At 72.8% G+C, this 41,199-nt stretch carries 36 protein-coding genes; 19 read left to right on the top strand and 17 right to left on the bottom strand.

Annotated elements, in window-relative coordinates:
- The 7 genes from AB0I21_RS49595 to AB0I21_RS49565 form a co-directional block, all read right to left on the bottom strand.
- Positions 1 to 905, bottom strand: a 905-nt coding sequence (locus AB0I21_RS49595; RefSeq protein ID WP_360571816.1) for a pectate lyase, incomplete at its 3' end; no start/stop codon positions are given.
- A 143-nt stretch (positions 906 to 1,048) separates the two neighbouring features.
- A complete protein-coding gene (locus tag AB0I21_RS49590) occupies positions 1,049 to 1,393 on the bottom strand; it encodes a cupin domain-containing protein (RefSeq protein WP_360571814.1) in 345 nt (114 codons plus the stop codon).
- The gene (locus AB0I21_RS49585; RefSeq protein ID WP_360571812.1) at positions 1,381 to 2,397 is read right to left on the bottom strand and encodes a Gfo/Idh/MocA family oxidoreductase; all 1,017 of its coding nucleotides are present in this window, start codon (positions 2,395 to 2,397) and stop codon (positions 1,381 to 1,383) included. The genes AB0I21_RS49590 and AB0I21_RS49585 overlap by 13 nt, the downstream gene beginning before the upstream one ends.
- Positions 2,394 to 3,698, bottom strand: a complete 1,305-nt coding sequence (locus AB0I21_RS49580; protein ID WP_360571810.1) for a mannitol dehydrogenase family protein — start codon at positions 3,696 to 3,698, stop codon at positions 2,394 to 2,396. The genes AB0I21_RS49585 and AB0I21_RS49580 overlap by 4 nt, the downstream gene beginning before the upstream one ends.
- Positions 3,686 to 4,978 carry an enolase C-terminal domain-like protein gene (locus AB0I21_RS49575; RefSeq protein ID WP_360571808.1) on the bottom strand — a complete coding sequence of 431 codons (1,293 nt, stop codon included), beginning with the start codon at positions 4,976 to 4,978 and terminating at the stop codon, positions 3,686 to 3,688. Before AB0I21_RS49575 ends, AB0I21_RS49580 begins: the two co-directional genes overlap by 13 nt.
- The gene (gene uxaC, locus AB0I21_RS49570) at positions 4,975 to 6,411 is read right to left on the bottom strand and encodes a glucuronate isomerase (RefSeq protein ID WP_360571806.1); all 1,437 of its coding nucleotides are present in this window, start codon (positions 6,409 to 6,411) and stop codon (positions 4,975 to 4,977) included. The genes AB0I21_RS49575 and uxaC overlap by 4 nt, the downstream gene beginning before the upstream one ends.
- Entirely contained in the window at positions 6,404 to 7,609 is a 1,206-nt protein-coding gene (locus AB0I21_RS49565; RefSeq protein ID WP_360571804.1) for a Gfo/Idh/MocA family oxidoreductase, read from the bottom strand. Before AB0I21_RS49565 ends, uxaC begins: the two co-directional genes overlap by 8 nt.
- A gap of 145 nt (positions 7,610 to 7,754) precedes the next feature.
- Here AB0I21_RS49565 and AB0I21_RS49560 point away from each other — a divergent pair, with 145 nt between their 5' ends.
- From AB0I21_RS49560 to AB0I21_RS49540, 5 genes are read left to right on the top strand one after another with little or no spacing between them, the layout of a single operon-like run.
- A complete protein-coding gene (locus tag AB0I21_RS49560; RefSeq protein WP_360571802.1) occupies positions 7,755 to 8,735 on the top strand; it encodes a LacI family DNA-binding transcriptional regulator in 981 nt (326 codons plus the stop codon).
- A gap of 34 nt (positions 8,736 to 8,769) precedes the next feature.
- Positions 8,770 to 10,065 carry an extracellular solute-binding protein gene (locus tag AB0I21_RS49555; RefSeq protein WP_360571800.1) on the top strand — a complete coding sequence of 432 codons (1,296 nt, stop codon included), beginning with the start codon at positions 8,770 to 8,772 and terminating at the stop codon, positions 10,063 to 10,065.
- Between the two features lie 37 nt (positions 10,066 to 10,102).
- Positions 10,103 to 11,035 carry a sugar ABC transporter permease gene (locus tag AB0I21_RS49550; protein WP_344504809.1) on the top strand — a complete coding sequence of 311 codons (933 nt, stop codon included), beginning with the start codon at positions 10,103 to 10,105 and terminating at the stop codon, positions 11,033 to 11,035.
- The gene (locus tag AB0I21_RS49545; protein ID WP_344504632.1) at positions 11,032 to 11,862 is read left to right on the top strand and encodes a carbohydrate ABC transporter permease; all 831 of its coding nucleotides are present in this window, start codon (positions 11,032 to 11,034) and stop codon (positions 11,860 to 11,862) included. The genes AB0I21_RS49550 and AB0I21_RS49545 overlap by 4 nt, the downstream gene beginning before the upstream one ends.
- A gap of 5 nt (positions 11,863 to 11,867) precedes the next feature.
- Positions 11,868 to 12,509, top strand: a complete 642-nt coding sequence (locus tag AB0I21_RS49540) for a hypothetical protein (protein WP_360571798.1) — start codon at positions 11,868 to 11,870, stop codon at positions 12,507 to 12,509.
- Positions 12,510 to 12,678: 169 nt separating this feature from the next.
- Here AB0I21_RS49540 and AB0I21_RS49535 read toward each other — a convergent pair whose 3' ends face one another.
- From AB0I21_RS49535 to AB0I21_RS49515, 5 genes are all read right to left on the bottom strand, one after another.
- Entirely contained in the window at positions 12,679 to 13,257 is a 579-nt protein-coding gene (locus AB0I21_RS49535; protein ID WP_344504630.1) for a TerD family protein, read from the bottom strand.
- Positions 13,258 to 13,291: 34 nt separating this feature from the next.
- Entirely contained in the window at positions 13,292 to 13,927 is a 636-nt protein-coding gene (locus AB0I21_RS49530; RefSeq protein WP_344504629.1) for a hypothetical protein, read from the bottom strand.
- 50 nt (positions 13,928 to 13,977) lie between these two features.
- Positions 13,978 to 15,138 (bottom strand): DUF475 domain-containing protein, encoded by a 1,161-nt coding sequence (locus AB0I21_RS49525; RefSeq protein WP_360571795.1) that lies wholly within the window; start codon positions 15,136 to 15,138, stop codon positions 13,978 to 13,980.
- A 50-nt stretch (positions 15,139 to 15,188) separates the two neighbouring features.
- A complete protein-coding gene (locus AB0I21_RS49520; RefSeq protein ID WP_360571793.1) occupies positions 15,189 to 15,773 on the bottom strand; it encodes a TerD family protein in 585 nt (194 codons plus the stop codon).
- 188 nt (positions 15,774 to 15,961) lie between these two features.
- Entirely contained in the window at positions 15,962 to 16,096 is a 135-nt protein-coding gene (locus AB0I21_RS49515) for a hypothetical protein (RefSeq protein WP_344504626.1), read from the bottom strand.
- On the opposite strand from AB0I21_RS49515, the gene AB0I21_RS49510 reads away from it, so the two are divergent.
- Genes AB0I21_RS49510 through AB0I21_RS49490 form a run of 5 tightly spaced genes read left to right on the top strand, consistent with a single transcriptional unit; the run spans position 16,095 to position 20,156 of the window.
- A complete protein-coding gene (locus AB0I21_RS49510) occupies positions 16,095 to 16,673 on the top strand; it encodes a TerD family protein (RefSeq protein ID WP_344504625.1) in 579 nt (192 codons plus the stop codon). The two genes, AB0I21_RS49515 and AB0I21_RS49510, sit on opposite strands and share 2 nt — an antisense overlap.
- 16 nt (positions 16,674 to 16,689) lie before the next feature.
- Positions 16,690 to 17,886, top strand: a complete 1,197-nt coding sequence (locus AB0I21_RS49505) for a toxic anion resistance protein (RefSeq protein ID WP_360571791.1) — start codon at positions 16,690 to 16,692, stop codon at positions 17,884 to 17,886.
- 7 nt (positions 17,887 to 17,893) lie between these two features.
- Entirely contained in the window at positions 17,894 to 18,391 is a 498-nt protein-coding gene (locus AB0I21_RS49500; protein ID WP_360571789.1) for a hypothetical protein, read from the top strand.
- 11 nt (positions 18,392 to 18,402) lie between these two features.
- Entirely contained in the window at positions 18,403 to 18,957 is a 555-nt protein-coding gene (locus AB0I21_RS49495; protein WP_360571787.1) for a TerD family protein, read from the top strand.
- A complete protein-coding gene (locus tag AB0I21_RS49490) occupies positions 18,954 to 20,156 on the top strand; it encodes a hypothetical protein (RefSeq protein WP_360571786.1) in 1,203 nt (400 codons plus the stop codon). Before AB0I21_RS49495 ends, AB0I21_RS49490 begins: the two co-directional genes overlap by 4 nt.
- On the opposite strand, the gene AB0I21_RS49485 is transcribed toward AB0I21_RS49490, so the two are convergent.
- Positions 20,102 to 20,965 (bottom strand): ABATE domain-containing protein, encoded by an 864-nt coding sequence (locus AB0I21_RS49485; RefSeq protein WP_360571784.1) that lies wholly within the window; start codon positions 20,963 to 20,965, stop codon positions 20,102 to 20,104. The genes AB0I21_RS49490 and AB0I21_RS49485 overlap by 55 nt on opposite strands.
- Before the next feature lie 79 nt (positions 20,966 to 21,044).
- On the opposite strand from AB0I21_RS49485, the gene AB0I21_RS49480 reads away from it, so the two are divergent.
- Together AB0I21_RS49480 and AB0I21_RS49475 are read left to right on the top strand one after the other, a co-directional pair.
- On the top strand, positions 21,045 to 22,652 hold the full coding sequence (locus AB0I21_RS49480) for an aminotransferase class I/II-fold pyridoxal phosphate-dependent enzyme (RefSeq protein ID WP_360571782.1): 1,608 nt from the start codon (positions 21,045 to 21,047) through the stop codon (positions 22,650 to 22,652).
- A complete protein-coding gene (locus AB0I21_RS49475) occupies positions 22,624 to 23,481 on the top strand; it encodes an oxygenase MpaB family protein (protein WP_360571780.1) in 858 nt (285 codons plus the stop codon). Before AB0I21_RS49480 ends, AB0I21_RS49475 begins: the two co-directional genes overlap by 29 nt.
- Here the strand turns inward: AB0I21_RS49475 and AB0I21_RS49470 are convergent.
- The 3 genes from AB0I21_RS49470 to AB0I21_RS49460 form a co-directional block, all read right to left on the bottom strand.
- Positions 23,423 to 24,070, bottom strand: coding sequence for a hypothetical protein (locus AB0I21_RS49470; RefSeq protein WP_360571778.1), 648 nt, complete (start codon positions 24,068 to 24,070; stop codon positions 23,423 to 23,425). The genes AB0I21_RS49475 and AB0I21_RS49470 overlap by 59 nt on opposite strands.
- 42 nt (positions 24,071 to 24,112) lie before the next feature.
- Complete coding sequence (locus AB0I21_RS49465; protein ID WP_360571776.1) at positions 24,113 to 25,351, bottom strand: sugar efflux transporter; 1,239 nt, start codon at positions 25,349 to 25,351, stop codon at positions 24,113 to 24,115.
- Positions 25,352 to 25,488: 137 nt separating this feature from the next.
- Positions 25,489 to 26,697 carry an ROK family protein gene (locus tag AB0I21_RS49460; protein ID WP_344504613.1) on the bottom strand — a complete coding sequence of 403 codons (1,209 nt, stop codon included), beginning with the start codon at positions 26,695 to 26,697 and terminating at the stop codon, positions 25,489 to 25,491.
- A gap of 315 nt (positions 26,698 to 27,012) precedes the next feature.
- Between AB0I21_RS49460 and AB0I21_RS49455 the strand changes: the two genes are divergently transcribed.
- The 5 genes from AB0I21_RS49455 to AB0I21_RS49435 are packed head-to-tail and all read left to right on the top strand — an operon-like array spanning position 27,013 to position 40,270.
- Complete coding sequence (locus AB0I21_RS49455; RefSeq protein ID WP_360571773.1) at positions 27,013 to 27,909, top strand: DUF4132 domain-containing protein; 897 nt, start codon at positions 27,013 to 27,015, stop codon at positions 27,907 to 27,909.
- Positions 27,906 to 32,702, top strand: a complete 4,797-nt coding sequence (locus AB0I21_RS49450; RefSeq protein ID WP_360571771.1) for a hypothetical protein — start codon at positions 27,906 to 27,908, stop codon at positions 32,700 to 32,702. Before AB0I21_RS49455 ends, AB0I21_RS49450 begins: the two co-directional genes overlap by 4 nt.
- Complete coding sequence (locus AB0I21_RS49445) at positions 32,699 to 33,889, top strand: AAA family ATPase (protein ID WP_360571769.1); 1,191 nt, start codon at positions 32,699 to 32,701, stop codon at positions 33,887 to 33,889. The genes AB0I21_RS49450 and AB0I21_RS49445 overlap by 4 nt, the downstream gene beginning before the upstream one ends.
- Positions 33,873 to 38,237, top strand: a complete 4,365-nt coding sequence (locus AB0I21_RS49440) for a DUF5682 family protein (protein WP_360571768.1) — start codon at positions 33,873 to 33,875, stop codon at positions 38,235 to 38,237. Before AB0I21_RS49445 ends, AB0I21_RS49440 begins: the two co-directional genes overlap by 17 nt.
- A complete protein-coding gene (locus tag AB0I21_RS49435; protein ID WP_360571766.1) occupies positions 38,234 to 40,270 on the top strand; it encodes a hypothetical protein in 2,037 nt (678 codons plus the stop codon). The genes AB0I21_RS49440 and AB0I21_RS49435 overlap by 4 nt, the downstream gene beginning before the upstream one ends.
- Positions 40,271 to 40,274: 4 nt before the next feature.
- Here the strand turns inward: AB0I21_RS49435 and AB0I21_RS49430 are convergent, their stop codons facing one another.
- Positions 40,275 to 40,526 (bottom strand): hypothetical protein, encoded by a 252-nt coding sequence (locus tag AB0I21_RS49430; RefSeq protein WP_344504607.1) that lies wholly within the window; start codon positions 40,524 to 40,526, stop codon positions 40,275 to 40,277.
- A 53-nt stretch (positions 40,527 to 40,579) separates the two neighbouring features.
- On the opposite strand from AB0I21_RS49430, the gene AB0I21_RS49425 reads away from it, so the two are divergent.
- Together AB0I21_RS49425 and AB0I21_RS49420 are read left to right on the top strand one after the other, a co-directional pair.
- Entirely contained in the window at positions 40,580 to 40,768 is a 189-nt protein-coding gene (locus AB0I21_RS49425; RefSeq protein WP_360571764.1) for a hypothetical protein, read from the top strand.
- 42 nt (positions 40,769 to 40,810) lie between these two features.
- A complete protein-coding gene (locus AB0I21_RS49420; protein ID WP_360571762.1) occupies positions 40,811 to 41,077 on the top strand; it encodes a hypothetical protein in 267 nt (88 codons plus the stop codon).
- Positions 41,078 to 41,199 lie beyond the last annotated feature (122 nt).

Genomic DNA, 41,199 nt, shown 5'->3' with positions numbered 1-41,199 from the left:
TGGATGCCGTCACCGGCCGGCGCGCCGATGATGACGTTCTTGATGGTCGCGCCGTTGGCCAGCTCGAACATCGGGTCCTGACTCTCGCTCTGCCCACCGTCGCCGATGCAGCAGTAGCGCTTCATCCCGCCGTCGAGCGTGCCCGACACCTTGATCGTGCCGCTGACACTCGCGTCGCCGGTCTTCGTCGGCCAGCCGCTGCTGGGCGGCGGCGGGGACGACGACGTCGGCGGGGTGTCGGAGACCGTCGGAACGGGCGTGGTGGGGCTGTTGCTGGTTCCAGGACCGGCGGCGTCGGTCACCGTCACGTCGTCGAAGGACGCCGACGCGTAGCCGGTCTGCACACCGATCCGGCCGGTCGCCGCCACCGAGCTGGTGCCGGTGGCGATGGTGGCGCCGTCGACCTTGCCGGTGATGCTGCTGCCCGAAACGGTGATGCCGAGGGTGTACCAGCTGCCGGTGCTGACCGTGCGGCTGGCCGAGCCGAGGACCGTGACCGAGCCGCTGTTGACGGCCTGCAGCTGCACCGAGTCGCCGGGCAGCAGCGCCAGCCGGTAGAAGGTCGTCGAGCTCTTCGCGCGGGCGAGCAGCCCGACGAACCCGTTCGACGCCAGGGATTGCGGCTTCACCCGGGCGGTGACCGTGTAGTTGGTCCACGAGGTGCTGCCGGCGAAGTTGCGGGCGTTCTCGCTGCCCGCGCTGCTCTGCTGCATCGCGCCGTCGACGACGGACCAGGTGCCGCCGGACTTCGACCAGTCGTTGGTGTTACCGTCGGCGAACGTGTCGCTGAACAGCGTCGCGGCGAACGCGACCTGGGTGCTGATCGCGGCGACGGCGGTGAAGGCGGCGACACCGGCGGCCAGGATCGGCCACCGGCGGCGCCGGTGCTTGCGGGGTGGTTCCATGCGATGCCTCCGGAAAGGAGATCGGTGGGGGCGCCGCGTGCATGGGGTGTACGGCTCTGTGGGCGGACTGGGCGGGTCAGCCGATGCGCGCTGTACGGAACGGCTCAGGAAAGCGCATTCCTAGTAGCAACGTAGACCGGCACCTATGCCTGGTCAAGCTTCCCGAGGTGCATCCACGTGAAAACCAGGGGGACGTCGCCGTCGCTGACGAGGTGGTGGTCCTCGCCGGGCGGGATGATGAGCAGGTCACCGGCGCGGAACGTGTCCGCCCGCGCGCCGTCGATCTCGACGTGGCCGCTGCCCTGCACGATGGTGAAGATCTCGGGGACGTCGTGGGTGTGCCGGTCGGACTCGGCGTGGGTGCGGTGGCCGGCGTCGTCGTAGCGGCTGATGCCGCCGCGGATGACAGGACCCCAGCCGGCGCCGATCGCGGCGAGGGTGGCGGGGGTCCCGCCGTCGGGCAGGTCGGCGACGGTCAGCTTGCGCATGGCAGGTCTCCTACTTCGGTGAGCAGTGCGTGCCGCGCGGCGGCGGCGCGCACGAGGTCGGCGATGCCGGGCAGGGCGACGCCGTCGTCGTGGGCCACGCCGGTGAGCGGCACGGGGTCGGGTGCGGCCATGATCTGTTCGGCGAGGGTCGTGAAGGGCAGGGTCCGCGCCAGCGGCGCCAGCAAGGGGTCGCCGGAGAGCAGGTTCTCCAGCAGCGACACCCTGCCGGGCAGGACGGCGCCGTCGAGGCGGTCCTCCGGGTACACCACGTGGGCGGTGCCCCGGGTGCCGGTGACGGTGATGTCGCCGGCGATGAACTCGGTCGAGGCGAGGGTGACCGCGACCGTGACGACGGGCCCTTCCGCGGGGGTGAGCCGCAGCGCGGCGGTGTCCTCGACCTCGATGTCCCTGCTGCGGAAGCGTTCCAGCTCCAGGGTCCACGGTGGACGGACGCCGCCGATGGCGAGGGCCTGCATGAGCGCGTGCGCGAACGGGTTCACGAGGGCCCCGTCGACGGCGCGCCGGCCGGACCACGGTGAACGCGCCCAGTACGACAGCGGCCGCCACCACGCGCCGGCGACCGCGATGTGCGTCAGCTCGCCGAGGTCCAGCGCCGCGAGCGCGGGCAGGGTCGGCGAGCCGAGCGCCTGGAACCCGACCTGGCAGCGCCGCCCGGTCGCGGCGAGCGCCGCGGACAGCCGCTCGTGCGCGGCGACGTCGAGCACCGGCGGCTTCTCCAGCAGCAGGTCCGCGCCGGCGTGCACGGCGTCCAGCGCGATCCCCAGGTGGGTGTGCGGCGGGGTGCAGATGACGACGTAGTCCGGCTTGTGCTCGGCGAGGAGCAGCCGGTGGTCGTCGTACACGGGAAGCTCCTCGCCGAACATCGGCTGGACCTCGCCGAGGGCGACGAGACGGACCCGGTCGCCGAGCGCGGCGATGTTCTGCCGGTGCCGCCGCCCGTGGCCGGACGCCCCGATGAGCGCGATCGTCGGGGTGGCGCTCACAGGGCCGCCAGGGTGGCCGCGGCGCCGTGCCGCTCCAGGTCGCGCAGCCACCGCTCGATCTCGGCGCGCAGCGGGGCGTCGTCGGCGAGCCCCGGGGACAGCATGGTGAGCCGCTGTTCCGTGGACGCGCCCCGCAGCCGGTCGGCCAGGGGGTCGTTGAGGGGCAGCTCGGTGCCGTCGTCGGCGCGGCCGCCGACGAACCGGATCCAGGCGGCGAGGACGAGCGCGGCATACACCGGCACCTCCCCCGCGGCGCGCCGGTCGGCGACGGTGCCGAGCAGGCGCTGCGGGAGCTTCTGGCTGCCGTCCCCGGCGACCTGCAGCGTGCGGTAGCGCAGCGCGCTGTTGGCGAAGCGGGCGAGGACCTGCTGCCCGTACTCGTGAACGGGCAGCGACAGCGTCGGCGCGATGTCGGACTCGATGAACGCCTCCATCGCCGCGCGGTAGCCGGGCAGCGCGAGGGCGGCGTCGATGGTCTGCGCGCCGGCGAGGACGCCCAGGTATGCCAGGGCGGAGTGCACGCTGTTGAGCGCCCGGAGCTTGCGCAGCTCGTAGGGTGCGGTGTCGGTGGTGAGGGTGACGCCGGCGAGCTCCAGCGCGGGCCGCCCGCCCGGGAAGTCGTCCTGCACGACCCACTCCCGGAACGGCTCGGCGGCGATGGCGGCCTCGTCCCTGGCGCCGATGAGGGACTCCACCGTCGCCAGGGTCTCCGGTGTACTGGCGGGGACGATCCGGTCGACCATCGTGCCCGGGAAGCTCAGCAGCTCCATGACGTCCGGGTCCTGCAGTGCGTCGCCGACGAGGCCGCGCAGCAGCTCGCCGTTGCCGTTGAGGTTGTCGCAGCTGACGAGCGCGAGCGGGGTCTCCCGCAGCCGCAGCCCCCGCACCAGCAGGTCGAGCACGGCGGAGCCGGGCGCGTAGGCCTTCTCGGTGACGGTGAACGTGACGACCTTGATCGCCGGGTCGGCGATGCGGCCGAGGACGGCACCCGGCTCGGACCCGGCGTGCAGCACGCTGTCGAACGCGCCGACGACCCGGGCGCTCGCGTCCGGCCCGTCGACGGTGAGCACGCTGTACAGCATGTCCTGCGCGCGCAGCGCCTCCAGGACGTTCCGGGAGCTGGGCGCGACGCCGACGATCCCCCAGTCGCCGCCGCCCTTGGCGATCGCGTCCTCGATGTACACGGCCTGGTGCGCCCGGTGGAACGCGCCGAGCCCGAAGTGGAGGATGCCGGCGCCCACGTCGCCGGGCCGCACGAGCGGCTCGACCTTCAGGGGCGTCGCGAGGCTCAGGCGCGCCATGCCGGCCCGTCCGGGAAGGAGAACTCGGCGATCGACTCGGGGCGCAGCTCGACGCTGTACCCGGGGTTGACCGGCAGCCGGTAGCGGCCGTCGACGACGGTGACCGGGTCGGTGAAGTGCTCGTGCAGGTGGTCGACGTACTCCACCATCCGGCCCTCCATGCTGCCGGTGATCCGCAGGTAGTCGAAGAACGCGAGGTGCTGCACGTATTCGCACAGTCCGACGCCGCCGGCGTGCGGGCAGACCGGCACGCCGAACTTCGCCGCCATGAGCAGCTCGGCGAGGACCTCGCCGACGCCGGCGACCCGGCACGCGTCGATCTGCATGACGCGGATCGCGTCGGCCTGCAGCAGCTGCTTGAAGATGACCCGGTTGGCGGCGACCTCGCCGGTCGCGACGCGGCACCGGCCGCCGGTGATCCCGTCGAGGGCCCGCTGGATGCGGGCGTGGCCGAGGACGTCGTCGGCGTGGGTCGGCTCCTCCATCCAGTACGGGTCGACCTCGGCGAGCCGGCCGAGATTGGCGATCGCCTCGTCGACGTCCCACACCTGGTTGGCGTCGAGCATGAGCAGCGCGTCGGGGCCGATCTCGGACCGGATGATCCGGGCGCGGCGCACGTCGTCGTCGATGGCGCCGCCGACCTTCATCTTGACCGCGGTCCAGCCGTCGGCGACGGCCTGCCGGGTCAGCGCGCGGACCTTGTCGTCCGGGTAGCCGAGCCAGCCGACCGACGTCGTGTAGGAGGGCAGGCCGGCGGCGCGCGCGTGGGCGAGGCGCTCCTCGTACTCCGGCAGCCCCTTGTCGAGGATGGCGGCGGCCTCGTCGCGGGTGAGGGCGTCGGTGATGTGCTGGAAGTCCACGGCGGCGAGGAGGTCCGCGGTCGGCAGCTCGGCCAGCAGCTGCCACATGGGCTTGCCGGCGAGGCGGGCCCGCAGGTCCCACACGGCGTTGAGGACGGCGCCGGCGGCGAGGGCGATGACGCCCTTCTCCGGGCCGAGCCAGCGCAGCTGCACGTCGGCGGTGAGGGTGCGGGACCCCTCGGCGGTGCACAGCTCCTCGACGGTGTGGCCGACGACGTGGTGCTTGAGGGCCTCGACGGCGGCGCAGGTGATCTCGTTGCCGCGGCCGTTGGTGAACGTGAGACCGGTGCCGGTGACGCCTTCGGCGGTGGTGAGCTCGACGTAGGTGGCGGAGTAGTCGCCCCGGTTGATCGCGTCGGACCCGTCACCCGCCGCGGCGGTGGGGAACCTGACGTCGTGGACGGTCAACCCGGTGATCATTGTGCTCCTTCAGCGACACGGGCGCCGACGGTGCGCGCGTAGACGCGCTTCGGCAGGTGGTAGGCGAGGTCCGCGATCGTCTCGGCGGCCTCGTCCAGGGGCAGGCGGTGCTCGGCGACGAGCCGGGCGAGGAACCCGGCGTCGACGCGCCGGGCGACGTCGTGCCGGACGGGGATGGAGCAGAACGCGCGGGTGTCGTCGACGAACCCGGCGGTGTTGGCGAAGCCGGCCGTCTCGGTGACCGTCTCCCGGAAGCGGCGCAGCCCCTCGGGGCTGTCCAGGAACCACCAGGGCGCGCCGAGGAACACCGCGGGGTAGCCGCCGGCGAGCGGTGCCAGCTCCCGGGTGAACACCGTCTCGTCGAGCGTGTACAGCACGACACGGAAGCGCGGGTCGGTGCCGAACGCGTCGAGCAGCGGCTTCAGCGAGCGCACGTACTCCGTCGGCGAGGGGATGTCGCCGCCGACGTCGCGGCCGTGCCGGGCGAAGAGCGCGGTGTTGTGGTTGCGGAACGCGCCCGGGTGCAGCTGCATGACGAGGCCGTCCTCGACGGACATCCGCGCGAACTCGACGAGCATGTGCGCGCGGAAGCGCTCGGCGTCGCGGCTGTCGGACTTGCCGGTGAGGGCTTTGTTGAACAGCGCGGCGGCGTGCGCGGCCGGCAGCGCCAGGGTCGCCGCGGTCGGGTGGCCGTGGTCGCTGGAGGTGGCGCCGGCCGCGATGAACGCCTGCCGCCGCTCCCGCAGCCGCTCCAGGAACTGCGGGAACGTGGTCACGCCGAGCTGCTCGATCCGGCCGGCCCAGCCGGGCCAGTCGAAGTCGACGACGTCGTCGGGGCGGAACGTGGTGATGACCCGCCCGCCCGGCCCGCCCCAGCCGTCGGCCTCGAGCTTGGCGTGCGCGTTGAGGTCCGACAGCGGCGACTCGGTGGTGGCGAGGACCTCGAGGTTGAACCGCTCGAACAGCGCCCGCGGCCGGAACGCGGGGTCGGCGAGGCGCTCGGACAGCAGGTCGTAGACGAGGTCGGCGGTGTCGACGCGCAGCGGCACGGTGACGCCGAAGACGTCGCAGAGGACCCGTTCGGTCCACAGCCGCGACGGGGTGCCGCGGAACAGGTGCCAGTTGGCGGCGAGGAGCCGCCAGATGGTGCGCCCGTCGGTCTGGGTGGGGCTGCCGTCGACGGTCGGCACGCCGAGCTCGTGCGGGGCGATGCCCTGACTGGCGAGCATCCGGGTCACGTAGTGGTCGGGCACGACGATGAGCCTGGCCGGGTCGGGGAACGGCCGGTCGTCGGCGATGATCGCCGGGTCGACGTGGCCGTGCGGGCTGATGAGCGGGAGGTCCTTCGCGTGCCGGTACAGCTCCCGCGCGATCGACCGGAGGCCGGGCTCGGCGGGCAGCAGCTGGTCGTCGTGCAGCAGCGTCTTAGTCATTGCGAATCCTGACGGGCAGTCCGAGGGCGATGGACTCGTTGGCGGCCAGGCCGATGCGCAGCGCGCGGGCGCCGTCCTCGGCCTCGGCGGCGGCGACGCCGCTCGGTGGGCCCTCACCGAGCAGGTCGGCGAGCATTCGGGCGTCGCCGCCGCCGTGGCCCTCCCGCTCGTAAGGGATCGGGATCTCGCGCGGCTCGCTCCAATGTGGATGGACGCGCAGCGTGGCCCGGCCCGGCTCGTCGCCCTTGATGAGCCCGGTGGCCCCGGCCGCGACGTGGTCGCTCTCGACCACCTCCAGCTCGAGGCGGCCCTTGCTGCCGTTGAACATCACCCGGTAGCCCTCCCAGGGGGCGTAGGCGGTCAGGTGATAGGTCATCGTGGCGCCGCGCGCGTAGCGGACGAGGACGGCGAGGTCGTCCTCGATGGTGACGCCGGGCGCGAAGACGTCCTGGTCGCGCTGGTATCCGTCGCTGGTGCCGGTGTAGAGCTCGTCGCGGTGCGGGTCGCTGCCGAGCGCGAACCGGTCCCGCGGCGCCGCGGCGCCGGCGCCGGCCTCGCCGTAGAAGAACAGCCGGCCCTGCGCGTAGACCTCGGCGGGCTCGTCGTCGAGCCACCAGTTGACCAGGTCGAAGTGGTGCCCGGACTTGTGCACGAGCAGGCCGCCGGAGTTGGCCTTGTCGCGGTGCCAGCGGCGGAAGTAGTCGGCGCCGTGCCGCACGTCGAGCAGCCACTCGAAGTGCACGGATCCGACCTCGCCGATCTCGCCCGACGCGATCAGTCGCTTGAAAGTTTCATGGAGTGGGTTGTACCGGTAGTTGAAGGTCACCCGGACGCGGCGGCCCGTTCGCCGCACCGCGTCGAGGATTCTGGCGCAGCGCTGCGCGTCGACCGTCATCGGCTTCTCGGTGAGCACGTCGCAGCCGGACTCCAGAGCGGCCACGATGTACTCGTCGTGGACCCGGTCCACGGTGGTGACGATCGCGACGTCGACCTTCTCCTCGTGCAGCATGCGGCGGAACTCGGTGGCTGGGTAGGTGGGGACCGGCGCCGGCAGCCGCGCGTTGTGCACGGCGAGGCGGTGCGGCTCCGGATCGGCGAGCGCGACGAGCGCGCAGGTGTCGCGATGCGGCCCGGTGAGTGCGCGCGTGAACATCTCAGCGCGCGATCCGGTGCCGACGATCGCGTAGCGGGTGTGCATCGGTTGTCGCTCCCTGGAACTGCTGCAGGTGACTGCAAAGGGTTGCAGCGACACTGTGCTCCACCGCCACACTTCGGGTCAATACCCCTGGATTTCTGCATTCACAGGCGTTGACACGGCAGCAACCGTTTGCATTAATTGCTCCGTGCCCGCCACTATTCGAGATGTAGCCCGCGCCTCCGGCGTCCATGTCTCCACCGTGTCGCGCACGTTCTCAGCACCGCATCTGGTCAACCCCGACACCCGGAGCAGGGTGCTTTCCACCGCGGAGAGCCTCGGCTACCGGCCCAACCGTGCGGCCCGCGCGCTCATCACCGGGCGGACGCACAACATCGGCCTGATCGTCGCCGACATCGCCAACCCGTTCTTCCCACCACTGATCAAGGCGGCGGAGTCGCAGGCCCGGCAGCGGGACTACCACCTCTTCGTCGCCGACACCAACGAGGACCCGGTCATGGAGGAGCAGCTCGTCCAGGCCCTCGCCAAGCAGGTCGACGGCGTGCTGCTGTGCAGCCCGCGCATGAGCAACGACCTGATCGAGAAGCTGCGCCGCGAGGTGCCGCTGGTCGTGGTGAACCGGGCCGTCGAGGGGCTCCCCGCGGTGGTGATGGACGTGTCGAACGGCGCGAAGGCCGCGATCGAGCACCTCGTCGGTCTCGGCCACACCGACCTCGCCCTGCTCGGCGGGCCGCGTGGCTCATGGACCAACCGGGAGATCCGGCGCTCCGCGACGGCCGCGGCGAAGGCCGCCGGGGCCAACCTGAACGTGCTCGGACCGCACCAACCGACCGAGGCCGCCGGCGCCGCCGCGTGCGACGCCGTGCTGGCCACCGGAGCGACCGCCGTGCTGGCCTACAACGACCTCATGGCGATCGGACTGCTCGAAGCCCTCCACGACCGGGGCGTCAGCGTCCCGGGTGAGCTCAGCGTCGTCGGCATCGACGACATCTCGCTCAGCCGTCTGATCCGCCCCAAGCTGACCACGGTCTCCACCCCGACCGCGGCCGCCGGGCGGGCGGCCGTCGACATGCTCCTGCAGCACGACGACGAACGCCGCACGAACGCGCTGGTGACGCTCCAGACGGAGCTCATCGTGCGCGACTCGACCGGGCCCAACCCACATTGATCCCGAGACTTCCACCGTCAGGGAGTGACACGCCATGTCCGGAACACCCCGCCGTAGACTTCTGGCAACCGCCGTCGCAGCAGTGTTGCTCGCTCCGCTCGCCGCCTGCGGCGACGACGGCGGCGAGGCACCAGCGGTCGACTCGACCAAGCCCGTCGAGCTGAGCATCTTCTGGTGGGGCGGCGACGCCCGTGCCAAGCTCACCGAAGAGGCGCTCGCGCTCTACACCAAGAAGCACCCCAACGTCACGTTCAAGAAGACGTGGCAGGCCAACCAGGGGTACTTCGACAAGCTCGCCACCCTCACCGCGGGCAACGACGCACCAGACATCTTCCAGATCGACGACAACTTCCTCACCGAGTACGCGTCGCGCAACGTCACGCTCGACCTGACGTCGTACCAGAAGTCGAACAAGCTCGACACGTCGAAGTTCCCCGAGAGCCTGTGGAAGTACGGCGTCGTGGACGGCAAGCTCGCCGGCGTCGCGTTCGGCGAGAACACGCAGGGCCTGGTGTTCAACAAGACCAAGCTCGCCGCGGCCGGCCAGCCGCTGCCGACCACCGGCATGACGTGGGAGGCGTTCGTCGACTGGGCCGCGGCGGCGACCACGGCCACGAAGGTCCCCGGCACGCAGGACCCGAGCGCGGACTACAAGGCGTTCTGGATCTGGCTGCGCCAGCAGAACAAGGACCTGTACAAGGACAAGGAGCTCGGCTTCACGGCGCAGGACGTGACCGCCTGGTTCGACCTATGGAAGGGCGCCCGGGACCGCAAGGCCACCCCGACCGCCGACGTGATCCGCGAGGGCAACGCCACAGACATCACCAAGCAACTCGTCGTGACCGGGAAAGCGCTTACCTCGTGGGTGTGGGTGAACCAGCTGCCCGAGCTGCAGAAGAACACCAAGGACGAGCTCGGCGTCGTGGCGTACCCCGGCGACCCCAAGGCGCAGTGGGCCCGCGCGGCGCTCTACTTCTCCGTCTACCGGGGCAGTGACAAGAAGGACGTGGCGGTCGACGTCATCAACTTCCTCGCCAACGACCCGGAGGTCGGCAAGGTCCTCGGCACCGACCGCGGCCTGCCGCCGAACCTCGACATCCGCGCCTCGGTGCTGGGCACCGTCACCGACGCGTCGATGAAGACCTCCATCGAGGTGGAGAACACGCTCGGCAAGACGTTCGGGCCCTCGCCGCAGGTCCCGCTGAAGGGGCACAGCACGCTGCGCTCCGAGCTGATCAAGGCCGCCGAGTCGGTGCAGGCCGGCAAGGCCACCCCCGCGCAGGCCGCCGAGGCCTTCATCACGGCCGCGAAGTCCGCAATCTCGAAGTGAGGCTCTTCCAGTGGCGCTGACCACCGCGCCGGCACCTTTGCACCGAGCGGCGAAGGGGCCCCGCATCGAACCGCGGGGCCCCCGTCGTGAAGGGCTCGCCGGCTATCTCTTCCTGACACCGTGGCTCGTCGGGCTGGCCACCATCACGGCCATCCCGATGCTGATGTCGCTGGTGCTGAGCTTCACCGACTACGACATCCTGTCGGACTGGTCCGAGCTCAACTGGGTCGGGTTCGACAACTACCAGCGGATGTTTACCGAGGATCCGACGTTCTGGCACGCCGTGCAGGTCACGGTGCTGTTCGCGGTCATCGCGACGCCGCTGAAGCTCGGCGCCGCGCTCGGCGTCGCGCTGCTGCTCAACAAGGCCGTCCGCGGCGTCGGGCTGTACCGCAGCCTGTTCTACCTGCCGTCGCTGCTCGGCGGCAGCGTCGCCCTCGCGATCGTCTGGGTGTCGATGTTCAGCCGGGACGGCTCGTTCAACGAGCTGCTGTCGGTGTTCGGCATCGCCGGGCCCGGCTGGGTCAACGACCCCGACTACGCGCTCGGCACGCTGATCCTGCTGGCGATCTGGCAGTTCGGCGCGCCGATGGTCATCTTCCTGGCCGGCCTGAAGCAGGTCCCGGTGGAGCTGTACGAGGCGGCGTCGGTCGACGGCGCGGGCGCGTTCCGCAAGTTCCGGTCGATCACGCTGCCGATCCTGTCGCCGGTCATCTTCTTCAACCTCGTGCTGGAGACGATCCACGGCTTCCAGGGCTTCACGTCGGCGTTCGTCATCAGCGGCGGCACCGGTGGGCCCGTCGACTCGACCCTGATGTACACGCTCTACCTGTACATCAAGGGCTTCACCGACTACGAGATGGGCTACGCCTCCGCGCTCGCGTGGGTGTTCCTGCTCGCCGTCGGCCTGCTCACCGTCGTGCTGTTCAGCACGGGCCGGTTCTGGGTGCACTACGGGGATGAGCGATGAAGTCGATCCTGCGCACGGTGGTGATCCTCGCGCTGCTCGGGGTCATCCTCTACCCGCTGTTCTGGGTGCTCGGCAGCTCGCTCAAGAGCCAGCCGGAGATGCTGAGCAACGCCGGGGTCATCCCGGAGTCGTTCACCCCCGGCAACTACCCGAAGGGCTGGTCGCACCTCGACACCAGCTTCGGCCGGTTCTTCCTCAACAGCACGATCGTGTCGCTGCTGGTCGTGGTCGGCAACGCGCTGTCCTGCCTGCTCGCCGCCTTCGCCTTCGCCCGGCTGCGCTTCCGCGGGCGGGCCACCTGGTTCGCGGTCATGGTCGGCACGCTGCTGCTGCCGGGCCACGTGCTGATCGTCCCGCAGTTCATCGTGTTCCGGCAGCTCGACCTGGTCGGCGGCGAGTTCCCGTACCTGCCGCTGATCCTGCCGCACTTCCTGGCCACCGAGGCGTTCTTCGTCTTCCTGATGGTCCAGTTCATGCGCGGCATCCCCCGCGAGCTCGACGAGGCCGCGAAGATCGACGGCTGCACCACGTTCGGGGTGTTCCGCAACGTGATCCTGCCGCTGAGCCGCCCGGCCCTCGTGACCACGGCGATCTTCTCGTTCATCTGGACCTGGAACGACTTCTTCCGGCAGCTGGTGTACGTGTCGGACCTGCCGAAGTACACGGTGCCGGTCGCGCTGCGGCTCTTCATCGACTCGCAGGGCCAGTCGGAGATCGGGCCGATGTTCGCGATGTCGGTCCTGTCGCTGCTGCCGGTCTTCCTGTTCTTCCTCGCCTTCCAGAAGATGCTCGTCGAGGGCATCAACACCTCCGGCCTGAAGGGGTGAGCGCGGTGGCGCGTCGCGGGTTCACGGAGACGGTCACGGTGGCGGCCGACCTCGCCCTGGTCGGCATCGCCGTCACGGTGTGCAGCCTCCCGGTGCTCACCGCCGGCGCGGCCGTGCACGCGGGCTCGGTCGCCGTCCGCGACGTCATCGAGGGCTCCGCCGTGCGGCCGTCCCGGCTGTGGCGGGTGTTCGTGCGCTCGCTGCTGCCCGGCGCCGTCTGCACGGTCGCGGCCGCCACCCTCGCGTGGCTCCTGCTGTTCAATCTCGGCGCCGTCGCCTCAGGCCGGGTCCCGGGCGGGTTGCCCGTGCTCGTGGCGACCGGCGCCGTCGCCGCCGCACTGCTCGCCGCCGGCGCTCTCGGCGTCGTGCATCTGGCCCACCACGATTCGTGGTCCGGTGCACTGCGCTGGGCGGCTGGCACCGTGTGGCGGCAACCGCTCACGGCGGCGATGGTGGCCGGGGTGTCATCCATCGCCGCCGTGATCGGCGCGATGATTCCCGTGACGGCCCCGCTGCTCGTCGGCTACCTGTTGTTCGCGGTGCACGTGATCGCCGCCCGCCGCCTTTCCGAGCCGGCCCCGGATTCCGAGCCGGCCCCGGATTCCGAGCCGGTCACGGTTTCCGGGCCGTCCCCGGTGCGGGGCTGAATCGCTTTCCCTGTCGCATTTCCGCCGCCGCCCGTGTACGGATTCCGCCGTGCACGGGCGGCGTCATTTCCGGACTCCGGCGGGGTGGTTTCCGGCCTCCGGCGGGGTATCCGGAAACGCGCGACGCCCGCCCCGCGGTCTCGCGGAACGGGCGTCGTGACGGTTTCGATCAGAGGTGGCCGGCGACCGCGGGAAGCAGGTCGCGGAACGTGCGCCCCGAGGCCTGGGTGCCGAGCGCGGTCATCGTCCAGCCCTGCTGGTCGCGGGTGACCTTGGCCATGACCTGCGCCGTGTGCGGGCCCGAGCCGCTGAGGTCGAAGCGGGCCAGCTCGGCGCCGTTCGTCTCGTCGACCAGCCGGCAGTACGCGTTCTCGATCTGGGCGAAGCTCTGCCCGGTGAACGAGTTGACCACGAACACCAGCGTGCGGACGTTCAGCGACAGCGCGACCAGGTCGACGATGATGCTCTCGTCGTCGCCCTCGCCCGCGCCGGTGACGTTGTCGCCGGTGTGCTGGACGGCGCCGTCGTTGCTGCGCAGCTGGCGGAACCACACCTGGTCGACGAGCTGGTTGGCGCTGTCGAACAGCAGGCAGGACGCGTCCAGGTCGATCGACTGGGTCTTCAACCCGCCGAACAGGCCCTTCTTCTTCATCGCGTCCCAGCCCAGGCCCATGCGGACCTTGGTGAGCGTGCCGCCGCCACCCTTCACGAGGGAGACGGACTGGCCCTTGCTCAGACTCACACCCATACGTATGCCTTCCCGATTGCTGTCGGCGAAGCTGTCATTTCCGTCCGGCCGCCCAGCGCATGCCCCAGCCGTAGGTCTCGTCGAGCAGGCGCTGGCCGCCGCGGATGTAGCGGACCTCACGGCGCACCGACACGTCGTTGCCGTTGCCCTCGATCATGGCGATCGCGCACATCATGGCGGCCGGGTCCGGCTCGTCGAGGTGGATCTCCAGCTGGGGGCCGGCGACCGGGAACAAGGTCACCACGGCCTGGGCCGCGGCCCAGTTGGGGGTGCCCTCGTAGATGAACGCGAACACCAGGATGCGGCGGATGTTCGCCGCATACCGCAGGTCGACGAAGAGATTCTCCCCGCCGGTGCTGGTGCCGCTCCGGTCGTCGCCGTCGAGGCGGCAGATCGGGTCGCGGCCCAGGGTGTGCACGTCACGCAGCGAGTCGCCGAGGGCCTGGACCACGCCCTTGGAGCCGTCGCTGTACTCGTAGAGGCAGCCGAGGTCGAGGTCGACGCCCTTCGGCTTGCGGCTGAACAGCCCGCCCTTGGCGGCGGGTTGCGCCCAGTTGAGGTTGACCCGGAGGATGCCCGCGGCCCCGCCCTGCTTGGCAAGCGAGACGGCCGGCGCCGCCTTGGTCAGCGTGACCTTGGACAGCGAGACCGGGTTGTTCGGATTCGTCACGGCGTTGCCTGCCTTCCCGGACGGGGTACGCGGGTTTGAGTTGCGGGAGGTTACGAACGGCTGGCGAGGCTCTCGGCCCGCTCCTCGGCCGCCTCGGCGGCGCCGTTGCGCCGGTTGAGGACCACCGAGGACAGGAACGCGGCGAGGATGAAGCCGACACCGATCAGGCCGGTGACGACCTCGGGCACCTCGAACTTGATCCCGACCAGCAGGATCGCGGCGAGGGCGCCGATCGCCCAGTGGGCGCCGTGCTCGAGGAACACGTACTCGCTCAGGGTGCCCTTGCGGACCAGGTAGACCGTCAGCGACCGGATGTACATCGCACCGACGCCGAGGCCGGCGGCGATGACGAAGATGTTCTGGCTGATGGCGAAGGCGCCGATGACACCGTCGAAGGAGAACGACGCGTCGAGCACCTCGAGGTAGAGGAACAGGAAGAACGCGGCCTTGCCGGCCACCTGCACGACGGCGTTGGGGCCGCCGGACTTGCCCTTGTCGATGTCGCCGGCGTCGCCGTGGATGCCCGCGGCGGCCTTCTCGTCCTCGTCCTCTTCCTCGTCGTCGCCGAGGCCGCCCGCGTTCTCGAAGAGCTCACCGAGGCTGTTGACCAGGATGTACACGGCGATACCGAGCACGCCGGAGACCATGACCGTGCCGACGTCCTTGGCGAGGGTCTCCGCCACGATGACGAGGACGGCCAGGGAGATGACCACGGACAGCTGGTCGAGCTTGCCGATCTTCGCGAGCGGCTTCTCCAGCCAGGTCAGCCAGGTGTGCTCGCGGGTCTCGAAGATGAAGTCGAGGAAGAGCACGAGCAGGAACATGCCGCCGAAGGCGGCGATGCTCGGGTGCGCCTCGTGCAGCAGCGCGGCATAGGTGCCGGGCTCGTCGACCGACCCGCCCTCGAGGGCGAGCCGGACGACGTCGACCGGGTTGAGCTGGGCGGTGATGCCGACCAGCAGCAGCGGGAAGACCAGGCGCATGCCGAAGACGGCGATGAGCACACCCACGGTGAGGAACAGCCGTTGCCACCAGGCGTTCATCCGCCCGAGGACGGTCGCGTTGACCACGGCGTTGTCGAACGACACCGAGATCTCCAGCACGCACAGGATCGCGACGATCAGGAACGCGGAAGGCCCACCGAGAAAGAAGGCGGCAATGAGTGTCGCCACGGTGACCGCCAGCGACCAGCCGAATGTCTTCAGGAACATCTGTCACACCGTTTCGGGCTCATCAGGGAAGTTGCGGTGCGCCGACCTTACTATCCGACGTTGACGCCGAAGTCCCCGGCGATGCCCCGCAGGCCGGATGCGTATCCCTGACCGACGGCGCGGAACTTCCATTCGGCGCCATTGCGGTACAATTCGCCGAACACCATGGCGGTCTCGGTGGAAGCGTCCTCGCTGAGATCGTACCGCGCGAGCTCGACGCCGTCGGCGCTGTTGAACACGCGGATGAAGGCGTTGCGGACCTGGCCGAAGGACTGCGAGCGGGTGTCGGCGTCGTAGATGGACACCGGGAAGACGATCTTGTCGACATCGGCGGGCAGGCCGGCCAGGTTGACCTTGATCTGCTCGTCGTCGCCGCTGCCCTCACCGGTCAGGCTGTCACCGGTGTGCTGGATGTGGCCGTCCGGGGTGGCGAGGTTGCCATAGAAGACGAAGTGCTTGTCGGAGTAGACCCGGCCCTCGGCGTTGGTGGCGATCGCGGAGGCGTCGAGGTCGAACTCGGTGCCGGTCGTCGTGCGGACATCCCAACCGAGGCCGACGGTCACCGCCGTCAGACCGGCGGGACCCGCCTGCTTGGTCAGTGAGACGTTGCCACCTTTGGTCAGGCTGATGCCCATACCGATCTCCCAGTCATTCAGTGTTGACTACAGGTTTGCCTGCGGTTCCCCCGGCGTCAGGCGGCGCCGAGGGCTGATCATGATGTTGCCCGCCCGACAGTATCGTCCGCCCGCCAGCAAGGGCCGGCGTTCACCGTTCCTACGGGCGCGTCCGCTTGAAGGGTTGGGGTAGGCTCCGGCTTGTTCGATCAATGTTCGACAGTAGCCGGAAGCGCGTTAGCTTTGAAGGCGGCTCCGGTGTCGTCGATCAGCCGGATGAATATATCCGACAGGCCGATCGGACATGGTTGACGACCATAACGAGAGCGCGAGGAGAGTTCCATGTCCGTCACCCTCACCAAGGGCGGCAATGTCTCGCTCACCAAGCAGGCGCCGAATCTCCGCGCGGTGATGATCGGCCTCGGCTGGGACGAGCGGGCCACCACCGGCGCCGAGTTCGACCTGGATGCCAGCGCCCTGATGCTCGGTGAGAACGGCAAGATCCTGTCCGACCAGCACTTCGTCTTCTTCAACAACCTGAAGAGCCCCGAGGGTTCGGTCGAGCACACCGGCGACAACCTCACCGGCGGTGGCGACGGCGACGACGAGAAGATCCTCGTGGACCTCGCGGCGGTGCCCGCCCAGTGCCACAAGATCGTGTTCCCGGTCTCCATCTACGAGGCCCCGCAGCGCGGCCAGTCGTTCGGCCAGGTCCGCAACGCCTTCATCCGGGTGGTCAACCAGGACGGCGGCGCCGAGCTGACCCGCTACGACCTGACCGAGGACGCCTCCTCCGAGACCGCGATGATCTTCGGCGAGCTGTACCGGCACGGCGGCGAGTGGAAGTTCCGGGCCGTCGGTCAGGGGTATGCCTCGGGCCTCGCGGGGATCGCCCGCGACTTCGGCGTCAACGTCGGCTGATCTGAGAGGTCCTGCCATGTCCGAGCTCGATCTTGGTGGCGCCCCGCAACAGGGCGCGCTCGTGCTGACCCCACCCGCCCCGGTCGTGGTCGTCGAGCCGCAGCAGGCTGCCGGCGCCGTGCCCGTGCAGACGGAGAAGCAGCTCGAGCTTCGGCAGAAGGCGGCCGCCTTCGTCGAGGAGCTCGCCGCGATCGACACCAACTCGCCCGCCTTCCAGCAGAAGGTCGCCTCGATCACCTCGATGGGCGAGCAGGACATGCGCGCGGCGGCCGGGATGTCCAACCGCATGCTGGAGCGTCCCGCCGCCGCGATGGGCCGCGGCCGCGCCGCCACCGACGACGCCCAGGTCAGGGTCGCCAACACCCTCGTCGACCTGCGCAGCACGATCACCGAGCTGGACCCCAACCGGGCCGACCTGACCGGGGTGCAGAAGGTCCTGAAGTGGCTGCCGGGTGGCGACAAGATCGACCGGTACTTCGCCAAGTACAAGTCGGCCCAGTCGCACCTCAACGCGATCATCGTCGCGCTGGAGTCCGGTCAGAACGACCTTCGCAAGGACAACGCGGCCATCGAGACCGAAAAGGTCAACATGTGGACCACGATGGGCCGCCTCGCGGAGTACAACGAGCTCGCCGCGGCCCTCGACGAGGCGATCGCGGCGAAGGTGTCGGCCCTGGAGTCCTCGGGTCAGACTGAGGCCGCGGCGACGCTGCGCTCCGACGCGCTGTTCCCGGTCCGGCAGCGCCGGCAGGACATCATGACCCAGATGGCGGTCAACGTGCAGGGCTACATGGCCCTCGACCTGGTCCGGCGCAACAACCTGGAGCTCATCCGGGGCGTCGACCGGGCGCAGACGACCACCATCGCGGCGCTGCGCATCGCGGTGATCGTGTCGCAGGCCCTGGCCCGGCAGAAGCTCGTGCTGGACCAGATCACCCAGCTCAACACGGTGACCTCGAACCTCATCGAGGCGACGTCCCAGCAGCTCAAGACGCAGGGTGCGGCGATCAACCAGCAGGCCGCGTCGGCCACCATCGACATCAACAAGCTCCAGGCGGCGTTCGACAACGTCTTCGCCACCATGGACGCGGTCGACACCTTCCGCGCGCAGGCGGTCGACTCGATGGCGCAGACGGTCCACGCCCTGGAGGGGCAGATCGAGCGGGCCAAGCCGTATCTCGAGCGCACGCTGCGCGGCCAGCAGACCGGCTGAGCCCACCGTGCGCTGGCTACGTTGGTGGGGGGACGACGACGAGGCGCCGCCCCCTGCCGCCGCCCCCACCGCGGACTCCTCCGGGGACCCGGTCGGCGACACCACCCAGATCCTCAAGCGGATCACCGACGCCGAGCACTTCGTCAACCAGCAGGCGGCCAGGCTGCCGGCGGCGGCCGTGGTGCGGTCGCGCTGGCTCACCGACACGCTCCGGGAGATCCTGGACACGTCGGCGACCCGGCCGCTCGACATCCACGCGGTGCTGCTGGTCCGCAACACCGTCGAGGACTTCCTGCCGACCACCCTTCGCAGCTACCTGACCCTGGAGGCGTCGATGCGCGACCGGCCCGCCCCGGTGCCCGAGCTGCTCACGCAGCTCGACCTGCTGCAGGAGGCCACGTCCAACATCCTGGTCGCCGTGCGCGCCCAGGACCGCGACGCGCTCACCACCCAGGGCAACTTCCTGCGCACCAAGTTCTCCGGCTCCGACCTGGACCTGCCGTGACCATCAAGGAGATGAAGCGGGGGGCGAACGTCACGCTCACCCGGGAGATCCCCGACCTGCGCGGGGTGGTGCTGGGCGTGCAGTTCAGCGCGGGCCTCGAGCACGTCCTCACCGACAACATCGTGGTGGCCGCGATCCTGTGCCGGGGGGACGGCGACGCCGTCTCCGAGCGGCACTTCGTGTACTTCAACCAGCTCTCCTCGCCGGACCTGTCGGTGCAGCAGCTGCGCGAGGTCGTCGGCGAGGACCACGACCAGATCGAAGTCGACCTGACGGCCGCGCCGGCCGAGGTCACGCGGATCGTCATCGTCATGTACGTCAACGAGGGCACCGCGGTCCGCCGCACCCTCGGCCGGTTGAAGACCTGCGTCATCCGGGTCCTCAACCTCGACGGCAACGCGGAGCTGATCCGGTCGGAGAACCTCGCCCCCGCGCTGGACCTGGAGATGGGCCTGGCGCTCGGCGAGCTGTACCGGCACAGCGGCGGCTGGAAGTTCAAGGTCCTCGGCGACGGCTACGCCAACGGCGTCACCGCGCTCGCGGCCGACTACGGGATCCGGTTGTGACCGGCACGGACGATCTGTCCTGGATCCGGCACCGCGCCGTTCCCGCCCGGACCGGCGCCACCGAAGACCTGTCCTGGATCCGCCACCGCCGCCTCCCCGCGACCGCCGCGCCGGCCGCCGCCTCGTCCTCGGACCTGGCCGCTCCCGCCCCGTCGGGCAGCACGTCCCTGGACCTCTCCGGCCCGGCCACGCCTCCCCCGGCGCCCGCCCGGGCCGGCGGCAGCACCTCGCTGGACCTGTCCGGCCCCGCCGCGCCGCCGCAGTCCGGCAGCACGTCGCTGGACCTCTCCGGGCCGGCCGCGCCGCCCGGGAACACGTCGCTGGATCTGTCCGGGCCCGCCACGCCACCCGGGAACACCTCGCTCGACCTGTCCGCGCCCACCGCGCCGCCGCCCCCGCCGTCCGGCAGCACGTCGCTGGATCTGTCCGGGCCCACGCCGCCCCCGGCCGCGCAGTCCGGCGGCACGTCGCTCGACCTGTCCGGGCCCACGCCGCCCCCGGCCGCGCGCTCCGGCGGCACCTCCCTCGACCTGTCCGGTGGCGGCCCGCCGCCGGCCGTCCAGCATGGCGGGACGTCGCTCGACCTGTCCGGGCCCGCCGCGCCGCGGACGCCCGTGCCGGCCGCTCCCCCGCCCGCGACGGCGTTCACCCCGCCGCGGACGAACCCGTCGGCACCGACGGTGCTGGGGCCGCGGCACCCGTCGGTCATGCTCAGCCGGCTCCAGTCCGGGATCGGCGCGCTGACCTTCGAGGCCGCGTGGTCGCCGGACGAGGGGTTCGCGCTGGGCTGCGCGTTTCAGCTGGACTCCGGCACGTCGTCGGTCCTCCGGCCCGGCGAGACCTTCGGCCCGCTCACCATGGACCGCCGGGCCGGGCACCAGCGGCTCCGGCTGGACCTGCTGCACGGCCGGCACCTGCGGCGGCTCATCATCTTCGGCATCCCCACCGCCGACCCCGGCCCCTACTGGGCCGGCACCCTGCTGATCAGCACCCACGGCCACGCCCGTGTCGAGGTGCCGGTCCAGCCCCCGCCGCCGGGCCCGACGGTCCTGCTGTCCCTCTACAACGTCGACGGCGAGATCGTCCTGCGCGCCGAGGCCCAGACGGTGCCGGGCCGCACCAGGGACGCCTGCCTCGCCTTCGGCTACGACCGCATCGCCTGGCGCGACGCCGACACCGCCATCCCGCCGACCGCCTGACCGCCCCCCGCGCCACCACCACCGCCGCCATCCGCGCCACCACGGGCGCCACCCGCGCCCCGACCAACGCCACCCGCGCCACCAACAACGCGATCAGCGCCACCACCCGCGCCACCACGGGCGCCACCCGCGCCTTCACGGGCGCCACCCGCGCCCCGACCAACGCCACCCGCGCCACCAACAACGCGATCAGCGCCACCACGGGCGCCACCCGCGCCGCCGTCGGCGTCACCCGCGCCACCCGCAGCAGCGTCGGCGCCGGCGGTCCGGCGGGCGCGGTACGAGGCCGCCTTGACCCTGTTGCCGCACTCCTCCATGCCGCACCAGGTGCGGTTGCCGGCCCTGGACCGGTCCACGAACAACCTCGTGCACTCGTCGAGGGCGCACTCCCGCACGGTGAGGGAGCCGAGGGAGCCGAGCAGCTCGACCGCGGCGACCGCGACGGCGGCCCCGATCGACGCGCCCGCCGCCGACGGCGGCCCCGCCCGCCGGACCCCGCCCGCGGTGAGCGTCACCCGCGGCGCCGGCGCGACGGCCGCGGCATTCAGCGCGCGCAGGTCCGCCGGCGGCCACGGCTGCCCCGCCAGCCCCGCCACGGCGAGCCGGTAGACCGCCTCCCGCAGCTCCAGCAGCCCCGTGAACTCCACAGTGGACAGTCTGGGCGCGGTGGACAGTACACCGGCCGCCACCGCCCATCGAGCCGCCTCGGCCGGCCCGGTGAGGAGCTCCTCCGGGGCGGCCGAGCGGCGCCACTTCAGCGTGCCGGCGAAGTCGAGCGCGAGGTCACCACTGACGAACACGAACGTCACGTCACCACCTTGACAGGTGACGCGCCCTCGGCGCAAGGTTGGCGTCACCGGTCAAGCAGGTGACGCGAGAGGGACGGACATGATCAGCGCCGAGGAGTACCTGTACTACACCGACCGCGCGCTGGACGGCATGGCCCGCATCGTCACCGAGCTCGGCGACGAGCGGGCGGGCCGGCGGCCGCTGCCCGGCGCCAACTCGCCGTTCGCGCTGCTGACGCACTGCCTGGGCGTGGTCGAGTTCTGGGCCGGGACGCTCGTCGCGGGCCGCCCGTCGCAACGCGACCGCGACGCCGAGTTCACCGCGGAGGGCCGGGTTGAGGACCTCCTCCAGAGGGTCGAGGCGGTCCGCGGACAGTTCGCCGAGGACGTGCGCGCCGCCGCGCCGGGCGAGCCGATCCGCGGCACGCCACCCGCCGGGTTCCAGGGGCCGGACCGCGTCGGCACCCAGGGCGCCGCGCTCCAGCACGTCTTCGAGGAGCTCGCCCAGCACCACGGCCAGATGGAGATCCTGCGCGACTGCATCGCGCCGCGACGCCCGGACGCCATCAGAGGCAGCGGCGTCAAGTGGGGCTCCACCGCGCCGGACACGATCGCCGCGTGGGTCGCCGACATGGACCTCGGCGTCGCCCCCGCGATCCGCGACGGCCTGCTGGACCTCGTGCACCGCGAGGACTTCGGCTACCCGTTCTGGCGCGGCGAGGACCCGGTCGTCACCGCGTTCGAGGACTGGATGCGGCAGCGGCACGGCTGGAGCCCTCGCCCCGGCCGGACCCGGGTCTTCACCGACGTGCTGCAGATCCTGCAGGTGATGGTCGAGCACACGACCGCGCCCGGCGACGGGGTGGCGATCCACGTCCCGGCGTACCCGCCGTTCCTCGCCAGCATCCAGCGGGCCGGGCGGCGGATCGTGCCGCTGCCGATGCTCGACGACGGCGCGCGGTGGACGTTCGACACCGGGCGGCTCGCCGAACGGCTCGCCGGCTGCCGGCTGCTGGTGCTCGTCAACCCGCACAACCCGACCGGCCGGGTCTTCGACCGGGCCGAGCTGGCGGCCGTCGCGGCGGTCGCGGAGCGCCTGGATCTCGTCGTGCTCACCGACGAGATCCACGCCGACCTGGCGTACGAGCCGCACCGCCACACCCCGTTCGCGTCGCTGAGCGAGGAGACCGCCGCCCGCACGGTGACCGCGACGTCGGCGACGAAGGCGTTCAACCTGGCCGCGCTGCGGCTCGCCGTCGCGCACGTCGGCCCGCCGGCGGTGTGGCGGTCGCTCGACGCGCAGCCGATCGACCTCTACGGCACGCCCGGCATCGCGGGGAGGGTGGCGACGGTCGCGGCGTGGCGGGAGTCGTACACCTGGCTGAACCGCACCAGGGAGCTGCTGCGGCGCAACCGTGACACGGTCGCCGCCCGCCTCCCGCACCGCCCGCCCGAGGCCACCTATCTGAGCTGGATCCCCTGGGGCGGCACCGATCCGGCCGGGCACCTGGAGCGGGCCGCGAAGGTCAGGCTGAGCCCGGGCGCCGACTTCTCCGCGGGCACGGCCGTGGACACCGCCGGGTTCGTCCGGCTCAACTTCGCCACCGGCCCCGGTGTGCTCGCCGAGATGCTGGACCGGCTCGAACCCGCCGCGGCGCAGTCTCCTAGACTGCTCGACCATGCGGGGGATCAGGAGAGGTCGATATGACAACCTGCGGCGCATCGAAGGCAGCGATCCGGAGGCCGACTACCTGCTGATCCACCAGCTCACGCTCCGCGAGGAGTTCCCCTGGGACATGCGGATGGCGTTCAACCTGGCGTTCAACCGGTCGTTCGCCCTCCCCCGCGTCGCCGCGGAGCTGGTGCGGACCGGGCGGGTCCTGACCGAGCCGCGCCGGCGCGCCGACGACACCGGCATCATCATGTACGAGATCCTCATGCACGGCTTCGAGCACCCCCGCGGCCGGCTGGCGCTGCGGCTGCTCAACGAGGCGCACCGGCAGGTCCCCGCCGGCAACGACGACAGCGTCTACGTCCTGGCCGCGCTGGTGGTCGTCCCGATGCGGTGGCTTCGGCGGTACGGCTGGCGCGCCCCCGCCGGGCAGGAGCGCGAGGCGGCCGCCCGGTACTACCGCGAGGTCGGCCTGCGGATGGGGATCCGCGACATCCCGTCCGGCTACGCGGCGTTCGAGGCGTGGTTCGACGCGTACGAGGCGGCCCACCTGCGGCACACCCCGGAGGCGGAGCGGATCGAGCGCGTCACCCGGGAGCTGCTGCGCGGCCGGATCCCGAGGCCGTTGCGCGGGGTGGCGGACGCGCTGATCGCGAGCCTCTACGATCCGCCGTTGCGCCGCGCGTACGCGGTGCCGGACCCGCCGGCATGGGCACGGATCGGGCTGCACGCGGTGCTGCGGTCGCGGGCGCTGCTGCTGCGGCTTGCGGGGCCGCGCACGACGCCGCTCTTCGCGGACGGGATCGTCACGAAGTCCTACCCCGACGGCTACGACCTGGCGAAGCTGGGCCGACCGTCGTCGTGACCGTCGTCGTCACTCTGGCCAGCGAAGGTGCCCTGGGCGTGGAGCCGAAGCCGAAGCGCACCGGTGGGTCGACGGCCGTCAGGGGGCCCAGGTCGGCGCCGTCCCAGGTGGCGGTGGCGGCGACGATGCGGTGGAGGTCCTGGACGCCGTACCACTCGTGCCGGTCGTTGCCGGCGCTGCCGTGGGTTCGCACGCCCGGCTGGAGCAGGCGCGCGGGGCGGTCGATCGCGGCGACCCAGCGCGGGTGCCGGGCGAGGGCCGGCGGCACGCAGCGCAGGAGCGTGCCGAGCCACCCGCGTCCGCCGGTCGTGAACCGGAGGGCGAGCGGTCCGGCGTCGGCGGCCCAGGTCGTACCGACGCGGCAAACGCTGACGGGAACGACCTGGACGTCATCGAACCGGTAGGTTCCGGCGACGAACGCGGCGAGGTCCGCGGTGCCGGCCAGCAGGACCCGGTGACCGTCGGGGCGCTCCACCATGACGTCGCTGACCGGGCCGAACGGGGAGCGGGGCCAGTGCCCCAGGACGAGCCGGGTGCCACCGCCGGTGCCGACGCCGGCGATCCAGCCGTCGAACCGCATGGTGGTCATTACATCCAGTGTGCCGTCAGGCGTCAGGTTTTCGGTGCGCTGTCAGGTTTTCGGTGCGGGGTCGGTTTGTGGTGCGGGGGTGGTTTGCGGTGTGCGGTCGGTTTGCGGTTTACGGTGGGCGGTCAGGAGCAGCACGGCGCCGGTGAGGCAGAGGGTCGCGGAGGCTGCGTAGGCGTAGCGGTAGCCGAAGTGCTGGGCGAGGCCGAAGAGGGGGCCGACGAGGATCGCGGCGATCGGGTAGGCGTTGCCGGCAAGGGTCGCAGCGCGGCCGGGCTCACCGGGCAGCATCTCCTGCACGTACGAGATGCCGAGGCCCTGCACGGCGGCGATGAAGCTGGCGTTGACCAGCTGGGCGGCGGCGACCTGCCAGGTGTGCACGGACGCCGTGACGAGCACGTAGTAGAGCACGCCGAGGCCGGCGCCGATGACGACCAGGCGGCGCAGCGGCCACCTCGTCGACAGCGCGCCGAACCCGAGCATCAGCGGGATCTCCAGCGCCGCGCACAACCCGAGGACGAGGCCGGCGTCGCGCACCGAGCCGCGCAGGTCGTGGCTGAGGAACAGCGGCAGCGCCTGGACCCCGAGCACGCCGGCGGCCTGCACCAGGGTGAGCGCGGCGACGACCTGCAGCACCCTGGACGGCGCGTGCTCCGGCGCCTCGCGCTGCGGTTTCGGCGTCGGCACGACGTCGCCCAGCACGAACAGGGCGACGAGGACGGCGGCGGCGTACATGGTGGCCGCGCTCAGGTACAGGACGCGGAAGCCGCCGAGCTCGACGAGGAACGCGGCGGCGGGAGGGCCGGCGACCCACGCGATCGAGAACAGCATCCGCAGCGTGCTGATCGTCATCGCGGCACGGGTGGAGCCGCGCTGCTCCAGGGCCTCCCGGGCATAGGCGAACGCCTGCGGGAAGAGCGAGCCGCTGATCGCGGTCACCGTCACCGTCAGCGCGAGCAGCAGCCAGTAGTCGCGGACGAACGCGGTGGCGGTGGCGCTGACCCCGCCGGCGGCGGCCGCGACGGCGAGGACCTGCCGCCGCACGGCCTTCCTGTCCGAGAGGCGGCCGATGAGCGTCGAGGACACGATCATCGACACCGGGCCGGCGACGAGGAAGGCTGCGACGTGCACCGGGTCGGCCTTGACGGCGGTGCTGAGGAACAGCGACACGAACGGGCCGACGATCGACGTGGACAGGCCCACGAACAGGAACATCACGCCGAGCGGCACCAGGACCTTGGGGGCCTTGCTGACAGGGGCGTCGGCCAGTGTGCTCGTTACCACGAGCTTGGACGTTACCGCTAAAGAAGGTTTCCGGAGGCGGCTTCGTGCTTTGGATCACTTGCCTTCAGTTGCGACGGTTTCCTGCTTGACGGCGCGGCGCTGTCGGCTTTCGCCAGCCGCGTCGGGCTTGTCGGACTTCAGAGGGCGGGTGCCGCCGCGGCGAAGGGGACGGTGTCGACGCCCAGGGCGAGCGCGACCCCACCGAGGGCGGCGGCGCGCAACGACAGCGCACTCTGGGCGACCTCGACCGACGCCGCGGCGGCCGTGAACGCGGTCTCGGCCAGGCCGCGCTGGAGCGGCTCGCGCAGGATGTCGGTCGCCGCGCCGAGCTCGTCGCCGAGCAGGACCCGCTGCGGGTTGATGAGGTTGACGAGGTTGCCCAGCGCGTACCCGAGCTGGGTGCCGGCGTCGGCGAGGAGCCTGCGGCAGCCGGGGTCGCCGGCCTGCGCGAGCGCGATGAGCCCGGCGAGGTCGGTCAGCTCGGGGTGCGACAGCCGGGCGTGGCTGAGCAGCGCCCGCCCGCCGACGGACAGCTCGACGCAGCCGCGGTTGCCGCACCGGCAGACCGGCCCGCGGGCGTCGAGGGTCACGTGGCCGAGCTCCCCGGCGGTCCCGGCGGCGCCCCGGTAGAGCCGGCCGTCCAGCACGATGCCCGCGCCGATGCCGGTGGCGAGCTTGACGTAGACGAGGTCCGCGCAGCCGCGGCCGGCGCCCCACACGTATTCGCCGAGCGCGGCGAGGTTGGCGTCGTTGTCCACCCGTACCGGCAGCGAAAGGCGATCGGTGAGCTCGTCGGCGGGCAGCACGTCCGCCCATCCCGGCAGCATGCCGGGGGACCCTATGCGCCAGTCGCGGGTGATCGGCGCCGGCACCCCGAGACCGACGCCCACCACGTCGGCCCGGGTGGCGCCGATGCCGTCGAGCGCCGCGTCGACGAGCGTGGTGCCGAGGTCGAGCGCCTCGCGGGGGCGGTCGTCGATGTCGAAGTCGGTGCGGGACTGCCGCTCGGTGAGCACGGCGTGGCCGAGGTCGGCGAGCGCGACCCGGACGTGCCGGCGGCCGACGTCGACGCCGACCGCGATCCCCGCCCGGCGGGTCAGCCGCACCACGGAGGCCGGTCGACCGCCGACGGGTTTGGCCGCGGCGCCCACCTGCTCGCTGACGAGGTCGGCGCCGCCGAGGTCGGCGAGGGCCGAGGAGACCGTCGGGCGGGACAGGCCGCTGAGGTGGACGAGCTCCGCGCGGGTGCGTGGCCCGTACAGGCGCAGGGTCTCGGCCACCCTCCGGCCGGCGCCGCCGGTGTCGGGGTGCCAGAGGGTGTGAGGGTCGATGCGCTGGGCCACCACGGCGGAATCCTCATCGGACTCGCGTGTTCTGTCAAGGACTTACTGAAACTATCGCCCCAAACCGGTATGCAGCTTCGGTATTTGTCAGCTCTTGACAGAACTTGTTCGGCCGGTGGCCCCCGGGCGAAATCTACACGCTTTTCGTTCGTCCACTGTGGACTCTTGGGGGGAACTTTCAGGTATCTATCCGGACGTCCCGGTCATACCCGGTCACCGGCCGGTCCCACGGACGCAAAAAATGTCGCACCCGGTGACTAACGTGCCGGGGGTCAAGATGACGCAGGGACATTCGGACCCCGATGAGGCAGGGATCGCATGACGTGGCTGACCGCCGGCGGTGGCTATGAGGTCACCCTCGATGGCGGGCGCATAGCGTGCCGCAATGCCAAGGGCAAGCTGCTCAAATCCGTTCCGCCGGCGCTGAAGGACGACGCCGTGGTGTTCGGGCTCAAGCAGCTGCAGGAGTGGCTCGGCCGGCACGAGGCGCAGGTGCGCGAGCAGGTCGACCGGTGGATGGTCCGGTCACTGCCTGTGCCCGCCGAGGTGCTGGCGCGGGTCTGGGCCGACGAGGTGTGGCGGGCCGCGCTGACCGACCTCGTCGTCGCCGTCCTCGACGACGACGGTGCCTTCGACCCCGACGAGGTCGGCTTCCTGCGCGACGCGTCCGGCGGCGCGTCAGGTGGCGACGGCACGATCGGCATCGTCAACCTCGACGGTGAGACGGTGCGCCTGCCCGCGACGCGGGTCGCGATCCCCCACCCGGTGACCCTCGCCGACCTCGACGACCTGCGCGAGTTCGCCGCCGACCTGGGCGTGAAGCAGTCGGTCGACCAGCTGTTCCGCCAGACGTGGCAGCGCGGCGCCGACGTCGAGCCGACCGCGACCCGGATCTCCGACTATGCCGGCGGGAAGTTCGCCGAGCTGCGGCACCTGACGGCGCGGTCCTCCTCGCTGGGCTATCCGGTGAAGGGCGGCTCCGCGATCTGCCGCGTGTTCGAGGGCGGGCGCACGGTGGAGGCGCGCAGCTGGGTCGGCTCCGACGACCCCTACTACGAGACCGAGACCGGCGACCTGGTGTTCGTCCGGGAGGACGGCACGTCGGTGCCGCTCGGTGAGGTCGGGCCGGTCGCCTGGTCCGAGGGCATGCGCATGGCCGCGGCGCTGTATGCGGGCCGGGTCGTCGAGGAGACCAAGGAAGAGGAGCAGGCATGACCGACGAGGCTCTGCTGGACGCCGGCGCGGTGCTGCCCTCCGCGGCGGGCGCGGCGCAGGACACGATCGACACGCTCACCACCCGCGCCTACCGGCACCCCGTCCTCGGCGACCGGACCGTGGTCCGGCTGGTCCCGGGCACGCTCGGCGCGGCCGAGGACCTGACCATGGAGTTCCTCGGGTTCGCCGCGCCCGAGTCCGTCGCCGAGGTCGGCGTCGTGCGCCAGCAGGCGCTCGGGTTCCCCGCGTGGGCACTCGTCAACGACCCCGCCAACGGGCACCACGCCCTGGCCCTCGTGAAGGACATCGAGCGGCTCGTGCGGATCGCGAAGTCGCGGATCGGCCCGGCCCGCGACGGGTTCGTCGAGCTCGGCGACCGTCTCGCCCGCTCGGTGCCGCACTTCCTGCCGACGTTCTACGAGGAGGCCGCGCGGGCGTTCCTCGCCGCCGACAGCCCCACCTATGCGGCGTCGATGTTCGGCAAGGCCCGCGACGCCGAGCGGGCGTTCGCGCTGAAGATCGACGAGGACCGGCAGCACACGGTCTTCCTGGAGTTCGCGCTCGCCGGCGCGCTGACCGCGAAGGCCCTGTCGGCCTATGCCCGCGACCTCGCGGCGCGCGCCGACGCGGCGACGGCGTATGAGCGCTTCCGCCGCCTGTGCGTGGAGCGGACCCTCGGCGGCATGCCGCCCTACGCGTCGATGCACACCGACCTGCGGCGCCTCGCGAAGGCGGCGAAGCTCGGCCAGGACGAGGAGGAGGCGCTGCTGCGGATCCTGCTCACCGCCACGTCGATCGTCCGCGCGCCCGGCGGCTTCTGGACGGCGTACCGCGCGACGCTCGTCTCCATCGCCCGGCAGGACCCGGCGATCCGCGGCCAGCTGCTGACGATGTTCCCCGGCAACTGCCCCGACGAGACCTGGCTGGAGATCCTCGACGAGTCCGGCGCGACCGAGGCGCTCACCGGCCCCGCCGGCAGCACGCCGGCCGAGGCCGAGCCCGCCGACGGTCCGGCCGGCTGGCTGACCCGGCTCGACCGGCACCGCTCTGGCTGGCGCCGCAAGCGGCTGGCGGCGCAGGCCGCTCTCGTGACCCGGATGGCGGAGCGGCTCAAGGCCGACGGCGCCCCGGTCGACCTGCTCTCCTCGCACTATGTCGACCTCGACGTCGCCGACCTGTGCCTGGAGCTCGGGGTGCCGCTCGGCGAGGTCACCGCCAACGCCCGCTGCGCCGTCGAGCAGTGGCTCAAGGACGACTCCGCGGGCCGCCGCGACCTCACCCACGTCGTCGCGCACCCCGACCTGCTGCCGAAGGTCGCGGCCAGCATCGAGGACCACCTGCGCCCGAGCTGGCGCAGCAGCGCCACGCAGCCCGAGGAGGTCGCGGCGGTCGTGGCCGTGCCGGGGCTGCGCACCGCGCTGCACTGGTGGATGGACGGGCTCGCCGACAGCGTCGTCGAGCAGGGCCTGCCCGGCATCGACGACCAGCTCAAGCGGCTCTCGCTGGTCGCCTGCCCGGAAGGTCTCGCGGTCAACCCGGAGGCGGTGCGCCGCATCACCGAGCACGACCTCGGCCCCGTCCTCGCCGCCACGCTGCGCGCCGGGGTCTTCGACGAGTACGGCTGGCCCGCCCTGGAGGCCGCCGTCGAGTCGCTGATCGGCGACAGCGCGATCGAGTCCGACGACGACACGTATGACGCGAAGGTGCGCCTGCTGCGCCAGTGGCCGCAGCTGGTGGTCCGCGCCGGCGACCAGGTCGCCGTCGTCGGCCCCGACGGCGTCGAGCTGGAGCACACGCTGCGCATCCCCGCCGACCAGCGGCACTACGAGTGGAGCACGGTCCTGCGCTTCGTCGACGGCCAGCTGCTGGTCAGCTGGGACAAGGGCGAGGAGCGCGCCGGCTACTGGAGCGGCACCGCCGACGACGTGTTCACCACGCCCGACGAGGCGTTCAACGCCAACACGTATCTGTCGCTCGCCCTGCCCGGCGGCGGCCGCACCGCCGGTGGGCGGCCGTTGCGCGTCGGCGACCGGTCCGCGCAGGAGCGGTCGGGGATCTGCGGCGACGGCCAGCACTACTGGACGCTCGCCCAGGTCGCCGACGAGAGCTGGCGCTGGCACGAGTTCGACCCGGCCACCGGCGCCGTCGGCCGGCCGTCGCTGCCGGCGTTCTTCGAGGCCGACGCCGTCGACGGCCAGTCCCTCCAGCACGGCCGGTCCCGGCTGATGCCGGCGCCGCCGCAGGCCGCGTCCAGCCCGCTCGGGCAGCGCGACGGCCTCGTCGGCTGGCGCGTGCGCACCACCGGGTCCGGCACGGAGGTCGGCACGGGCGTCGACGGCCGCACGTTCACGCTGCCCGAGAAGTTCGAGCGGGGCAACCGGCGGCACGGCCGGCAGGTCGGCGCGATCCGGTTCCCGGGCTCCGACACCGTCTACGGCATGGTGTACCAGGAGTCGTGGCGGGACAACAGGATCGTGCTCTGCGCCCAGGACGGCGCGGAGATCGCCACCCTGAAGACCAACCTGAAGCAGGACCCGTTCCGGGAGGGCACCCGCCTGATGCCCCCGCCGACCTACTGGCACTACCTGCGGGTCCGCGACGAGGCCGGCTCGGCGGCGCTGCGGGCCGTCACCGACGAGCAGGCGGCGCGGCTCCTCGCCGCCGTCGTCGACCTCGTCGGCCCCGACGCGAAGGTCGACGCCGACGCGGCGCGCAAGCTCGTCGGCGAGGCCTTCCCCGAGGTGGCCGCGGCGCAGCTCGTCGCCGGGATCGCCGGGATCGTCAAGCAGGCGGCCCGCTCCACGGCACGGCTCGTCGAGCTGACGACCGCGACCGCGGCGATCGCCGGCCAGCCGGTGCAGGACGACCCCGACGCCCACCTGCCCGACGACCGCACGCTCAACGCGGCGCTGCACGGCCTGATCCCCAGCTGCTACGACTACAGCCACGTCGCGGCCAACCTGTACAGCAACGTCGGCGCAGTGCTCGTCGGCCGGGAGCCGCAGCGGCCGATCGCGCCGATCGCGCAGCAGGCCGACCTCGACTGGTTCTACGTCGTCGGGGCGCTGCCCACCGTCCTGTACCGCGCCGTGGCGCCGCTGATCTCCGCCGAGCGCCACACCCACGTGCTCGGCCTGCTCGACGTGATCGCCGAGTCGGGGCTGCTCGCACCCGGCGGGCGGCTGCGACGGCTCTGGCTGAAGGCCGACGACCGCGCGGCGATGCCGAAGGTCGGCGACGTCATCGACTCCGGCGACCGGCGGCTGGTCGTGCTGCGCACCGACACCTCCGACGGCGAGGTCCAGGCGGTCGAGTACTCCCCCGGCGGACGGTTCGGCGCGATCGCCGGCCACGCCATCACCGCCGAGCACGTGCTCGACCCGGGCGGGTGGGACACCGAGCGGCTCACCGCGTTCGTCGCGACGGCCCGGGAGCGCGGCCGGCTGCCGTGGCGTCCCGAGCTCGTCCCGGCGGTGTCCGCGGCGGCCGGCATCACCCTCGCCGACGCGGCGGTCCTGCTCGCCGACCCGATCTCGGCCAAGTACTGGCAGGAGGACCAGCCGGCCGAGTGGGAGATCGACCCGGCCCTGACCGACGACGCGATGGAGGGTGCCGTCAGCGACCGCGACGCCCTCTCCCGCGCCGAGCGCCGCACGCTCGCCATGGCGATGCTGCCCTCCGACCCGTCCCTGCTGTGGACCGTTGGGCCGTCGGTCGAGTCGATCGGCGCGTGGCACGTGGCGCGGCACGGCACCCGGACCCCGCTCGACGACGCGCTCATCGTCGAGGTGCGCAAGGCCCGGATCACCTCCGGCGTGCGCGCGTCGGCGTTCGTGCACGGGCTCGCCAACCCCGAGACGTGCCGCTGGCTGCAGGGCACCGCCGACGAGGTCAGCCTCGACGACCTGCTCAAGGCCGTCACCCGCAGCATCCCGTGGCTGGTGCGGCGGCTCCCCGCCGGACACGCCCTGCGCGTCAACCTGCCCCGGGTGCTCGACCTCGTCAAGCAACGCCTCGCCGACCCGGCCCTGGAGGTGCCGCTCGGCACCGTCTACGAGGACGACCTGACCGAGTTCATCGCGAAGATCGGGCTGCCGGTCACCACCGACGGCACGGTCCGCGACGCCGGCCTCTACACGATCGTCCAGGACCGGCACTGGCCGCGGATCCTGCTGCGGCCGGCCCGGCTCGCCGGCCCCGACGACCCGCGGCTCGCGGCGCTGCTCGCCGAGCTCGGCAGCTCGCCGCGCTTCATCGTCGCGATGCGCGCGATCCTCAAGGGGCAGCTCGACGCGTGGGCCACGGCGGCGGCGTCGACCGGCACCGAAGGCGCCGAGGCGGACCACGACCCGTCCCGCTCCGCGCCCGACCTGGTCGCCGAGGTCGCCGCGAAGCACGGGCTCGGCGCCGACGCCGCCACGCTCTACCTGCAGCTGCTCGCCCTGCCCGACCCGACCGACCGCAACGTCGCGGCCTGGACGGGCTGGAAGCCGGCCCGCCTGAAGAAGGCCCGCGCCGAGCTCGCCGCGACCGACCTGGTCGTGGAGGCCAAGCGGGCGCGGGCCGGGCGGTCGCTGTTCCTGCCGGGCGGCTGGGTCGCGCTGTCGAGCCCGCACCTGCCGTTCGAGCTGTGGAAGCTGCCGCTGTTCATCCGCGACGGCGACGACGTCACCGGCCTGGGTGCGATCATCCCAGTCGCCCCGGCGCCGGACCTGTTCACCGTCGCCTGGTCCAGGGTCACCGGCGGCGACCACCCCCGCTTCGAAGAACTCACCACGAGAGGGCGTCGATGAGCACCACGTTGGAGACCGGGGCCCCCGCGGGGCTCGGTGCAGGTCCCGTCCGGCAGGTCGACCCGGCCGAGCACGCGCACGCGGGCGAGCTGGCGTTCCTGGCGGCACACGACGACGGCGCCCGGCCGCCCGGCTGGCGGCTGACGCCGCGGGCCGTGGTCACGTTCATCGTCGGCAGCGAGGGCAAGGAGCTCACGCTGCCCAAGGGCGCCCGCGGCGACGGGCTGCCCGCGAAGCTGGCGATCGCCCGGAAGTTCGTCGGTGACCGGGCGCTCGTCGAGCGCTGCGTCGTCACCCTCGCCGGCGAGCGCGGGCTGCTGCTCGTCGGCGAGCCCGGCACGGCCAAGTCGATGCTGTCGGAGCTGCTGTCCGCGGCGGTCTGCGGCACCAGCGAGCTGGTCGTGCAAGGCACCGCGGGCACCACCGAGGACCAGCTCCGCTACGGGTGGAATTACGCGCTGCTCCTCGCCGGCGGCCCCACCCCCGAGGCGCTCGTGCCGTCGCCGATCCTCACCGCGATGCGGGCCGGCGCCGTCGCCCGCGTCGAGGAGATCACCCGCTGCCTGCCCGAGGTCCAGGACGCGATGGTGTCGATCCTGTCGGACCGGCGGATCGCGGTGCCCGAGCTGTCCGGCACCGCCGGAGCCACCATCCACGCCGCGCCCGGCTTCACCCTCATCGCGACCGCGAACCTCCGCGACCGCGGCGTGTCGGAGATGTCCGCCGCGCTCAAGCGCCGCTTCAACTTCGAGACGGTCGGCCCGATCCCCGACCTGGCCGCGGAGACCGCGCTCGTCGGCCGCCAGGCGAGGGCCGCCCTCGACCGGGTGCGCACGCCGTTCGCCGTCGACGAGGCGGTCCTCGAGGCGCTGGTCACCGCGTTCCGCGACCTGCGGGCCGGGCGGTCGGTGGAGGGCTGGGAGGTCGAGCGCCCCTCCACCGTCATGAGCACCGCCGAGGCGGTCGCCGTCGCCACCTCCCTGGGCCTCGCCGCCGCCTACTTCCCGGGCGACCGCGACGTCCTGTCCCTGCTCCCCGCCCACCTGCAGGGCGTCGTGTGCAAGGACGACCCGGCCGACGGCGCGAAGCTCCTCGGGTACTGGGACGGCGCCGTCCGCCGCCGCGCCGAGGAGGGGTCCCGGCTGTGGACCCAGCTCTGGGAGCTCCGCGATGTCCTCCAGTCCTGACCGTCTTCCCGACGACGCCGTCCTCCCGGGCAGCGGCGCGCTTCCAGACGGCGGCGCGCTTCCGGACAGCGGCGTGCTTCCGGGCGAGGGCGTCGCGGCCGGGCTTCCGGAGCACGGGCTTCCGGAGCACGGGGTTTCGGAGCACGGGGTTTCGGAGCACGGGGTTTCGGACGGGGCGCCGGACGGGGCGTTGCGGGCGCTCGCCGAGTCGACGGCGCCGTACCTCATCGGGGTGCGGCACCACTCGCCGGCGCTGTCCGCCGTGATGGACGACCTCCTGGACGCGGCCCGGCCGGAGGTGCTGCTGCTGGAGCTGCCGGCGGAGTTCGCGGACTGGCTGCCGTGGCTGGCCGACCCGGCCACCACGGCGCCGGTCGCCCTGGCCGGGGTCGCGGGCCCGAGCGGGTCGGCGGCGTTCTATCCGTTCGCGGACTTCTCTCCAGAGCTGGTCGCGGTGCGCTGGGCGGCCCGCAACGGCGTCGAGGTCATCCCCTGCGACCTGCCCCTCGCCGACCGCGCCTGGCACGAGGATCTCCCGGGCAACGACCCTGCCCCCGCGGTCCCCGGTCTGGACGCTCCCGCCTCGGAAGGCCCACCTCCGCCCAAGTCCGCCCCACCTGCGACAGCTCCAAACGGGACGGCTCCAGGCGGGGCGACCCTCGACGGGGCCGCTCCGGACGGGACCGCTCCGGACGGGACCGCTCCGGACGGGACTGCTCCGGACGGGACCGCTCCGGACGGAGCGACCGCGGATGGGGCGACCATCGATGGGGTGGCTCCGAGCGGGGCGGCCGCGGGTGGACGGCCGGTGGTCGCCGCTGTCGCGCCCGAAGGAATGCGGCTGCTGGGGGATGCCCTTCGGCGGGCCGCGACGGGGCGACCTGACGAGGACATGTGGGACCGGGTCGTCGAGGCCCGGTCCCCCGGCGCGGCACCCGAGGCGGTGCGGCGGGCCGCGCTGCTCGTCGGGTGGGCGATGCGGCACGACACCGGCAGCGACGTCACGGCACTCGACCTGCGGCGGGAAGCGTGGATGCGCCGGCACCTCGTGGCGCTCGAAGGACGTCGGGTCGCCGCGGTGGTCGGGTCGTTCCACGCGTGGGCGCTGCTCGACGTCGACAAGTCCGTCGACGACCCGGGCCACACCCGGGCCCTCGACGGCTCGGTCCCGTCCCGGACCGCCCACATCGACGGTTCGGACACGCCTCGGGCCATCCCTGCCGAAGGCTCGGACACGCCTCGGGCCACCCCCGCCGAAGGCTCGGACACGCCTCGGGCCGTCCCCGATGCCACTCCGCGGAGCGCTTCCGTGGAGGCGCCCGGTGTCGATGCGGTTCCTCGCGCGCGGCGGGTGGGCAAGGGACGTGAGGTCGTCACGTCGCTGGTGCCGTACGCGTTCTCGTTGCTGGACGCCAGATCTGGCTATCCGGCCGGGATCCGGGACCCTCGGTGGCAGCAGGCGGTCGTCGCGGCGGGCGGGCGGCCCGAGGACGTGGAGCGGGCGGCGTTGAGCGCGATCGTCGAGGTCTGCGCCAGGGTACGGGCGGCGGGGCACCCGAGCGGGCCGGCGGAGGCGCGGGAGGCGTTCCGGCTCGCGACGGACCTCGCACGGCTGCGGGCGCTGCCGGCGCCGGGCCGGGGCGAGATCGTCGAGGCGCTGCAGAGCGTCATCGCGCACGGGGAGGTGCTCGGGCGGGGACGGGTCGTCGCGACGGCGATGGAGCAGGTGCTCGTCGGCGACGAGCGGGGTGTGCTCGCGCCCGGGACGCCGAGGTCGGGGCTGCGGCCGGCGGTGGAGGCGCTCGTCAAGGAACTGCGGCTGCCTGTCGCGGGTGAGAAGGCGCGGGACATGCGGCTCGACTCGCTGCGGTCCGACCTCGACCGGCGGCGGGAGGTGACGCTGCGGCAGCTCGAGGTGTGCCGGGTGCCGTACGGGGAACGGGTCGCCGTCGAAGGGGCCGGCGGCGCCGACGCGCTGACGACCCGGTGGACGGTGCAGTGGGTGCCCGGGACCGAGGCGATGCTGGAGCTCGCCGGCATGCGGGGCGTCACCCTCGCGCAGGCGGCCGAGGGCACGCTGCGGCACCGGCGCCGCACCGAGCAGGACGACAACGGGCCCACGTCGGCGCAGCTGATCGACGGGCTGGCGGTCGCGGCCGGGTGCGGGCTGGTCGCGCTCGCGCGGGAGCGGGTGGCGGAGGTCGCGGCGGAGGTCCCGGCCGCGGCGAGCCTGGACGAGCTGATGGCGGCGCTCGCGCTCGTCGACCGGCTCGACCGTGGGCACGTCCCGGGCATGCCCGCCGGCGTGATCGACGGGCTCGGGCAGGTGATCGAGTCGCTGGAGTCCGCCGCGGTACGCCAGGTCGACGGCCTCGCCGGCTCGGAGTCCGTCGACGACGTGCGGGCGCTCGTGGCCCTGGCCCAGCGGGCCGACGCGGCCGGGGTCGGGCTGCGGCTCGCCGGCGCGGTCGAGCGCCTCGTCGCTGACGGCAGCCCGGTCATGTCGGCGGCGGCGGGTGCGGTACAGGTGATGCTCGGCCTCGAGGAGCCCTCGGCGCTGGGGGTCCGGCTGGCCTCGTGGGTCGACGCCGCTCGTGCCGACGAAGGACGCCGCAAGCTGCTCGGGCATCTCCGCGGGCTGCTCACCGCGGCCGAGCCGCTGCTGCAGGCGGGCGAGGAGATCCTCGGCGGGCTGCTCGACCGGGTGGAGACCCTGCCCGACGACGACTTCCTGTCCCGGCTGCCGGCGTTGCGCGGCGGCTTCCAGGCGGTCAGCCCCGCTGGGCGGGACCGGCTCCTGGCCGTCGTCGAGCAGCGCCTCGGCGACGCCGGGACGGCCCGCGACATCGGCGACGCGTCGGCCGAGGACCTGCTGGTACGGCTGCTCGCCGACCGGGCCGGGGCGGCGGCGCTCGCCGCGTACGGGCTGGCGGTCCCCACCGCGGCACCGGCCTCGGAGCCCGCGAAGTCCGGCAGCACCAAACCGGCGCAGGACACCGAGCCTGCGAAGACCGGCGGCGCCGGAACGGGCCGGTCCACGGAGCCCGGCGGCCTCGAAACCGGGCAGCCCGAGGAGACCGGCGGCGCCGGAACGGGCCGGTCCGCGGAGACCGGCGGCCTCGAAACCGGGCAGCCTGAAGAGACCGGCGGCGTCGGTACGGGCCAGGGCACGGAGCCCGCGGACTCGGGCGGCGTCGAGACGGGGCCAGCCGCGGAGAACCACGATCCGGCGGAGCGCAGTGCGCGCACGTTGTCCACAGTGGACAGGTGGCGGTTGTTGCTGGGGCGGCGGTCGGAGGCGCTCGGGGCCGGGGCGGCGCGGTACGCCACCGCGCTCGACGAGCTCTACGGTGCCGGCACCGGCGAAGGGGCGCGGGCCGATGCCGCCGGGCGGGCGGGGCGGGAAGCGCCGTTCCCCGGTGTGCGGGAGTGGGCGGAGGAGCTGACGGCGTTGTTCGGGCCGGGCATCCGTGAGGAGGTCCTCGCCCGTGCCGCGGAGTCCGGGCGGCGGGAGGCGGCGCTGCTGCTCGACCCCGACGCGGTGACGCCGTCAGTGGAGCTGCTGCAGACCGTGCTGTCGCTGGTCGGCGCGATGCCCGAGTCGTCGGTGGCGCGGCTGCGGCCGCTGGTCGCCCGGATCGTCGAGGAGCTGACGCGCCAGCTGGCGACGCGGCTGCGGCCGGCGCTGGCGGGGATCACGACGCCGCGGCCGACCCGCCGGCCGGGCGGGCCGCTCGACCTGCCGCGGACCCTGCGGGCCAACCTGGCCACGACCCGCCGGGACGAGGACGGCCGGGTGCAGGTCATCCCGGAGCGGCCGGTGTTCCGCACCAAGGCGCGTCGCGGCGTCGACTGGCGGCTCGTCCTCGTCGTCGACGTGTCCGGGTCGATGGAGGCGTCGGTCATCTGGTCGGCGCTGACCGGGGCCATCCTCGCCGGGGTGCCGGCGTTGACGACGCACTTCGTGGCGTTCTCGACCGAGGTCGTCGACCTCACGGACCGGGTCACCGACCCGTTGGGACTGCTGCTCGAGGTCCAGGTCGGCGGCGGCACCCACATCGCGGCCGGGCTGCGGCACGCGCGGTCCCTGGTGACCGTGCCGTCGCGCACGCTGGTCGTGGTCGTCAGCGACTTCGAGGAGGGGTACCCGCTCGGCGGGCTGCTCGCGGAGACGCGTTCGCTGGTCGAGTCGGGGGCGACCGTGCTGGGTTGCGCGAGCCTCGACGACGCAGGCCGGCCCCGGTACTCGGTGTCGGTGGCGTCGCAGCTGGTCGCGTGCGGCATGCCGGTCGCCGCGTTGAGCCCCCTGGAGCTGGCCCGCTGGGTCGGGGAGAAGGTGCGCGCATGACCACGGCGAGCGGCGGACTGCCGCCGGTGGCGGAGGCGGTGCTGGTGGCGGCGGTCGACGCGCTGCCGGCCAGGCTGCGCAAGAAGGTCGACGAGGCGGTGACCCGCTTCGCGGCGCTGCCGGTGACCGAGGCGGACGGGACGTTCGTCGTCGCCGTCGACGACTCGACCGCCGTCACCCTGGTCACCGACGGCGGGGTCGTCCGGTCGGCGGAAGGGGCGACGTGCAGCTGCCTGCTCGCCCCCAACTGCCTGCACCGGGCGGCCGTGCTGGCGCTGGCTCCCGCCCACGTGGAAGGAGATCCGGCCCCGGCCGGCGTAGCGGCGCCCGACGCCGACGCGGAGCAGCCCGTCGCGGAGCAGCCCGTCGCGGAGCAGCCCGTCGCGGAGCAGGCCGCCGGGGACCAGCCCGTCGCGGAGCGAGCGGTCGCGGAGCAGGCCGACCCGGAACAGCCCGTCGCGGCGCAGACGGGCGCGGGCCAGACAGGCGCGGGCCAGACAGGCGCAGGCCAGACGGGCGCAGGCCAGACAGGCGTCGTGCCGGAGGTGGAGGAGCCTGGCGAGGCGTTGACCGTGCAGCAGCGGGCGGCGGTCGAGCACCTGTGGCGGGCCGCCGTCGACGTGCTCGCCGCCGGGCTCACCGGGTCGGGGACGGTCGCGCGGACGGCGTTGCTGCGGGCGGCGCACGAGGGGCAGGCGTGCAAGGTGTACCGGCCGGCGGCCGCCGCGCGGGTCGTCGCCACGATGCTCCAGGCGGCACGGACCGGCGACCCCGACTTCCGGCTCGGCGACCTGACGGCCGCGCTGCAGGAGCTGATCGGGGTCCTGCAACGCCTGCGGTCGGAGGGCGCACCGTCGGGAGGGCTGCTCGGGGCGGCGCGGCGCGCGTACGACCTGCAGGGCAGCCTCAGGTTGCACGGGCTGTGCACGACGGCGGTGCTCGCCGACTCGGGGTATGCGGGGGTCGTGACGTACGTCGTGGACCGCGACGGCGGGCTCTGGATGATCGCCGACCTGATGCCCGGCGACGCCAGACGGGCCGCCAAGGCGGGCAACGCGACCGTCGCGCTCGGGGAGACCGCGCTGAGCCACCGGGCGCTGACCCGGGCGGGGCTCGTGGTGTCGGGGGCGACGGCGTCGGCGACCAGGCAGCTGGGTGCGGGCAGGTCGGTGCGGGCGGTGACGGCGACCGGGTGCGGCTGGCACGAGGAGCCCCTCGCGGGGCTGTGGGCGGTGCCGCTCGCCGAGCAGGTGCACCGCGCGTTCGCGGCGCTCGGCCAGCCGGTGACGGACCGCCGGGCCGGCGACGACCTGGTGTTCCTGACGGTCCGCATCGAGGGCACCGACGGCGACGCCGTGCACGCCACGACCACGGGCGGCACAGCGGCCTCCGACGGCGCAGCGGCCTCCGACGGCACGGCGTTGACGCTGCGGGTCGCGGACGACTCGCCGGCGCTCGGGTACCGCGACAACCTACGGCTGCTCGGACGCGCCGCCGGCCTCGAGCTGCTCGTGGTGGCGCGGCCCGACCCGTCGCGGCCTGGGACGGTGCTGCCGCTCGCGGTCGCCCCGGTCGACGGCACCGGCTGGAACCTGCCCGCGGGCCAGGGCGGCCACGTGGATCTGGCGTTCGACCGGCTCCACAGCAGTCACCTTCCCCGGTCGTGCCCGCTGCTTCCGGAGGCGGGCGCCGGTCGTACACCTGCCGCGAACACCAACAGTGATCCCGTGCTTCGGCTGTTGGCCGCGCAGGTGGAGCGGACGGTGTCGGGCGGGCGGACCGTGCACACGTTCGCGGCGGGGCGGGGACCGTCCGACGCGACGAGGCTGCGGCGGGCCAGGTTCGACGCCGGGGCGGCGCTGCTCGACCGGTTGACGGAGGCGGCGTGCACCCGGCCCCGGGACGCGTTCGGCCGGCTGTCGGGCGACGACGGCAGCGCGTTCGCCCAGGCGTGGCTGGCGACGGCGGTCTACACCGACGCCGCGACCCGCGCCGTCGCCGAGGCGACCTGGTTACCGGCCGGCAGCGGGTAAGGGCTCAGCGCACGACATCGGTCACGGCGGCGATCCACGCGAGCGCGTCCTGTTCGGCAGCGAACGAACGACGCGTCGCGTAGACCGTCGCCGTGTCGCCGACCGTGACCACGAAGGTGACCGCCCAGGTCTCCTGGTCGCGGCGGAGCATGCGGGCCTTCGTGTCGAGGTGCACGGGCGCGACCAGGGTCGCGTGGTCGAGGTTGAGATACGTGGCCTGCGACGTCGCCATCTCCACGACCGGGACGAGCCTCATCACCGCACTGTAGGCGATGCAACCTTCCCGCAGGCCCGGCCGTGTTCACTGGCATGAGCAGCGACGCCCGGCAGACGTACGACGACTTCTACCGCGGGACCTCGCTGCCCGCGCCGTGTCCCGACACGCGGCACCCCAGCGAGGCGAAGCTGATCGGCCGCAGCAGCGGGCTGCAGGTGTTCACGTTGTACGTCCCGCCGCCGCCCACGACCACCCGGGCCGGCGTGACGGAGTCGGCCTAACGCCCCGGCGGGGCGAGCGAGTACCTCGCCGAGGTCCGGGCGATGCTGGCCCGCTGCCCGTCGGTCGAGCGGGCCGGCCCAGGCTCCGCGCCGTTGACGCTGCGGTACCGGCTGGTCTCGACCGGCGAGCTCGGCGGCGACGAGTCGGTGCTGCTGAGCCGCACGTACCAGACGGACCTCGGCGAGCAGACGTTCCTCATCGCGCTGGTCCGGCGCGGCGACACGGTCCTGGCGGTCATGGACTACGGCTGGCAGGGCGCCCCGGCGTCGCGGTCCGACCTCGACCGTTTCCTGAGCGAGCGCAAATAGCAGGGGGGTGCCGCCGGACCGGCGGGCCCCCCCGGGGTACAACAGGCGGGTGGGGATTTAGAGAACAGGGAGGTCGATATAATACCCCCCCCCCCCCCCCAGTTGGGGGTTTTATTAGAGAA

The sequence above is a fragment of the Dactylosporangium sp. NPDC050588 genome, from assembly GCF_040654975.1.
In the GTDB taxonomy this organism is placed as follows: domain Bacteria; phylum Actinomycetota; class Actinomycetes; order Mycobacteriales; family Micromonosporaceae; genus Dactylosporangium; species Dactylosporangium maewongense.
This window is presented reverse-complemented; position numbering and strand designations above follow the sequence as displayed.

Bases quoted from the DNA above. Each gene is read 5' to 3' on its own strand.
- AB0I21_RS49575 (WP_360571808.1), bottom strand. From the start codon at position 4,978: ATGATCACCGGGTTGACCGTCCACGACGTCAGGTTCCCCACCGCCGCG.
- uxaC (WP_360571806.1), bottom strand. From the start codon at position 6,411: ATGACTAAGACGCTGCTGCACGACGACCAGCTGCTGCCCGCCGAGCCC.
- AB0I21_RS49495 (WP_360571787.1), top strand. From the start codon at position 18,403: ATGAAGCGGGGGGCGAACGTCACGCTCACCCGGGAGATCCCCGACCTG.
- AB0I21_RS49425 (WP_360571764.1), top strand. From the start codon at position 40,580: ATGAGCAGCGACGCCCGGCAGACGTACGACGACTTCTACCGCGGGACC.
- AB0I21_RS49475 (WP_360571780.1), top strand. From the start codon at position 22,624: ATGCGGGGGATCAGGAGAGGTCGATATGACAACCTGCGGCGCATCGAA.
- AB0I21_RS49455 (WP_360571773.1), top strand. From the start codon at position 27,013: ATGACGTGGCTGACCGCCGGCGGTGGCTATGAGGTCACCCTCGATGGC.
- AB0I21_RS49515 (WP_344504626.1), bottom strand. From the start codon at position 16,096: ATGGAACTCTCCTCGCGCTCTCGTTATGGTCGTCAACCATGTCCGATC.
- AB0I21_RS49545 (WP_344504632.1), top strand. From the start codon at position 11,032: ATGAAGTCGATCCTGCGCACGGTGGTGATCCTCGCGCTGCTCGGGGTC.
- AB0I21_RS49440 (WP_360571768.1), top strand. From the start codon at position 33,873: ATGTCCTCCAGTCCTGACCGTCTTCCCGACGACGCCGTCCTCCCGGGC.
- AB0I21_RS49470 (WP_360571778.1), bottom strand. From the start codon at position 24,070: ATGACCACCATGCGGTTCGACGGCTGGATCGCCGGCGTCGGCACCGGC.
- AB0I21_RS49450 (WP_360571771.1), top strand. From the start codon at position 27,906: ATGACCGACGAGGCTCTGCTGGACGCCGGCGCGGTGCTGCCCTCCGCG.
- AB0I21_RS49525 (WP_360571795.1), bottom strand. From the start codon at position 15,138: ATGTTCCTGAAGACATTCGGCTGGTCGCTGGCGGTCACCGTGGCGACA.
- AB0I21_RS49480 (WP_360571782.1), top strand. From the start codon at position 21,045: ATGATCAGCGCCGAGGAGTACCTGTACTACACCGACCGCGCGCTGGAC.
- AB0I21_RS49435 (WP_360571766.1), top strand. From the start codon at position 38,234: ATGACCACGGCGAGCGGCGGACTGCCGCCGGTGGCGGAGGCGGTGCTG.
- AB0I21_RS49580 (WP_360571810.1), bottom strand. From the start codon at position 3,698: ATGGCGCGCCTGAGCCTCGCGACGCCCCTGAAGGTCGAGCCGCTCGTG.
- AB0I21_RS49420 (WP_360571762.1), top strand. From the start codon at position 40,811: ATGCTGGCCCGCTGCCCGTCGGTCGAGCGGGCCGGCCCAGGCTCCGCG.
- AB0I21_RS49510 (WP_344504625.1), top strand. From the start codon at position 16,095: ATGTCCGTCACCCTCACCAAGGGCGGCAATGTCTCGCTCACCAAGCAG.
- AB0I21_RS49520 (WP_360571793.1), bottom strand. From the start codon at position 15,773: ATGGGCATCAGCCTGACCAAAGGTGGCAACGTCTCACTGACCAAGCAG.
- AB0I21_RS49565 (WP_360571804.1), bottom strand. From the start codon at position 7,609: ATGCACACCCGCTACGCGATCGTCGGCACCGGATCGCGCGCTGAGATG.
- AB0I21_RS49430 (WP_344504607.1), bottom strand. From the start codon at position 40,526: ATGAGGCTCGTCCCGGTCGTGGAGATGGCGACGTCGCAGGCCACGTAT.
- AB0I21_RS49590 (WP_360571814.1), bottom strand. From the start codon at position 1,393: ATGCGCAAGCTGACCGTCGCCGACCTGCCCGACGGCGGGACCCCCGCC.
- AB0I21_RS49535 (WP_344504630.1), bottom strand. From the start codon at position 13,257: ATGGGTGTGAGTCTGAGCAAGGGCCAGTCCGTCTCCCTCGTGAAGGGT.
- AB0I21_RS49445 (WP_360571769.1), top strand. From the start codon at position 32,699: ATGAGCACCACGTTGGAGACCGGGGCCCCCGCGGGGCTCGGTGCAGGT.
- AB0I21_RS49555 (WP_360571800.1), top strand. From the start codon at position 8,770: ATGTCCGGAACACCCCGCCGTAGACTTCTGGCAACCGCCGTCGCAGCA.
- AB0I21_RS49505 (WP_360571791.1), top strand. From the start codon at position 16,690: ATGTCCGAGCTCGATCTTGGTGGCGCCCCGCAACAGGGCGCGCTCGTG.